The 55,408-nt window shown below is 63.7% G+C and carries 61 protein-coding genes (2 of these 61 cut by a window edge); 22 read left to right on the forward strand and 39 right to left on the reverse strand.

The annotated features are described in order from the left end of the window. The 6 genes from NKJ57_RS10280 to gcvA form a co-directional block, all read right to left on the reverse strand. A protein-coding gene (locus tag NKJ57_RS10280; RefSeq protein WP_352510614.1) for a branched-chain amino acid ABC transporter permease crosses the window boundary here: on the reverse strand, positions 1–881 show its 5' portion. 82 nt of this gene lie to the left of the window's left edge; the window shows 881 of its 963 coding nt (coding positions 1–881); it begins with the start codon at positions 879–881; its stop codon lies off the left edge, out of view. Further along, positions 878–1,759: a branched-chain amino acid ABC transporter permease gene (locus NKJ57_RS10285; protein ID WP_352510615.1), complete on the reverse strand. Its 882-nt coding sequence runs from the start codon at positions 1,757–1,759 to the stop codon at positions 878–880. The genes NKJ57_RS10280 and NKJ57_RS10285 overlap by 4 nt, the downstream gene beginning before the upstream one ends. Before the next feature lie 159 nt (positions 1,760–1,918). Next, the gene (locus NKJ57_RS10290) at positions 1,919–3,223 is read right to left on the reverse strand and encodes an ABC transporter substrate-binding protein (protein ID WP_352510616.1); all 1,305 of its coding nucleotides are present in this window, start codon (positions 3,221–3,223) and stop codon (positions 1,919–1,921) included. 152 nt (positions 3,224–3,375) lie between these two features. Further along, a complete protein-coding gene (locus tag NKJ57_RS10295; protein WP_352510617.1) occupies positions 3,376–4,818 on the reverse strand; it encodes a hypothetical protein in 1,443 nt (480 codons plus the stop codon). Between the two features lie 191 nt (positions 4,819–5,009). Beyond that, positions 5,010–6,314 (reverse strand): nicotinate phosphoribosyltransferase, encoded by a 1,305-nt coding sequence (gene pncB / locus NKJ57_RS10300; protein ID WP_352497003.1) that lies wholly within the window; start codon positions 6,312–6,314, stop codon positions 5,010–5,012. Between the two features lie 169 nt (positions 6,315–6,483). Beyond that, the gene (gene gcvA / locus NKJ57_RS10305; protein ID WP_023671280.1) at positions 6,484–7,452 is read right to left on the reverse strand and encodes a transcriptional regulator GcvA; all 969 of its coding nucleotides are present in this window, start codon (positions 7,450–7,452) and stop codon (positions 6,484–6,486) included. A 207-nt stretch (positions 7,453–7,659) separates the two neighbouring features. Between gcvA and speB the strand changes: the two genes are divergently transcribed. The 8 genes from speB to NKJ57_RS10345 all read left to right on the forward strand — a co-directional run bounded on the left by speB (position 7,660) and on the right by NKJ57_RS10345 (position 14,829). Beyond that, positions 7,660–8,721: an agmatinase gene (gene speB / locus NKJ57_RS10310; protein ID WP_023703696.1), complete on the forward strand. Its 1,062-nt coding sequence runs from the start codon at positions 7,660–7,662 to the stop codon at positions 8,719–8,721. Positions 8,722–8,804: 83 nt separating this feature from the next. Further along, a complete protein-coding gene (locus NKJ57_RS10315) occupies positions 8,805–9,599 on the forward strand; it encodes a transporter substrate-binding domain-containing protein (RefSeq protein WP_023703697.1) in 795 nt (264 codons plus the stop codon). 6 nt (positions 9,600–9,605) lie between these two features. Beyond that, complete coding sequence (locus NKJ57_RS10320) at positions 9,606–10,262, forward strand: amino acid ABC transporter permease (RefSeq protein WP_023671277.1); 657 nt, start codon at positions 9,606–9,608, stop codon at positions 10,260–10,262. Continuing rightward, entirely contained in the window at positions 10,259–10,906 is a 648-nt protein-coding gene (locus tag NKJ57_RS10325) for an amino acid ABC transporter permease (RefSeq protein WP_023739697.1), read from the forward strand. The genes NKJ57_RS10320 and NKJ57_RS10325 overlap by 4 nt, the downstream gene beginning before the upstream one ends. A 68-nt stretch (positions 10,907–10,974) precedes the next feature. Next, positions 10,975–12,063: an ABC transporter substrate-binding protein gene (locus tag NKJ57_RS10330; RefSeq protein ID WP_023732670.1), complete on the forward strand. Its 1,089-nt coding sequence runs from the start codon at positions 10,975–10,977 to the stop codon at positions 12,061–12,063. A 77-nt stretch (positions 12,064–12,140) separates the two neighbouring features. Further along, complete coding sequence (locus NKJ57_RS10335; protein ID WP_352510618.1) at positions 12,141–13,178, forward strand: ABC transporter ATP-binding protein; 1,038 nt, start codon at positions 12,141–12,143, stop codon at positions 13,176–13,178. After that, complete coding sequence (locus NKJ57_RS10340; protein WP_023732672.1) at positions 13,175–14,029, forward strand: ABC transporter permease; 855 nt, start codon at positions 13,175–13,177, stop codon at positions 14,027–14,029. The genes NKJ57_RS10335 and NKJ57_RS10340 overlap by 4 nt, the downstream gene beginning before the upstream one ends. Next, on the forward strand, positions 14,026–14,829 hold the full coding sequence (locus tag NKJ57_RS10345; RefSeq protein ID WP_352510619.1) for an ABC transporter permease: 804 nt from the start codon (positions 14,026–14,028) through the stop codon (positions 14,827–14,829). Before NKJ57_RS10340 ends, NKJ57_RS10345 begins: the two co-directional genes overlap by 4 nt. 51 nt (positions 14,830–14,880) lie before the next feature. Here NKJ57_RS10345 and NKJ57_RS10350 read toward each other — a convergent pair whose 3' ends face one another. The 6 genes from NKJ57_RS10350 to NKJ57_RS10375 form a co-directional block, all read right to left on the reverse strand. Then, positions 14,881–16,284 (reverse strand): MATE family efflux transporter, encoded by a 1,404-nt coding sequence (locus NKJ57_RS10350; protein WP_352510620.1) that lies wholly within the window; start codon positions 16,282–16,284, stop codon positions 14,881–14,883. 245 nt (positions 16,285–16,529) lie between these two features. Then, on the reverse strand, positions 16,530–17,291 hold the full coding sequence (locus tag NKJ57_RS10355) for an SDR family NAD(P)-dependent oxidoreductase (RefSeq protein ID WP_023736909.1): 762 nt from the start codon (positions 17,289–17,291) through the stop codon (positions 16,530–16,532). A gap of 28 nt (positions 17,292–17,319) precedes the next feature. Further along, entirely contained in the window at positions 17,320–18,132 is an 813-nt protein-coding gene (locus NKJ57_RS10360) for an ABC transporter permease (RefSeq protein WP_352510621.1), read from the reverse strand. Then, positions 18,132–18,995, reverse strand: a complete 864-nt coding sequence (locus NKJ57_RS10365; RefSeq protein WP_352510622.1) for an ABC transporter permease — start codon at positions 18,993–18,995, stop codon at positions 18,132–18,134. Before NKJ57_RS10365 ends, NKJ57_RS10360 begins: the two co-directional genes overlap by 1 nt. A gap of 61 nt (positions 18,996–19,056) precedes the next feature. Next, positions 19,057–20,220: an ABC transporter substrate-binding protein gene (locus NKJ57_RS10370; protein WP_023683578.1), complete on the reverse strand. Its 1,164-nt coding sequence runs from the start codon at positions 20,218–20,220 to the stop codon at positions 19,057–19,059. Beyond that, the gene (locus NKJ57_RS10375) at positions 20,201–21,337 is read right to left on the reverse strand and encodes an ABC transporter ATP-binding protein (protein ID WP_023700452.1); all 1,137 of its coding nucleotides are present in this window, start codon (positions 21,335–21,337) and stop codon (positions 20,201–20,203) included. The genes NKJ57_RS10370 and NKJ57_RS10375 overlap by 20 nt, the downstream gene beginning before the upstream one ends. 113 nt (positions 21,338–21,450) lie before the next feature. Between NKJ57_RS10375 and NKJ57_RS10380 the strand changes: the two genes are divergently transcribed. The 7 genes from NKJ57_RS10380 to NKJ57_RS10410 all read left to right on the forward strand — a co-directional run bounded on the left by NKJ57_RS10380 (position 21,451) and on the right by NKJ57_RS10410 (position 28,719). Next, positions 21,451–22,260 (forward strand): helix-turn-helix transcriptional regulator, encoded by an 810-nt coding sequence (locus NKJ57_RS10380; protein WP_023742274.1) that lies wholly within the window; start codon positions 21,451–21,453, stop codon positions 22,258–22,260. A 95-nt stretch (positions 22,261–22,355) separates the two neighbouring features. Next, positions 22,356–23,273 (forward strand): AraC family transcriptional regulator, encoded by a 918-nt coding sequence (locus NKJ57_RS10385; RefSeq protein WP_352510623.1) that lies wholly within the window; start codon positions 22,356–22,358, stop codon positions 23,271–23,273. Positions 23,274–23,502: 229 nt separating this feature from the next. Further along, positions 23,503–24,774 (forward strand): ABC transporter substrate-binding protein, encoded by a 1,272-nt coding sequence (locus NKJ57_RS10390; RefSeq protein ID WP_023693095.1) that lies wholly within the window; start codon positions 23,503–23,505, stop codon positions 24,772–24,774. 95 nt (positions 24,775–24,869) lie between these two features. Next, on the forward strand, positions 24,870–25,736 hold the full coding sequence (locus NKJ57_RS10395; RefSeq protein WP_023707770.1) for a carbohydrate ABC transporter permease: 867 nt from the start codon (positions 24,870–24,872) through the stop codon (positions 25,734–25,736). An 11-nt stretch (positions 25,737–25,747) separates the two neighbouring features. Then, positions 25,748–26,560, forward strand: coding sequence for a carbohydrate ABC transporter permease (locus tag NKJ57_RS10400; protein WP_023671259.1), 813 nt, complete (start codon positions 25,748–25,750; stop codon positions 26,558–26,560). Positions 26,561–26,575: 15 nt separating this feature from the next. Continuing rightward, the gene (locus NKJ57_RS10405) at positions 26,576–27,622 is read left to right on the forward strand and encodes an NAD(P)-dependent alcohol dehydrogenase (protein WP_352510624.1); all 1,047 of its coding nucleotides are present in this window, start codon (positions 26,576–26,578) and stop codon (positions 27,620–27,622) included. A gap of 2 nt (positions 27,623–27,624) precedes the next feature. Continuing rightward, positions 27,625–28,719 (forward strand): ABC transporter ATP-binding protein, encoded by a 1,095-nt coding sequence (locus tag NKJ57_RS10410; RefSeq protein ID WP_023700457.1) that lies wholly within the window; start codon positions 27,625–27,627, stop codon positions 28,717–28,719. A gap of 55 nt (positions 28,720–28,774) precedes the next feature. Here the strand turns inward: NKJ57_RS10410 and NKJ57_RS10415 are convergent, their stop codons facing one another. The 10 genes from NKJ57_RS10415 to NKJ57_RS10460 form a co-directional block, all read right to left on the reverse strand. Next, the gene (locus tag NKJ57_RS10415) at positions 28,775–30,361 is read right to left on the reverse strand and encodes an FGGY-family carbohydrate kinase (protein ID WP_023823952.1); all 1,587 of its coding nucleotides are present in this window, start codon (positions 30,359–30,361) and stop codon (positions 28,775–28,777) included. Positions 30,362–30,495: 134 nt separating this feature from the next. Further along, positions 30,496–31,155, reverse strand: a complete 660-nt coding sequence (locus tag NKJ57_RS10420) for an HAD family hydrolase (protein WP_023689170.1) — start codon at positions 31,153–31,155, stop codon at positions 30,496–30,498. Positions 31,156–31,166: 11 nt separating this feature from the next. Next, the gene (locus NKJ57_RS10425; RefSeq protein ID WP_352510625.1) at positions 31,167–32,645 is read right to left on the reverse strand and encodes a mannitol dehydrogenase family protein; all 1,479 of its coding nucleotides are present in this window, start codon (positions 32,643–32,645) and stop codon (positions 31,167–31,169) included. Between the two features lie 46 nt (positions 32,646–32,691). Further along, positions 32,692–33,462, reverse strand: a complete 771-nt coding sequence (locus tag NKJ57_RS10430) for an L-iditol 2-dehydrogenase (protein ID WP_023729778.1) — start codon at positions 33,460–33,462, stop codon at positions 32,692–32,694. Continuing rightward, entirely contained in the window at positions 33,459–34,463 is a 1,005-nt protein-coding gene (locus NKJ57_RS10435; protein WP_023689168.1) for an ABC transporter ATP-binding protein, read from the reverse strand. Before NKJ57_RS10435 ends, NKJ57_RS10430 begins: the two co-directional genes overlap by 4 nt. A 50-nt stretch (positions 34,464–34,513) precedes the next feature. Then, a complete protein-coding gene (locus tag NKJ57_RS10440) occupies positions 34,514–35,338 on the reverse strand; it encodes a carbohydrate ABC transporter permease (RefSeq protein ID WP_023671250.1) in 825 nt (274 codons plus the stop codon). An 11-nt stretch (positions 35,339–35,349) separates the two neighbouring features. After that, a complete protein-coding gene (locus NKJ57_RS10445; protein WP_023671249.1) occupies positions 35,350–36,222 on the reverse strand; it encodes a carbohydrate ABC transporter permease in 873 nt (290 codons plus the stop codon). Positions 36,223–36,344: 122 nt separating this feature from the next. Then, complete coding sequence (locus tag NKJ57_RS10450; protein ID WP_023746514.1) at positions 36,345–37,655, reverse strand: ABC transporter substrate-binding protein; 1,311 nt, start codon at positions 37,653–37,655, stop codon at positions 36,345–36,347. Positions 37,656–37,897: 242 nt separating this feature from the next. Continuing rightward, positions 37,898–38,128, reverse strand: a complete 231-nt coding sequence (locus tag NKJ57_RS10455) for a hypothetical protein (protein ID WP_023746513.1) — start codon at positions 38,126–38,128, stop codon at positions 37,898–37,900. A gap of 222 nt (positions 38,129–38,350) precedes the next feature. After that, positions 38,351–39,259 (reverse strand): LysR substrate-binding domain-containing protein, encoded by a 909-nt coding sequence (locus NKJ57_RS10460; protein WP_023671245.1) that lies wholly within the window; start codon positions 39,257–39,259, stop codon positions 38,351–38,353. 110 nt (positions 39,260–39,369) lie between these two features. Here NKJ57_RS10460 and NKJ57_RS10465 point away from each other — a divergent pair, with 110 nt between their 5' ends. Next, a complete protein-coding gene (locus NKJ57_RS10465; RefSeq protein WP_023746512.1) occupies positions 39,370–39,555 on the forward strand; it encodes a hypothetical protein in 186 nt (61 codons plus the stop codon). 37 nt (positions 39,556–39,592) lie between these two features. Here NKJ57_RS10465 and NKJ57_RS10470 read toward each other — a convergent pair whose 3' ends face one another. After that, complete coding sequence (locus NKJ57_RS10470) at positions 39,593–40,552, reverse strand: sugar-binding transcriptional regulator (RefSeq protein WP_023689163.1); 960 nt, start codon at positions 40,550–40,552, stop codon at positions 39,593–39,595. A 219-nt stretch (positions 40,553–40,771) separates the two neighbouring features. On the opposite strand from NKJ57_RS10470, the gene NKJ57_RS10475 reads away from it, so the two are divergent. Then, the gene (locus NKJ57_RS10475; RefSeq protein WP_023671242.1) at positions 40,772–41,404 is read left to right on the forward strand and encodes an HAD family hydrolase; all 633 of its coding nucleotides are present in this window, start codon (positions 40,772–40,774) and stop codon (positions 41,402–41,404) included. Positions 41,405–41,485: 81 nt separating this feature from the next. Here NKJ57_RS10475 and NKJ57_RS10480 read toward each other — a convergent pair whose 3' ends face one another. The 8 genes from NKJ57_RS10480 to ureC form a co-directional block, all read right to left on the reverse strand. Beyond that, the gene (locus tag NKJ57_RS10480; protein WP_023671241.1) at positions 41,486–42,253 is read right to left on the reverse strand and encodes a class II aldolase and adducin N-terminal domain-containing protein; all 768 of its coding nucleotides are present in this window, start codon (positions 42,251–42,253) and stop codon (positions 41,486–41,488) included. Between the two features lie 127 nt (positions 42,254–42,380). Continuing rightward, complete coding sequence (gene ureG / locus NKJ57_RS10485; protein ID WP_023671240.1) at positions 42,381–43,013, reverse strand: urease accessory protein UreG; 633 nt, start codon at positions 43,011–43,013, stop codon at positions 42,381–42,383. 13 nt (positions 43,014–43,026) lie between these two features. Next, positions 43,027–43,467 (reverse strand): DUF3995 domain-containing protein, encoded by a 441-nt coding sequence (locus NKJ57_RS10490; protein ID WP_023671239.1) that lies wholly within the window; start codon positions 43,465–43,467, stop codon positions 43,027–43,029. After that, positions 43,464–44,135: an urease accessory protein UreF gene (locus NKJ57_RS10495; RefSeq protein WP_023750393.1), complete on the reverse strand. Its 672-nt coding sequence runs from the start codon at positions 44,133–44,135 to the stop codon at positions 43,464–43,466. The genes NKJ57_RS10490 and NKJ57_RS10495 overlap by 4 nt, the downstream gene beginning before the upstream one ends. Next, positions 44,128–44,730 carry an urease accessory protein UreE gene (gene ureE / locus NKJ57_RS10500; RefSeq protein ID WP_023750392.1) on the reverse strand — a complete coding sequence of 201 codons (603 nt, stop codon included), beginning with the start codon at positions 44,728–44,730 and terminating at the stop codon, positions 44,128–44,130. Before ureE ends, NKJ57_RS10495 begins: the two co-directional genes overlap by 8 nt. Beyond that, entirely contained in the window at positions 44,727–45,332 is a 606-nt protein-coding gene (locus NKJ57_RS10505; RefSeq protein WP_023683600.1) for a glutathione S-transferase family protein, read from the reverse strand. The genes ureE and NKJ57_RS10505 overlap by 4 nt, the downstream gene beginning before the upstream one ends. Before the next feature lie 42 nt (positions 45,333–45,374). Further along, positions 45,375–45,968, reverse strand: a complete 594-nt coding sequence (locus tag NKJ57_RS10510; protein WP_023750391.1) for a hypothetical protein — start codon at positions 45,966–45,968, stop codon at positions 45,375–45,377. Between the two features lie 92 nt (positions 45,969–46,060). Further along, complete coding sequence (ureC, locus tag NKJ57_RS10515; protein WP_031245402.1) at positions 46,061–47,773, reverse strand: urease subunit alpha; 1,713 nt, start codon at positions 47,771–47,773, stop codon at positions 46,061–46,063. Between the two features lie 180 nt (positions 47,774–47,953). Here ureC and NKJ57_RS10520 point away from each other — a divergent pair, with 180 nt between their 5' ends. After that, positions 47,954–48,316, forward strand: coding sequence for a hypothetical protein (locus NKJ57_RS10520; protein WP_023671233.1), 363 nt, complete (start codon positions 47,954–47,956; stop codon positions 48,314–48,316). 123 nt (positions 48,317–48,439) lie between these two features. Continuing rightward, positions 48,440–48,937 carry a hypothetical protein gene (locus tag NKJ57_RS10525; protein WP_023671232.1) on the forward strand — a complete coding sequence of 166 codons (498 nt, stop codon included), beginning with the start codon at positions 48,440–48,442 and terminating at the stop codon, positions 48,935–48,937. Between the two features lie 26 nt (positions 48,938–48,963). On the opposite strand, the gene NKJ57_RS10530 is transcribed toward NKJ57_RS10525, so the two are convergent. Genes NKJ57_RS10530 through NKJ57_RS10550 form a run of 5 tightly spaced genes read right to left on the reverse strand, consistent with a single transcriptional unit; the run spans position 48,964 to position 51,320 of the window. Further along, positions 48,964–49,269, reverse strand: a complete 306-nt coding sequence (locus tag NKJ57_RS10530) for an urease subunit beta (RefSeq protein ID WP_023671231.1) — start codon at positions 49,267–49,269, stop codon at positions 48,964–48,966. An 8-nt stretch (positions 49,270–49,277) separates the two neighbouring features. Then, entirely contained in the window at positions 49,278–49,871 is a 594-nt protein-coding gene (locus NKJ57_RS10535; protein ID WP_352510626.1) for a HupE/UreJ family protein, read from the reverse strand. A gap of 29 nt (positions 49,872–49,900) precedes the next feature. Beyond that, positions 49,901–50,155 (reverse strand): DUF1272 domain-containing protein, encoded by a 255-nt coding sequence (locus tag NKJ57_RS10540; RefSeq protein WP_023671229.1) that lies wholly within the window; start codon positions 50,153–50,155, stop codon positions 49,901–49,903. Between the two features lie 10 nt (positions 50,156–50,165). Beyond that, on the reverse strand, positions 50,166–50,468 hold the full coding sequence (locus tag NKJ57_RS10545; protein ID WP_023671228.1) for an urease subunit gamma: 303 nt from the start codon (positions 50,466–50,468) through the stop codon (positions 50,166–50,168). A gap of 30 nt (positions 50,469–50,498) precedes the next feature. After that, complete coding sequence (locus NKJ57_RS10550; protein ID WP_084014374.1) at positions 50,499–51,320, reverse strand: urease accessory protein UreD; 822 nt, start codon at positions 51,318–51,320, stop codon at positions 50,499–50,501. Positions 51,321–51,555: 235 nt separating this feature from the next. On the opposite strand from NKJ57_RS10550, the gene NKJ57_RS10555 reads away from it, so the two are divergent. The 3 genes from NKJ57_RS10555 to NKJ57_RS10565 all read left to right on the forward strand — a co-directional run bounded on the left by NKJ57_RS10555 (position 51,556) and on the right by NKJ57_RS10565 (position 53,881). Next, complete coding sequence (locus tag NKJ57_RS10555) at positions 51,556–51,810, forward strand: acyl carrier protein (protein WP_023671226.1); 255 nt, start codon at positions 51,556–51,558, stop codon at positions 51,808–51,810. 5 nt (positions 51,811–51,815) lie between these two features. Next, positions 51,816–53,024 (forward strand): beta-ketoacyl-[acyl-carrier-protein] synthase family protein, encoded by a 1,209-nt coding sequence (locus tag NKJ57_RS10560; protein WP_023671225.1) that lies wholly within the window; start codon positions 51,816–51,818, stop codon positions 53,022–53,024. A gap of 152 nt (positions 53,025–53,176) precedes the next feature. Further along, on the forward strand, positions 53,177–53,881 hold the full coding sequence (locus NKJ57_RS10565) for a glutathione S-transferase family protein (protein ID WP_023671224.1): 705 nt from the start codon (positions 53,177–53,179) through the stop codon (positions 53,879–53,881). Positions 53,882–53,906: 25 nt separating this feature from the next. Here the strand turns inward: NKJ57_RS10565 and NKJ57_RS10570 are convergent, their stop codons facing one another. From NKJ57_RS10570 to NKJ57_RS10580, 3 genes are all read right to left on the reverse strand, one after another. Then, positions 53,907–54,278: a hypothetical protein gene (locus tag NKJ57_RS10570; RefSeq protein WP_023683605.1), complete on the reverse strand. Its 372-nt coding sequence runs from the start codon at positions 54,276–54,278 to the stop codon at positions 53,907–53,909. A gap of 85 nt (positions 54,279–54,363) precedes the next feature. Continuing rightward, a complete protein-coding gene (locus tag NKJ57_RS10575; protein ID WP_023671222.1) occupies positions 54,364–54,984 on the reverse strand; it encodes a nucleoside triphosphate hydrolase in 621 nt (206 codons plus the stop codon). 269 nt (positions 54,985–55,253) lie between these two features. Then, positions 55,254–55,408: the 3' end of a hypothetical protein gene (locus NKJ57_RS10580; protein WP_023755467.1), read on the reverse strand. Its footprint extends 937 nt past the window's final position; 155 of the gene's 1,092 nt are visible here — the last part of the coding sequence; its start codon lies off the right edge, out of view; it ends in the stop codon at positions 55,254–55,256.

A 55,408-nucleotide genomic window follows, 5' to 3' on the forward strand; every position in this document is an offset into this window, starting at 1 on the left:
ATACCGACGATCAGGAGATAGGCGGAGGTGTAGCCGCTGGCGGTGTCGATGACATAGTACATGAACACCGTGCCGAGCAGCGCGCCCAGCGTCGTGGCGGCGCCGCCGAGCAGCACCCAGAGCAGCGGCAGGATGGAATACTGCACCGAGGCAAAGCTCGAGCCGACATAGCCGAACAGCAGCGCATAGGCCGCACCCGAGGCGGCGCAGATGGTGCCGGAGACGACGACGGCGATCAGCTTGTTGGAGAAGGTGTCGTAGCCCAGCATTTTCGTGCGCTCCTCGTTCTCGCGCACCGCGACCAGCACGCGGCCATAGCGGGAGCGGACGATGGCGAGGGTGATCAGCAGCACGACCGAGAACAGCGCCAGCGCGCTCATGTAGCGCACGGTCGGGTTGGTTAGGTCGAGCGATGTCGCGCCGAAGGCCAGAACCCGCGCCGGCTGCGGCACGACCAGACCCTGGTCGCCGCCGGTCCAGGCGGCGAAATAGAGGATGACGAGGTAAAACACCTGCGCAAACATCATGGTGACGATCATGAAGGCGACGCCGGTGGTGCGCAGCGCCAGCAGGCCGATCACAAGTGCCAGCAGCGCGCCGCAGGCGATGCCGGCGAGGAAAGCCAAAGGCACGCTCCAGCCGAGATGGATGACGGCGAGACCAGCGCCATAGAGCCCGGCGGCGAAGAACATGGCGTGGCCGAGGCTGAGCAGGCCGACATAGCCGAACAGCATGTTGTAGCCCATGGCGAACACCGCCAGCACCATGATGCGGGCGAGCAGGCCGTGATGATAATCCGGCAGGACGAAGCTCAGGGCGAACAGCAGCGCGATGGCGCCGATATGCAGAGCATAGGCTTTTGCCGGCGAAGCTTCGCTCATCGCGGCGCCTGCCCGAACAGGCCTTGCGGCCTGAACACCAGCACCATGGCCACCAGCAGCGTGGCGATGATCTTGGCCAAAGTCGGCGAGAAGAACACCGAGATGATGCCGTCGGACAGCCCGATCAGCACGGCGGCGACGACCGTGCCGCGCAGCGAGCCGAGGCCGCCGATGATGACGACGATGAAGGACAACAGCAGCGGGTCCTGCCCCATCAGGTAGTGCGCCTGACTGATCGGCACGATCAGCACGGCGGCGATGGCCGCCAGCATGGCGCCGAGCCCGAAGACGCCGGCATAGACGCGGTCGACCGGAATGCCGAAGGCCTGCGCCGTCTCGCTGTCATATTGGGTGGCGCGCATGATGAGGCCGATCTTGGTGCGCGTCAGCACCAGCCAGGTGGCGATGAGCAGAAGGGCCGAAGCGGCAATGATCGACAGCTTGTAGCCGGAATAGCCGAACCAGGGCAAAAGGATGCGGTAGCTGAAGGGCGGCTCCACCGGGCGCGCTTCCGGGCCATAGAAGCTCAACGCCAGCTGCTGGATGATGTAGAGCATGCCGATCGTGGCGACGATGGTGGCTTCCGGATTGTAATTGAGCCGGCGCAGCACAAGCCGCTCGGCTACCAGCGCAATGGCGCCGACAATCAGCGGCGCAATCACCAGCGCCGCCAGGAAGCCGAGCGTGGGATGGCCGGGTATCGCCGTCGAGATCGCCCAGGCCAGCACCGCGCCCAGCATGAAGAACTCGCCATGGGCGACGTTGACGACGCGCATGACGCCGAACACCAGCGACAGCCCAAGCGCCGTCAGCGCCAACACGGCGGAGGTGACAAGGCCTTCGAGCGCGGCGAGGAGGAGGTGGGGTCCGAAATGCATTCAGGGCGCCCTTACCCTCCCCTTGTGGGGAGGGTGACCGCGCAGCGGTCGGGTGGGGGTTGGGCACGGGCCGTCGCGACCCCCACCCCGTCTCGCAAGCTTCGCAAAAGTGCGAAGCTTGCGTGCCGACCCTCCCCACAAGGGGGAGGGTAAGGCGCCTCACAGCGCCTGCGTCGTATAATCCCCTTCGGCCTCGTAAAGCCCGTCCTCGATCTTGGTCTTGTGGACGACCTTCATCTTGCCGCCTTCGACCTTGGAGATGTTCTGGATGCCAAAACACTGGTGGATCTTGCCGTTGAAGGTCTTCGGCCCCTGCGGATGCTCCGGCCCTTCGGCGAATTCGGTCAGCGCCTCGGCCGCCTCGACCAGCTTGGCGCGGTCTTCCGGGCCCTTGTAGCCGGCTTCTTCCATCGCCTTCTTGACGACATAGAGCGTCTCCCAGCAGCCGAACATGTGGGCGGCGGTGGAGACGTCCTTGGGGTCGCCGACGGCAGCGCCATTGTCGTCGATGCCGACGGCGGCGCGGTAGGCTTTCTGCGCGGCCGAGTCATTGGCCTGGGCATAGCGCGGCGAGCCTTCCCAGAAATGGCTGCCGTCCAGGAATTCGAGGCCGGGGCTGTTGATGTCGGTGGCTTCGAGCGAATCGATGAAGCCGAACAGCTGCGGCCGGTTGGAGCCGTAGAACTCCCCGAGTTCCTTGACGAAGGTGAGCACGGCCGGGCCGACCATGACATGGTAGATGACTTCGGTCTCGGCCGGGATCTGCGGGAAGTATTTCGTGAAAGACGACTCTGTCGGCGGGATGGCGATCTGGGCGATGACCTCGGCGCCTTGCGCCTTCAGCGCCGGCGGCAGGTAGTCGCGATGGTCGTAGCCGAAGGCGAAATCGGGGAAGATCTGCGTCACCTTCTTGCCGGCATTGGCCGCGATCCATGGCGCCATCGACTGGATCTGGCTCTTCACATCGGTGATGCCGGGCTGGAAGACGTAGCGGTTGAGCTTGGTCGAAGCGACATGGTGGCCTTCGCTGACGACGAAATAAGGGATCTTGTTTTCGCCGGCGGCCGGCGCCGAGCCGATCACGACATGCGAGAACAGCGTGCCGAAGACGATGTCGGTCTTGTGCTGGGTGGCGAACTTGCCGACCACTTCGGCGCCACGGCCGGGATCGGTGCCGTCATCCTCGATCACCAGTTCGACCGGCCGGCCGTTGATGCCGCCGGCATCGTTGATCGCCTTGACCGCGGCGGCACTGGTCTTTTCGTACCAGCGGCCATAGGCGGCGCCGATGCCGGTGCGGTGCGACTGGAAGCCGATCTTGATTGGCGCCGAACTCTGCGCCTGGCTGTAGCGGACGAAGCCGGACGCGAGCGTCAGCCCGGCGCTGGCGGCGAGACCTTTCAGCGCGGTGCGGCGGCTAAGGGTGGATTTGGAGAGATCGAAAAACCCATTCTTGTCAGTCACGGCAGTTCCCCTGTTTTTGAGTTTTGACTGTCTGTAACGAGGCAAGGCCACTCCCTTGCAGGAGGGGCAGAAATTGCATGTGTACAAACTAAATCACCAAAGCACAGAGCTTGCAAGCGGGCTTTCCGCAAAGGCATGTTGATCAGCTTGTCTCATCCGGCCGTCGGCGTGGCAAGCAACCACAGGCCGAAGATCGTGTAGGCAATCATCAGCATGGTGAGCGGCAACTGGCTGAGGGCGGCGCGCGATGGCACCTGGTGCAGTCGCCAGGCCAGGCCATGGGCAACGAGCACCGCCAGCATATGGCCGGCGATGATGATGCCGGCCTGCAGGTTCCACAGCCACCAGGCGGAGTCGGCGCCGGCGACGATGCCGGCCTCGATCTGCATGTCGGCGGCGCCGAACAGGTTCCATCCCAGCGCGAACGGGTCGGACAGAGCGGCGATCGCATACTGGCCGTCGACCAGCAGCGCCGTCAGATAGTGCGCGACATGATAGGCAAGCGCGATCGGCACGATCGACCACACCAGCAGCCCGGCGGCCTCGCGGAGGGAATGTCGGCTGCCGGCGAGGCGCTGGCCGAGGATGACGGCCAGCAGGAATGCCGCCGCCAGCAGAACGAAGGTCAGCACTAGGCCGAAGCTGCTAACGCCGATGAGCGCCGTGCGGCCGGGATATTCCAGCGGGTTGATGCCGAACAGGCCGAGCCAGAAGAAGGTTTTCGACAGGCCGTCGAAGGACACCGATGACAGGCTGAGCAGCAGGAAAGCGATGCCGCTTGCCGGCAGGGGTGCCGCGCCGAGCAGTTTTGAGCCCGGCCAGCAGAGAGCGAGGCGACCGTGCTCATCGCGCTCGACGATGGCGAAACGAGCCACCATGGCGAAAAAGATCGTCAGGAATTCGCCGCGCCGGCTCCAATCGCGGTAGCCGAAGGCGAGCATGGCGATGAAGGTAAGCAACCAGTAGAGGCCGGCGGCATAGGCCAGCCGCGCCGGGTCGTCGGGCGCCGGGTCGATCAGCTCGAACCAGGCGAAGGCCAAGAACAGGATAACGGCTGGCCAGCAGCCGAGCCATGAAGGCAAACGCGATTCCTGTCCCTCACCGCCACGAAGCTTGAACAGGCGGCTTACGATCCGCCACGGGCCATACCATGGGTTCAGCCACGACCAGAGATCGCCGAACAGGCCTTGCGCGATGGCAAGGCCGACCCAGAGCAGCGTCCAGATGGTTAGCGGCAGCGGATTGGAGAGCGGATCGCGGCTGCCGAACAGGCCGGCGGCGTTGAGCGTTGCGAAGCCGGCAAAGGAGATGAGGCTGATGATTGTGCGAGGGGTGTCGGCGAATGGGAAGAGCGGCAGGCGGCGGCGCCAGAAGCGGTGGAGGGTTGCGGGTGGCAGCAGGGCGAGAACGAGGAAGCTTACCGCGACGGCAAGCGCGCCGCCGGCGATGTAGTAGCCTGTCGGCAGGAGGAGGACGTGACCGCGGTCGGCGGCGTGCGCGAGGGCGGGGGTGGGGAGGAGTGTGAGGGTGGTGGTGATAAGGGTTGGCCGGTGACAGCCGCGCTCTACGACGCCACCCTCTGTCCTGCCGGACATCTCCCCCTCGAGGGGGGAGATTGGCAGTTGCCCTGCCGGCGCTTCCTTTGCAACGTCGGAGATTAGCGAAGGCGGAGATGACGGGGTAATCTCCCCCCTTGCGGGGGAGATGTCCGGCAGGACAGAGGGGGGTGGGCGGGAACTCACGCTATCGCGATTTCCATTTCGTCCAGCAAGGCACCCGCCGACCCTCAAACCTTGACCAGCTGCTCCACGCGATCCTTCGCCCCAAAAATCCGGAGATAGCGCTCGATCTCCTTCTTGTCGCCCGTCGCTTTCGCCGGATTGTCCGACAGCTTCACCGCCGGCCGGCCATTGGCCTCCGTCACCTTGCAGACCAGCGATATCGCATCGAGGCTGTTGGTTTCGGTCGGCGCGCAGCCTTCGAAATCGTTGGTGAGGTTGGTGCCCCAGCCGAAGGACATGCGCACCTTGCCCTTGAAGTGCTTGTAGGTCTCCTCGATGGTCTCGACCTCGAGCCCGTCGGAGAAGATCAGCAGCTTCTGCCTGGGGTCCTTGCCCTTCTCGCGCCACCAGTCGATGATTTTTTCACCGCCTTCGATCGGCGGCGCACTGTCGGGGCGGAAGCCGGTCCAGTCGGCGACCCAGTCCGGGGCGTCGCGCAGGAAGGATGCGGTGCCGAAAGCGTCGGGCAGCACGATCAGAAGGTTGCCGCCGTAATAGCGCTGCCAGTCCTGCAGCACCTTGTAGGGCGATTCCTTCAATTCCTTTTCCGACTTGGCAAGGGCGGCAAAAACCATCGGCAATTCATGCGCATTGGTGCCGAGCGCTTCGAGGTCGTTGTCCATGGCCAGCAGCACGTTGGAGGTCCCGGTGAAGGCTTCGCCAATGCCTTCCTTGAGCGCCTCGACGCACCAGCGCTGCCACAGGAAGGAATGGCGGCGGCGGGTGCCGAAATCGGAGATGCGGATGCCGGGCAGCGCCTTCAAGCGTTCGGTCTTGGCCCACATCTTCCCCTTGGCGCGTGCATAGAGCACGTCAAGCGCGAAGGGACCGAAGGCGCGCATGGCGGCGCGGGAACGAAGCTCATTGATGATCGCCAGCGCCGGGATTTCCCACAGGGTGGTGTACATCCAGGGACCGCTGAAGGAGAGCTCGTACTGACCGTCGCGCTTGGACAGCTCGTAGTCGGGCAGCCGAAAACCTTCCAGCCAGGCGAGGAATTCCGGCTCGAAGATCTGTTTGCGGCCATAGAAATTGTTACCGCCAAGCCAGATCATCTCCTTCTTGGAGAAGCGCAGCGTGCGGGCATGGTCGAGCTGGTCGCGCAATTCGCCTTCGTCGATGTCGTCGGCAAGCCGCACCGAAGTGGTGCGGTTGATCAGCGAAAAGGTGGCGTCGACCTTAGGGTACATGCCCCAGATCATCTGCAGCATCAAAAGCTTGTAGAAATCGGTGTCGAGCAGGCTGCGGACGATCGGGTCCAGCTTCCAGGTGTGGTTGTAGACGCGCCGCGCTATATCGGTTCTTGCCATGTCCTGCCGTCGCCTTCGCTGCTCACGTCCGTCTTACGCAATTCCGGACGGGAAACCGCCGCACATTTTTCCTGGAATTGCCTGGCAAGAGCTTATTAGCATTGAATTTTCGAAAGCGCTTCCCGCTTTCCGGGCTGGCCCGACAAAAAGCAGCCGCTCCGATCCAGCCTCAACTCTTGGCTCCCACCACCCGCAGCGCCGGACGCTTCCGGCGGCTGCCGATGCGGCCAGCCACCGGCGCGTCGGCGCGGCTGTCGGCCTGTTCCTTTTCGGCGAACAGCCAGTCGACAAACAGCTGTACGATCGGCGCTGAACGCATCTCGTTGCGGCAAACGACGTAGAAATCGTCGACCGCCGGCACCGACAGGCTGAACGGCGCCACCAGCAGGCCCCTGGCGAGCAGCATGCTGGCGGTGACGGAATCGCCGAGCGCCACGCCATGGCCGTGAACCGCGGCTTCGATGGCCGTGCGGGCGTCGCCGAGATGGTGACGGCGGCCGCGTTCGAGGTCGAGCCCGTCGGCGGCGGCCAGCCAGGTGTGCCATTCGCGGCCATCATCGCCATGCAGGATGACATGGCCAGCAAGATCCCGGCAGATGCGGAGCGGCCGGTTGTTGATCAGCGTCGGGCTGACCACCGGGAACAGTTCGAGGCCCGACCATTTGCGCATCCAGCAATCTGTCCAGCTGCCGTCGCCATAGAGCACGCAGACATCGACCTGTGGGGCGCGGATGTCCTTGGGGTCGTTGGACGGGATCAGCGTCAACCTGATATCAGGATATTGCGCCATGAAGCTGCCGAGCCGCGGCGTCATCCACAGAAGCAGCAGCGCCGGCACGCAGGAGACCGACAGCGTACCGGCGCTGGCTGGCCTGGTCATGCGCTGGGTGGCGGCGGCGATGCCGTCGAAGGCGGTCGAGACCGCCGGCAGCAGTTCGGCGCCGTGCGGGGTGAGCTTTACCCGCTGTCCGGTGCGTTCGAACAGTTTTACGCCGAGTGATTGCTCGAGCGCCTTGATCTGGTGGCTGATCGCGCCGTGGGTGACGTTGAGCTCACTCGCCGCCTTGGTCAGCGAGGCATGCCGCGCCGTCGCCTCGAAGGCGCGCAGGGGATTCAAGGGGGGCAGACGCTTGGCCATGAGCAACCGGATACTCTGTGAGATTTTCTCACAATCAGCACCGTAACAATATCAATTGATTTTTCAATGCGGCTGCCGGACACTTTGGCAGGTCAACAGCATTAATGACGTGAAATCTACAGGCAGCCAGCGGGACAGCGACCCGGCCGGATGATGGTCAGTTTGCAGACGCTGCCGCATGCACCAGCCCGGCAGGAGGAGACCGACATGGGTTATGACAGAGGCAAGCTCGACGCGCTGCGCCGCAAATATGGCGAGAGCCATGGCGGCGAGATGTTCGACCCGAAGTTCCGCAAGGTCGCCGACAAGATCTTCTCCAAGAGCGGCACCCGACTCGCGCCCTATGCCGGCATCCCGACCTTCCTCGCCGCGCCCTACCGTGAAATCGCTGCCGACAATCCGGATTTCGGCGATTTGCAGGTGGCGATCATCGGCGTGCCGATGGATCTCGGCGTCACCAACCGGCCCGGCTCGCGCTTCGGGCCAAGGGCGCTGCGCGCCATCGAGCGCATCGGCCCTTACAATCATGTGCTGGAATGCGCGCCGACGCATGAGCTGCGCGTCGCCGACATCGGCGATACGCCGTTCCGCAGCCGCTACCGGCTGGAGGTCAGCCACGAAGACATCGAGCGCCGCACCAACCAGATCGTCGATGCCGGCGTGCTGCCGCTTTCGGTCGGCGGCGACCACTCGATCAGCCATCCGATCCTGAAGGCGGTCGGCAAGAAGGCGCCGGTCGGCATGATCCATATCGACGCCCATTGCGACACAAGCGGGCTGTTCGACATGACCAAGTTCCATCATGGCGGACCGTTCCGCAACGCGGTGCTGGACGGCGTGCTCGACCCCACCCGCACCATCCAGATCGGCATCCGCGGCTCGGCCGAGTATCTGTGGGAGTTCACCTACGAATCCGGCATGACGGTCGTGCATGCCGAAGAGGTGACGGGTCTCGGCATTCCGGCCATCATCGAGAAGGCGCGCAAAATCGTCGGCGACGGCCCGACCTACATTTCCTTCGACGTCGACAGTGTCGATCCGGCCTTCGCGCCGGGTACCGGCACGCCGGAAATAGGCGGCCTGACGACGCGCGAGGTGCTCGAACTGCTGCGCGGCTTGAAAGGTCTCAACATTGTCGGCGGCGATGTCGTCGAGGTGGCGCCGCAATATGACGCGACCACCAACACCGCCCATGTCGGCGCCCAGGTCCTGTTCGAGATTCTGAGCCTGATGGTGTTCAGCCCGGCGATCACCGGCAAGGGGGCCTGACGGATTTCACATGCAAAGGCGGCCGCCGCGCTGGAGCCGGCGGCCGTTTCCAAAACAAACAAGCTTCCAGAAGGGGAATACCAATGACAATCCATATGAAATCAACCATCGCCGCCGCGCTGATGCTCGCCGGCCTCGGCTTCGCCTCCCAGGCCAATGCCGACGCCGTCGACGACATCACCAAGGCCGGCGCCATCAATGTCGGCATCTTCTCCGACTTTCCGCCCTTCTCCTCGGCCAGCGCCGATATGAGCATCAAGGGTTACGACGTCGACGTCGCGCAGGCGATCGCCGATTCACTTAAGGTGAAGCTCAATCTGGTCAGCGTCACCGGCCAGAACCGCATCCCGTATCTCACCGACAAGCGCGTCGATATCCTGATGAGCGTCGGCTATTCCAAGGAGCGCGAGGAGGTCATCGATTTCGCCGCCGCCTATGCGCCCTATTACATCGCCGTCATCGGTCCGGCAGCGCTTTCGATCAAAGGCAAGGAAGATCTCGCCGACAAGTCGATCGCCGTCAATCGCGGCACGCTGGAGGATACGTCGCTGACCGAGGCGGCGCCGGCATCGGCCGACATCAAGCGCTTCGACAACTACAATTCCGTCATCCAGGCCTTCATCTCGGGCCAGACCCAGCTGATGGTGGTCGGCAATGATGTCGGCGCCCAGGTGCTGGCCAAGCAGGACGCGCTGAAGCCGGAGCAGAAGTTCCAGCTTCTGACCTCGCCTTCGCATATCGGCCTCAACAAGAAAGAGGACCGGCTGAAGACGGCGGTCAATGATGCGGTTGCCAAGATGCTGGCCGACGGCAAGCTCGATGAGAGCTCGAAGGCCTGGCTGAAGACGCCGCTCAATCCCGACAACCTCAAGGATTGAGTTCTCGTGGCCTTTGCCTGGCTCCCAGGCGCTGTGGGCGACATCGCGCGCGGCGCGGCCACGACGATCCTGTTGATCGTCGTGACCACGCTCGTGGGCACGCTGCTCAGCATCCTGGGCGCTGCCGGCCGGCGCAACGGCCCGGTATTCGTGAAGCGCGCCATCGCGGTCTATGTCGAGGTGATGCGCAACACGCCGTTCCTGGTGCAGCTGTTCTTCATCTTCTTCGGCCTGCCCAGCCTCGGCATAAGGCTCGATCCGATCCTGGCCGCCATGCTGGCAATGACGCTCAACATGGCAGCCTACACCATTGAAATCGTCGGCGCCGGTCTCGATGCCGTGCCCGGCGGACAAACGGAAGCAGCGCTTGCACTGGGCTTGAGACCGCGCCAGGTGTTCATCAAGATCGTGCTGCCGCAGGCGCTCAAGGTGATCTACCCGGCGCTGACCAGCCAGATCGTCATCATGATGCTGGAATCGGCCGTGGTGTCGCAGATCGCCGTGCGCGAGCTGACCTATGAGGCCGACATGCTGCAAGCCCGCACCTTCCGGTCCTTCGAAACCTATTTCGTCGTGACCCTGGTCTACCTCGTCCTGTCCATGGCCTTGCGCCGGCTGCTGGTCACAGGCGGGCGCCGCGTATTGGGGGCAGGTGTCACATGATCGAATTCACCTTCTGGGACATCGTTCGCAATCTGCTGCTCGCCGCCCGCTGGACGGTGCTGTTGTCACTGGCCGCCTTCGTCGGCGGGGCGCTGGTCGGGCTGATCGTGCTGTTCTTCAGGATCGCAGAGAATAAATGGAGCCAGCGGGTCGCTTCAGGCTACATCGCCCTGTTCCAGGGAACGCCGCTGTTGATGCAGCTGTTCCTGATGTTCTTCGGCCTGCCGATGCTCGGCCTGCGCATCGAGCCATGGACGGCAGCGGTGCTCGGCCTGACCTTCTTCGCCAGCGCCTATCTGGCCGAGATCTGGCGCAGCGGCGTCGATGCGCTGCCGCTGGGACAGTGGGATGCCGGCGCCAGCCTTGGCCTGCACCGTCTGCAGGAGCTCAGGCTGATCATCCTGCCGCAGGCGTTCTCGATCACAAGGGCGCCGATCGTCGGCTTCCTGGTGCAGTTGATCAAGTCGACGGCGCTGACCTCGATCATCGGCTTCGAGGAGCTGGTCAGAACCTCCAACGCCATCAACAACGCCACCTTCGAACCGTTCAAGGTCTACGGGCTGGTGGCGCTGATCTTCTTCGTCATGTGCTTTCCACTGACGCAATACGCCCGTACGCTCGAACAACGAGCGGCGGCCCACTGACGCCAGGCGGCGACAGTGCGTGAAGGGAATCTGCCGGAATAGAACGGCATCAACTGAGGAGAAACCAGATGAACAGACTGATTGGAAAATCCCTGACACGGCGCGGCGTGCTTGGTGCGGGCCTCGCTACAGCCGGCGTGCTCGCCATGCCGTCGATCCTGCGCGCGCAGGACAAGTCGCTGAAGGTCGGCGTCTATGGCGGCTATTTCAAGAAATCCTTCGACGAGCACGTCTTCCCCGATTTCACCAAGGCCACCGGCATTGCAGTGGAATCGGTCGCCGAGCCGACCGGCGAAGCCTGGCTGGTGCAGCTCGAACAAGCGTCCAAGGCCGGCCAGGCGCCGGCCGACCTTTCGATGATGTCGCAGACCTCGACGCTGAAGGGCCAGTCGACCGAATTGTGGACGCCGCTCGATACGTTGAAGTTCAAGCACTACAACGACCTCTTGCCGCGCTTCGTCAACAAATATCCGGATGGCCGGGTCGCCGGCATCGGCGCCGTCGCCTGGTGGATCACGCTGGTCTCCAACACCGACGTCTACAAGGATGCGCCGACCTCATGGGAGACTCTGTGGGACAAGGCCAATGAGGACAAGCTTGGCCTTCTGGCACTTGCCTCGAACTCGTTCCTGCTCGAAGTGACAGCCAAGACCTTCATGGGCGGCACCAATGCGCTCGACACTGAGGACGGACTGAACAAGGCGTTCGAAAAGCTCGCCGAGCTCAAGCCGAATGTCCGGCTGTGGTATCGCGACGAGGCGCAGTTCGAGCAGGCGCTGAAGTCGGGCGAGATCCCGATGGGCCAGTATTATCACGACGTCACCGGCCTCGCGGTCGCCGACGGCTTCCATGTCCGCTCGACCTTCCCGAAGGAAGGCGGCATCCAGGATTCCGGCAATTGGGTGCTGTCGCGCGCCTCGACCAAGGTCGACGAGGCGCATGCCTTCATCGACTATATGAGCCAGCCGTCGATGCAGGGCCTGATGTCGCGCAAGGTCGGAACCACGCCGACGCTGAAGAAAGAGGTGCTCGACCTCAAGCCGGAAGAGTTCGCAGCCGTGTCGTCGGATATCGATCCGATCATCCCGCGCTACGACCTCTATACGTCGAAGGCCGACTGGATCAACCAGAAGTGGACCGAGCTGATCGTCGGCTGAGCCGTTCGATCCGTCTGAACCACAGCGGCCGCCGGCATAGTCCGGCGGCCCCTTAGCAAACCCTCCAAGGGATGAGCATGTCCGGACTAGACATCAACGTCGTCACCAAAAAATTCGGCAACTTCGCCGCCGTCGACAATGTCCAGCTCAACGTGCCGCATGGCACGTTCGTGTGTCTGCTCGGCCCGTCGGGCTGCGGCAAGACCACGCTGCTGCGCATGATTGCCGGACTGGAGGAGCCGACCAGCGGCGCCATCGTGCTCGACGGCGAGGACATCACGCCTTTGCCGACGCACAAGCGCAATCTCGGCATGGTGTTCCAGTCGCTGGCCCTGTTTCCGCATCTCTCTGTTGGCGACAACATCGCCTATGCGCTGCGCATTCGCGGCGCCTCGAACGAGGAGCAGAAGAAACGCGTCGACGAGTTGCTGGGCCTGATCCATCTGACCGGCTTTGCCGACCGTCCGGTGGCCAAACTATCGGGCGGCCAGCGCCAGCGCGTGGCGATCGCCCGGGCACTGGCGCTGTCACCAAAGCTGTTCCTGCTCGACGAACCGCTGTCGGCGCTCGACGCCAAATTGCGCGAGGCCATGCAGGTGGAACTGCGCCAGTTGCAGCAGCGGTTGGGCATCACCACCATCGTCGTCACCCACGACCAGCGCGAAGCCATGACCATGGCCGACCTCGTCGTCGTCATGGGCCACGGCAGGATCCTGCAGGCGGCGCCGCCGATCGAGATCTACCGCAAGCCGGCCGACGCCTTCGTCGCCGACTTCATCGGCATCACCAATCTGCTGCCGGCCGAGATCGACAGCACCGGGCGCACCACCATTCTGGGCACAGCCATTCCAGGTCTTGCCATGCCGGCGGGTCAGACTAAAGCGTCTGTATCGGTCCGCCCCGAGGATGTGCATCTCGGCAGCCCCGGCGGCTCGGCCATCACCGGCGAGGTGAGTTTCGTGCGCGATCTCGGCGGCACCATCGAGACCTTCGTCGACGTCGGCGGCACCAGCATCATTGCGGTGACGACGCCGCGCGAGCGGCATGACGTGCCGGTCGGCGCCAAGGTCGGCGTCACACTGCCGCCGGCAAGCTGCGTGGTGCTCGGCGCATGAGACGCGAAGCGCCGAAGTCGATAGCCGACTACACGCCGCTGTTCTTTCCGGCGCTGATGCTGATCGTCTTCTTCGTCGTGCCGTTCTCGACGATGATCGCGGTGAGCTTCTTCAAGCGCAATCCGTCCGGTTTCTACACACCGGATTTCGTGTTCGACAATTACGCCCGCTTCCTGTCGGTATTCTTCGGCGGCGTGCTCGGCTTTTCACTGATGCTGGCGGTGCTGGTCGCCGTCTGCTGCGTGGCCATCGCCTTCCCCTTCACCTACCTTTTGACCCGCCGGCCGCGCCGCGTGCAGACGCTATGGCTGGTCGGCCTGTTGTCGGTGCTGTCGCTGTCGGAAGTCATTATCGGCTTTGCCTGGTCGACGCTGTTTTCGCGCACGGCGGGCATCACCAATCTGTTCGTGGCGATCGGGCTGATGGACAAGCCGGTGGCGCTGCTGCCGACCTTCGGCGCGGTGCTCACCGGCATGGTTTACCAGGCGCTGCCCTATACGATCCTGGTGCTTTACCCCGCTTTGGTCCGCCTCGACCCGACATTGCTCGAGGCCGCGCGCACGCTCGGCGCCTCGCCTATCCGCGCCTTCTTCAACGTCGTCGCGCCGGCGCTGCGCAACACCATCGTGGCGACGCTGATCATGGTCTTCGTGTTTGCGCTCGGCTCCTACCTGCTGCCGCAGATTCTCGGACGGCCGCAACACTGGACGCTGTCCGTGCTGATCACCGACCAGGCGATCTACCAGTCCAACATGCCGTTCGCAGCCGCAATGGCGGTGTTCCTGGTGCTGATCTCGCTGGCGCTGGTCGGATTGACACTGCTCGTCGGACGCCGGGAGAATGCACTATGACCGCGACCTTGCTGCGCCGTGTCTATTTCACCATCGTCGCTTTGTTCCTGGCGGCGCCGCTGATCGTGGTGGCCGGGGTTTCGGTCAACTCGCGGCAGGAACTCAGCTTCCCGCCGGTCGGCTTCTCGCTCGCCTGGTACGCCCAGATCTTCACCGACCCGGAATGGCGGCTGGCGCTGATCCATTCGGTGACGCTGGCCGTTTGCTCGGCGGCCAATGCGGTTGCTGTTGCGCTGCCGCTGGCCTGGTTCCTGTGGCGGCGCATCGCGCCCTGGGCAAACATTTTCCAGGTGCTGGGGCTTGCCCCCTTCATCCTGCCGCCGGTCATCACCGCGCTCGGCTTCCTCTCCTTCTGGGCGACGGTCGGGCTGTTCGGCCAGTTCTTCACCGCCATCATCAGCCACGCCATCTTCTTCGTGACGCTGCCGCTGGTGACGCTGTCGCTGGGCTTTGCCTCGATCGACCGCTCGCTGGTAGAGGCCGCCGCCACCATGGGCGCCGACGACCGCACAGTGCTGAAAACCGTGGTGCTGCCGTTGATCCTGCCCTACCTCGTCTCGGGCTACGCCTTCGCCTTCGTCTTGTCGCTCAACGAATACATCGTCGCCTACATGACGATCGGCTTCACCACCGAGACGCTGCCGATCAAGATCTTCAACGCGCTGCGCTATGGCTACACGCCGACCATGGCTTCGGTGTCGGTGTTCTTCGTCGCGGTGGCCGCATTGGTGTTCGGCTCGATCGCCAGGTTCGGCGATATACGCAGGCTGCTCGGCGCGATGTCGTCGGACGGGAGCTGAGCGAGCCACGCCAAACGAGAACGGCCGCCGAACCCGGCGGCCGTTTTGCTTTTAATGGCTGAAGACGAGCGGCGGCGCGATCCTATCCCGCCTGAGCCAGCGGGCCAGGAGCAGCACCGCCACCACGGCCAGCCCCGACGCCAGGCCGATCCAGATGCCGACGCCGTGCAAGCCGAAATGGAAGGCGAGCAGCACGCCGAGCGGCAGGCCGATGCCCCAATAGCCGATGGCGGCATAGATCATCGGCACCTTGGTGTCGTGCAGGCCGCGCAGCATGCCGGCGGCAACGGCCTGCGCGCCGTCGAAGATCTGGAACAGCGCCGCAAAGGCAAGGAACGACACGGCCAGCGCGATCACCCTGGCATTGGCCGGATCGGTCATGTCGATGAAGGCGCCGATCAACAGATGCGGCCACAGCACCATCACCAGCGCCATCAGCGCCATGGACGAGACGCCGATGACGAAGGCGGTCCAGCCGGCGCGCGAAACGCCTGCCGGATTGCCGGCGCCATGCGCCAGCCCGACACGCACGGTGACCGCCTGGTTGAGGCCGAGCGGCACCATGAAGGAGATCGAGGCGATCTGGATGGCGATGGCGTGCGCGGCGAGCGAATCCGCATCGATCAGGCCCATCAGCAGGGCTGCCGCGTTGAAGATCGTCACCTCGAAGGCGAGGATGCCGGCGATCGGCATGCCGAGCCGCAGCAGACCCTTGAAACGCGGCCAGTCGGAGCGCCAGAAGCGGCCGAACAGGCGGTAGCGGCGGAACTTCTTCTCCAGCATCACCACGGCTGCCAGGCCGCAGAACATCAGCGTGCTCGACAGGGTGGTCGCCAGCCCCGAACCGGCAATGCCCATCGAGGTGACGCCGAGATTGCCAAACATGAACACCCAGTTGAAGAAGGCGTTGCAGGCGACGGCGACGAAGACGATGATCAGCGCCCAGCCCGGCCGCTCCAGCGCCGAGATGAAGGAACGCAGCACGATATAGCCGTAGAAGGGCAGCACCGCCCATTCGAGCCAGCGCAGATAGATGCCGGCCTGATGTGCCAATGCCGGCTCCTGGCCCATGGCCAGCAGAATGGCCTCGCCATGCCACAGCACCATCCAGATCGGGATCGAGATCAGGATCGCCAGCCACAGGCCCTGGCGCACGGTACGGCGCAAATCGCGCACCGAATAGCGCCGGCGGCCAAGCTCGGTGGCGATCATCGGCGAGGTCGCCAGCATCAGGCCGAGGCCGAAGATCAGCGGCATGAAATAGAGGTTGGCGCCGAGCGCGCCGCTGGCCAGCGTGTCCGCGCCCAGACGCCCCATCATCATGACGTCGGTCGCGGTCATCGCGGTCTGGCCGAGATTGGTCAGCACCATCGGCCAGGCCAGCGCCAGCGTCGCCCTGATTTCCTGACGCCAAAGATTTTCCGGCGCACGAGCGCCGGCTTCGATCGCAGACATTGTCCTGCTCTTTCCGATTGCGGCGCGTCGGCAACGAGGCCGGAAGCCGCACTTCCAAACGGCAAAACCTTCGGTTTCGCAGCGTTTGCGTCCTTCTATTGGACGAAATGCGGCATGAAGGCAAGGGAGGACGGGCAGCCGGCGATTGAGCCAGAAGCGGGAACCCTCCTATCCGGCTGCCCTTATTTGTTTTACGCAATTCCGGACGGAAAACCGTTACACACTTTTCCTGGAATTGCTCTAGATCAGCCGATGCTTTCGCCGCCGTCGATCACCAGTGCCTGGCCGGTCATGAAGGATGAGCGGTCGGAGACGAGGAACAGGATCGCTTCTGCGATCTCTTCGGCGCTCGCCCAGCGGCCCATCGGAATCCTGGTGCGGACATAGGTTTCGATCGCCTCGCGTCCGCCCATCTGGGCGATGAACGGTTCGTTGAAGGGGGTGTCGACCCAGCCGGGGCAGAGCGCGTTGACGCGCACATTGTGCCGGGCATAGTCGAGCGACATCTGCCTAGTCATCGCCACCACGGCATGTTTGGACGTGGCATAGGCGATCATCTCGCGGTCGTAGAAGACGCCCGAATTCGAAGCCGTGTTGAGGATGACGCCGCCGCCTTGCGCGACCATTGCCGGCATGACCAGCCGCGCGGCCAGAAACTGCGCCCGTACATTGATGCGCCAGGACGCATCCATACCATCGACCTCGACCTCGGTCAGCGTGCCGCCGACCTGGATGCCGGCGTGATTGTGCAGAATGTCGATGCGGCCATACTTGCCGAGAGTGCCTGTGATGAGCTGCCCTACCGCCGCGTCGTCAGAGACGTCGGTGACAATGGCCTCGGCCTGCCCGCCAGCCGCGCGGATACTCGCCGCTGTCGCCTCGCCGCTGGTCTTATCCCGGTCGGCGATGACCACCAGCGCGCCTTCCCTGGCCATGATCATGGCGCCGGCGCGGCCGATGCCGGAACCGGCGCCCGTCACCACGGCGATGCGGTCTTTGAGGAGCATGAATTTGTCTTTCAGCTGGATGGCTTGTTCAGTTTGACGGCTGGCGCTGGCGCAGCTGCCATTGGGCAAGCACCACCAGAAGAACCGAGGCGACGAGCACGATGGTGGCGATGGCGTTGATTTCCGGCGTCACGCCGCGCCGGATCGAGGCGAAGACATAGATCGGCAGCGTCGTCTGCGCGCCGGCGACGAAGAAGGCGACGATGAAATCGTCGAAGGAGAAGGTGAAGGCGAGCAGGAAGCCGGCGATCACCGCCGGCATGATCTGCGGCAGCACGATCGAGCGAAACGTCGTCAGCGGCGTGGCGTAGAGATCGCTCGAGGCCTCGACCAGGTTGCGGTCGAGGCTGGCGAGACGCGTGCCGACGATTATCGTCACCAACGCCATCGAAAACAGGCCGTGGGCGGCGATGATCGATCCATAGCCGAGCGACAGGCGCGGCGGCTGGTCGTTTGGCCAGATCGAGGCGAGGAACGGGTTGAGCACGCCAAACAGCTGGACCAGCGCGACAAGCGTCGAGATGCCGATGACGACGCCGGGAACGACGATCGCGGCACCCATCAGCGCGTCGAAGACGGCGCGGGTTCTGGGCCCGACCCGCGCCAGGCCGAGCGCTGCTGCCGTGCCGCACACCGCCGCCAGAAGCGCGCTGGTGGTGGCGATGAACAGGCTGTTCTTCAGCGCCTCGACCAGGAACGGGTTCGACAGCGCCGTGCCGTACCACTGCACCGAAAAGCCGGTGAACTCGCTGGCATGGCGGCCGGCGTTGAAGGAGAACAGCACGACCAGCGCGATCGGCAGATAGAGAAAGGCGAAGACGGCGGTGACGAAGGCGCGCATCAGATCAGATCCACCCTGCGGGCGCCCGACACCCGTGTCGAGATACGGTTTGCCGCGATCAGCACCACCACCGAAACCGCCACCAGAGTGATGGCGATGGCCGATCCGAACGGCCAGTTGCGCGACTGCAGGAACAGGTCGACCAGCGCATTGCCTATGAAGAACACCTTGCCGCCGCCAAGCAGCGTCGGGATCAGGTATTCGCCAAGCAGCAGGATCATGACCAGTGAGAAGCCGGTCATGACGCCCGGCAGCGACAGCTTCAGCGTCACCCCCAGAAAGGTTGAGAGCGGGGTCGCGCCGAGATCGGCGGAGGCTTCCAGCAGCCTTCGGTCGAGCCGCTCGAGACTGACATAGATCGGCAGGATCATCAGCGGCAGATAGCCATAGACGATGCCGAGCAGCACGGCGCCCGGCGTGTTGATCAGCCTGACATCCTCGATGCCGACAAAGGCCAGCAGCGCGGGAATGCCGCGTCCGCCCAGAATGTACATCCAGGCATAGGTGCGCATCAGCAGGCTGGTCCAGAACGGAATGACGACGAGCGCAAGCAGGATCAGCCGCCAGCGCTCCGGCGCCTTCAGGGCAAGGTAGTAGGCAACCGGGTAGGCGACGAGCAGACAGGCAAGCGCGCCCACCGGCGCCAGCATCATCGTGTTCCAGAAAGCAGTCGCCCGCGCCGGAAGATTGGCATACTGCGCCAGCGTGAAGGCGGCCTGATAGCCGCCCTCCGGCGCCCGCTCGCCGACGCTGAACACGGCAATGGCGATGAACGGCAGCACAAGGAACACCACCAGCCACGCCGTGGCCGGTGCGAGCAGCAGCGCCGTCGGAAAATTGTGCCGAAATCTGTTGCCGTGCATTGAACCGCCCCGAGGCCGGCGGACCTAGGCCCGCCGGTTTTCCGTTTGCGTCAGGTCGGCATCAGGCCGACTTGAAGCGCGCCATCAGCTCGGCGCGGCCGGGATCGGTCAGCGTCGCCGCCGCACCGAATTCCAGCGGTGTCAACAGGTCGGCCGCCGGGTAAAGGATCGGATTGTCGAGCACTTCCTTGGGCAGCAGTTTGTTGACCCGCGCGTCGGTCGAGGGCGCGCCATTGGCGAGATGCTCCTTCACAGCAACCTCCGGGGTCATCAGATAATTGAGCAAGGCATAGCCGGCCGGCTTGTTCGGCGCGTCCTTCGGGATGGCGTAGAAATCGGTCCAGATTTCGCCGCCCTCCTTGCCCAAGACATAGGCGATCTCTGGAATATCGCGATGCAGCTGTGCGCCATCATTCGTCCAGCACATGGTCATCCAGGCGTCGCCCGCCCGCATGCCCGGCTGGTAGTCCGAAGAGACCGCGAACAGATGCGGCTTGACCTTGAGCAGCAGTTCCTCGGCCTTGGCGAGTTCATCCTGCTTCAGCGAGTTGAAGGAATAGCCGTAATATTTCAGCGCGTTGCCGATGGTGGTCAGCTGGTAGTCATGCACCATGGTGCGGCCATCGCCCTCAGCCATGGCGACGTCCCAGAATTCCTTCCAGCTCGTCATCGGCTTGGCCAGCTTCTTGGTGTTGACGGCAAAGCCCGTGGTGCCCCAGTTCTTCGGCACCGCGTAGGTCGTGCCGTCGATCGTGCCTTCCGAGGTGAAGCGCGGGTCCTCCTGGGAGCCGTCGAAATTCGGCAGCTTGGCCATATCGAGCGGATCGATGATGCCGAGCTTCTTGTAGGTCGAGATCGTGTAGTTGGTCGGCACGAACAGGCTCCAGCCCGAGGCGCCGGCCTGCAGCTTGGCCAGCATCTCCTCATTGGAGCCGAACACGTTGACCTCGACGGCGACGCCGGTGTCCTTCTTGAAATTCTCGAAGGTCTGCGGGTCGTGATAGTTCGGCCAGGTGGCGATCGACATGCGGTCGCCGAGGTTTTCGGCGGCGAAGGCCGGCGTCGGCATGATGCCGAGCTCGCGCGCCATCACCGCGGTTGCGATGCCCAGGCCGGTGAGGCCGAGGAAATCGCGGCGCCCGATCGAGCCGCGCTTCAGGCGCATCAGCTGGTCGACGAAGTTCTCAGGGCTAATCGGCAGTCCGTCACGATATGATTTCGACATTTTTTGCTACCCTCTGGTTGGTCCCGTTGTTCTTGGTCTCCGGAAACGCCAGCGGCGTCCCGGAGGCAAAGCCGATGGCGACGGGTTCACCCGGCTTGAAGAGATTGCCATGGCCGATCACATGGTCGGCCTTGGCCAGCAGCGTTCCGATGCCCTGCACCTCGATGGCGTATTCCGCCGTCGAGCCCAGGAAGATCCGGTTGCGCACGATGCCCTTGAAAGGGCTGCCTTTGGTGGCGCCGAGGCTTAGCGATTCAGGACGCAGGCTGACCGAAACGGTCTCGCCCTGCTGCAAGGCGGTTCGTTTGCGCGCGGCAATGACGGTTCCGTCCGCCAGCGCCACATTGACAAGATCGCCTGTATGCCCGGCAACCTTGCCGCTCAACAGATTGGTCTTGCCGACGAAGTCGGCGACGAACAGGTCGGCCGGCTCGTCATAGATCTCGCTTGGTTGCCCGAGCTGTACGATGCGGCCGCCGTTCATGACGCAGACGAAGTCGCTCATCGACAGCGCCTCCTCCTGGTCGTGGGTGACCAGCACGAAGGTGATGCCGATCTCGCGCTGCAGGTTCTGCAGCTCGATCTGCATGTCGGTGCGCAGCTTTTTGTCGAGCGCTGCCAGCGGCTCGTCGAGCAACAGCACGGCCGGCTTGTTGACCAGTGCGCGCGCCAGCGCGACGCGCTGCTGCTGGCCGCCGGAGAGTTCGTGGATCTTGCGGCGGCCATAGCCGGCGAGCCGCACCATTTCGAGCGCCTCGCCGGCGCGCCGGCCGATTTCCTGCGACGACAGGCGCGGCCGTGCCTGGCGCAACCCGTAGGACACATTGGCTTCGACATCGAGATGCGGAAACAGCGCGTATTGCTGGAACACCATGTTGACCGGCCGACGATAGGGCGGCGTTCCGGCCATGTCCCGGCCACGGATGAACACCTGGCCTTCGCTCGGCTGCTCGAAGCCGCCGATCATGCGCAGGCATGTGGTCTTGCCGCAGCCGGACGGTCCGAGAAGGGCGACAAAGGCGGAGGGCGGCACAGCGAGATCGATGCCGCTGACGGCGGTCACAGCGCCATAGCGCTTGGTGACGCCGCGAAACTCGATGTCGGGCACTGCGGTCAAAGTGCTGGCTCCAGCAACAGGGCTATTCCAGGACGCTACCAGAGCCAATGGCGTCTAGTATATACCTCGCTGGTGGTATATCTGATCTATTTTCTCGTTTAAGGGGGTATAGATTGAGTGCGTCCCGCAGCGACGAATACAGCCGGCTCGCAGCCCTTGTCGCGGCGACACGGGAGACGAGCGGCGACCTGTTCGGCAAGGCAATGGTCGGCTGGTTGAGCCAGCATGTCGGCTTCGACCACTGCGTGATCTTCGGTTACCGCGGCGCCTCGCGACCGCCGCTGCTGTTCGAAACCTTCTCGCCGGCCGAGAGCCATGTCTTCGTCACGCTCTATCAGGAAGGACCTTATCTTCTCGACCCATTTCATCACGCGGCGGTGGAGCGCAAGGAGGGGTTCTGGCGCATGCGCGAACTGGCGCCCGACCGCTTCTATGCCAGCGAGTATTTTCGCACCTACTATAGCCAGACAAGGCTGGCCGAGGAGGTCGGCTTCTTCGTGCCGCTGCCCGGCAAGGATGCCCTGGTGCTGTCGCTGATGCGATTGCACGCCTCGGGTCCCTTCGGCACCGCCGATGCCAGGCTGCTGCGCGACATGGCGCCGGCGGTCATCAACTTCGCCCGGTTGCGCTGGCCCGCACTTTCGGCCGAGGAGCAGGACGAAGCGGAGCAGGGCGAGACGATCGCCGCCGTCAACGAGTTCGACCGCGCCCACATTTGGGAAAGCCTGTCGCTGACCCCGCGCGAAAAGCATGTGGTCGATCTGGTGCTGCAGGGGCATTCCACCGAGTCGATCGCAAGAGCCATGCGCATCGTGCCGGGAACGGTGAAGGTCCATCGCCGCAACATCCATCGCAAACTCGGCATCAAATCCCAGGCCGGGCTGTTCGCCCGCTTCATCGAGATCATCGAGAGCCGGCGTTGAACTCGCTGAGGCAGACATCGTTCACTTGCCGGCGACAGACTGCTACGGATTACCCGAAACCAGTCGCTTCCTCATACGCCCCAGAGAGCAGACGAATGGCATTCAGGCGCAGAAAGAACACGGCCGCGATCCCTCGCACGGTGCCGGCTTTCGAGCACATCGTCACCGAGGCGAGCGACAGTTTTCTGTGGCGGCTCGACGACTATCCCTGGGAGCGCAATGTCTGGAATTTCCATCCGGAATACGAAATCCATCTGCTGCGGAAGTCTTCCGGTGTCGTGCTGGTCGGCGACCACATCGGCGAGTTCGGGCCGGGCTACCTGACCATCGTCGGGGGCGGGCTGCCGCATGACTGGGTGACATCGGTGCAACCCGGCGAGCTGATCGAAGGACGCGACATCGTGCTGCAATTCGATCCGCAGCGGCTGCGCGGCTCGGCGGGACTGCTGCCGGAGCTGCGCGAACTGGAACCGTTCCTGGAGCGATCGCTGCGTGGCATCGTCTTCCATGGCCGCGCCGCGCTCGACGGCGCCGCGCTGATGGAACGGATGGGCATGGTGCACGGGCTCGCCCGGTTTTGCCTCTTCCTCGAACTGGTCGATCTGCTGGCCAGGACAGACGAATACGAGCTTTTGTCCTCGCCGGATTTCTCACCCGCGCTCGACGCAACCTCGCTGGACATCATCCAGCGCACGCTGACCTATCTCTTCCAGCATTTCGCCGAGGATCTGAAGCTGCCGGAGGCGGCGGAGCTGGCGGGGATGAGCGAAAGCACGTTTTCGCGCTTCTTCCAGAAAAACACCGGCAACAGTTTCAGCGACCACATCGCCAAGCTCCGGCTCTGGCAAGCCTGCAAGCTGCTGGCGGACACCGATATTCCGATCACCGACATCTGCTTCCAGGTCGGCTACATGAACATCTCCAACTTCAACCGCGCCTTCCTGCGCAAGCACCGGATGACGCCGTCATCCTACCGCAAGCTGTCGAAGCAGCGGATGACGATGCGCGCCTGAAAACCGGCCTTCCTCACTCCATCGGTACTCATGTGACAGAGGCCGTGCAGGCGGGCCGGATTTTGCAGCGCACAATGCATAAAAGTACAGGTCTGCTGCAACGGGGCTTCTAGCGCGGCCTTTAGCAACTCCTCATTTTGGCGATGGGTGGCTTGTCGCTCGGGCGATGGCGAGGATCGCGCAACCGAAGACTTCCGCTTCCTGCGACTGTTCCTGGAGGAGAAAATCAATGAAACCAATTCGGCTCGCTGCGAGCATAAGCGCAGCTTTCATGCTTACCACGACCCTCTCGACCATGGCGCTGGCGGCGCCGGTCTGCTCGGCGCCGGTCAAGGTGCTGGCGCAACCGCGTGACGGGCTGACGCTGCTGGAGGCGTCCAAGGACGAGTTCCAGAAACTGGCCGGCGCCAGCTTCCAGATCGACTATCTCAACGAGAACGACCGCCGGGCAAAGTCGCGCGCCGATGCGTCCACGGTCGGCAACTACAACGTCTACTATGTCGACGAAGCCAATGTCGCGCTGTTCGCCTCGTCGAAATGGATCGTGCCGCTCACCGACTATTACCCGGCTGACTACGACTACGCCGATTTCGACCCGGGCCGGCAGAAGGTCGCCACCTATGACGGCAAGGTGTGGTTCGCGCCGCTGACCGGCGGCGGCGACCTGATGGTCTACCGCAAGGACATTCTGGAAGCCGCCGGCATCCAGCCGCCGAAGACGCTGGACGAGTTGATCGCCGACGTGCCGAAGCTGACCGATCCCGACAAGGGCATGTACGGCATCGCGCTGCGCGGCGCGCGTGGCTCGGGCGCCAATGTCTGGCGCTGGATGCCGTTCTTCAAGGCCTATGGCGGAAAATGGTTCGACGGTGACAAGCCGGCTTTCAACTCCGAAGCCGCGGTCAAAGCGACCGAGACCTATCTTAAACTGTTCAAGGATTCAGCGCCCGGCACGCAGACCGGCAGCTGGGATGAATCGACCGGCGCCTTCCTGTCGGGCCAGGTTGCCATCTTGGTCGAATCGACGCCGCTGTCGGGCATGGCGGTCGACCCGAAGACCTCGCAAGTGGTCGGCAAGATCGGCTTCCTGCCGCCGCCCTCGCCACTGACCGGCGGCGGCTACGGCCACGGCCTCGCCATCGCCGCCAAGGCCAATGCCGATGACGCCGCGAAGCAATGCGCCGGCCTGTTCATCGCCTGGGCGACGTCGAAGGAGAACGAGAAGCGCCGGCTCGACGCGCACCAATTCGGCGAGCTCAACCGCACCAGCGTGCTGTCCAGCAAGGAGTTCGCCGACATTTACGGCGCCGATCTCGGCCAGGCGCTTGCCGATACCGGCAAGGTGACGGCGGTGAACTTCTGGCAGGATCCGCGCTGGCCGGATCTCGGCGACCGCTGGGGCATCATCCTGGAAGAGCTGGTCACCGGCACGCGCACCGACGTCAAGGGCGGCCTCGACGAACTCGAGGCCTACGCCAACGAGCTGGTGAAGAAGAAGTAATCCTCCCGCCCGCGGCGCGCGTCCACGGCATTCGACCGGATGCCGGGACTGTGCGCCGCGGGTCTCTCCAAAAAGGCACAGCCCGAGGATAGGCAATGCGCCGACGCTCTTCCCTGCCCGTGACGTTTCTGGTTCCGACGCTCGCTATTCTCCTGGTGCTGTCGATGGTGCCGACGCTCTACGCCATCGTCATTGCGCTGCAGAACCGCGAGCTCAGCTCGTCGGACTATTCCTGGGTCTGGCTGTCGAACTTCATCGACCTGTTCGCCGACCGGCGTTTCCTCAACGCGGTCTGGGTTTCGGTGAAGTGGGAAATCGTCACCGTGGTGGCAACGATGATGGTGGCGATCGGGCTCGGCGTGCTGATGTTCGAAGTGGCGTCGCCGCGGCTCCGCAACATCTACTGCCTGCTGTTCATCATCCCGGTGCTGTTGCCGCGCGTGTCGGCGGCTTTCGTGTGGAAGTTCGCTTATCATCCGCTCTACGGCATCGCCACCTACCCCTACCGGCTGATCACCGGCGGGCTGATCTTCGACCCGCTTTCGAAGCCAGCGACGGCCCTGTTTGCCGTCGCCTCGGTCGATGTGTGGCAGTGGGGACTGTTCTTTGCCGTCATCGTGCTGAAGCTTCTGGAGACCTTGCCGCCGCAGCCGATCGAAGCGGCGCGGCTCGACCACGCCAAACGCTGGCAGATCCATGCCTATGTGACCTTGCCTATGCTGAAGGCGCCGCTGATCAGCCTGATGTTCGTCAAGATGATCGAATCGCTGCGCTCCTTCGACCTGATTTATGTGATGACGCGCGGCGGGCCGGGCGTGGCGACCGAGACGCTCGACATGTACGCCTTCTCGCAAGGCTTCATCGAATCCGGCAAGGTGTCCTATGCCTCGGCCATGGCGGTGCTGATGATGATCGCGACTGTCATCACCTTCACCATGCTGTGGAAGCGGGTGCAGGCATGAGGCCGTATCGCATGAGACCGGGCCGCCTCATCGGCAAGATCATCCTGGCCTTCGCCGGCTTCATGGCGGTGTTTCCGCTCGCCTGGACGGCGGTCAATTCGCTGAAGAACAATGTCGACATCATCACCCGCGTGCCGCGCCTGGTGTTTACCCCGACCTTCGACAATATCAGCTACATCATCGGCCGCGACAGCGTCATGACCGGTCTCTATAACTCGGTCATTTCCTGCGGCGTCGCCGTGCTGATCGGCGTCATGCTCGGCCTTCCGGCAGCCTATGCGGTGGCGCGCTATCCCAATCGCTTCGCTGGCGACATCCAGTTCTTCGTGTTGTCGCTGCGCTTCCTGCCCCCGGTGGCAGTCGCCATTCCGCTGATGGTGATCTGGCTGCAGATCGGGCTCTACGACACCTTGCCGGCGCTGATCGTCACCTATTCGCTGCTCACCATCTCGGTGATCATGTGGCTCGCCATTCCCGCCTTCCAGGCCGTGCCGAAGGAAATCGAGGAAGCCGCTTTCGTCGACGGCTACGGCGCTTACTCGGTGTTCTGGCGCATTGCGCTGCCGGTAGCGGCGCGCTCGCTGATCGGCGCCGTCGCCTTCAGCTTCGTGCTGGTGTGGAACGAATTCCTGATCGCGCTGATGCTGTCCAGTTCCAACGCCAAGACATTGCCGATCGTCGCTTCCGAACTTTCACAGCAAGGCATGAACGTGCCGTGGGGAATCCTCAACGCCTCGGTCGTGCTGTTGTCGCTACCGCCGCTGCTGTTCCTCGGCGTGCTCAGCGGCTTCCTGAATTCCGTTTTCCGGCAAAAAAAGACTTGATGCGAGGACTTACCGATGCGGGCACTGGTGCTTGAGAAAAAAGGCGAACTGTCGTTGCGCGAGATCGCGCTGCCGCTCGAGGTCGGACCGGGCGATGTCAAGATCGCCATCCACACGGTCGGCGTCTGCGGCAGCGACGTGCACTATTACACCCATGGCGCCATCGGCAGCTATGTCGTGCGGGCTCCGATGGTGCTCGGCCACGAAGCCGCGGGAACGATCGTCGAGATCGGCGCCAATGTCGGCACGCTGAAGGTCGGCGACCGCGTCTGCATGGAGCCGGGCGTGCCGAACCTGTCGTCGCGCGCGACGAGGCTCGGCATCTACAATGTCGACCCTGACGTCTCCTTCTGGGCGACGCCGCCTGTGCATGGCGTGCTGGCGCCCTATGCCGTGCACCCGGCCGCCTTCACCTACAGATTGCCGGACAATGTCACCTTCGCCGAAGGCGCGATGGTCGAACCCTTTGCCATCGGCATGCAGGCGGCGAGCCGCGCCCGCATCGTGCCTGGCGACGTCGCCGTCGTCGTCGGCTGCGGCCCGATCGGCATCATGATCGCGCTGGCGGCGCTGGCCGGCGGCTGCTCGAAGGTGCTGATCTCCGATTTTTCCGCACCCAAGCTCAAGATTGCCGCGCAATATCCCGGCATCGTGCCGGTCAATATAGGTGAGCAATCGCTGGTCGACGCAGTCTCCGCCGCGACCGACAATTGGGGCGCGGATATCGTGTTCGAGGCGAGCGGCAGCCCGAAGGCATTCTCCGACCTGTTCGATGTCGTGCGGCCGGGCGGCGCGGTGGTGCTGGTCGGACTGCCGGTCGAACCGGTCAGCCTCAACGTTCCGGCGGCGATCTCCAAGGAAGTGCGCATCGAGACGGTGTTCCGTTACGCCAACATCTTCGACCGCGCGCTGCAGCTGATCGCCTCGGGGAAGGTCGACCTCAAGCCGCTGATCACCGGCACTTATGATTTCTCGGACAGCATCGAGGCCTTCGAGCGGGCGGCGCAAGGCAAGCCGCAAGACGTCAAGCTGCAAATCCTTCTTACCGGCGAGAAGGGCTGACCATGTCCGCGATCGTTTGCTCCCATGTCGACAAGGCTTACGGCGCCACTACCGTCATCCGAGACCTCAATCTCTCGATCGAGGAGCACGAATTCGTCGTATTCCTCGGCCCGTCCGGCTGCGGCAAGTCGACCTTGCTCAGGATGCTGGCCGGACTGGAGGATATCAGCGGCGGGGAAGTGTCGATCGGCGGCAAAGTGGTCAACGATCTCGAGCCCGGCGAGCGCGGCATTGCCATGGTTTTCCAGAACTATGCGCTCTACCCGCATATGACGATCTTCGACAATATCGCCTTTGGGCTCAAGCGACAGAAAGTGCCCCCGGCCGAGATCCGGAAGCGGGTCGAGGCGGTGGCAACGACGCTCGGCCTCGAACCTTACCTCGCCCGCAAGCCGACCGAACTTTCCGGCGGCCAGCAGCAGCGCGTGGCGATTGCGCGCGCCATGATCAAGACGCCGAAAGTGTTCCTGTTCGACGAGCCGCTGTCGAATCTCGACGCCAAACTTCGCAACCATATGCGGGTCGAAATCGCCCGCCTGCACCAGTCGCTGAAGACCACTACCGTCTATGTCACCCACGACCAGCTCGAAGCGATGACGCTGGCCGACCGGATAGTGCTGCTCAGGGATGGCGTCATCGAACAGATCGGCTCGCCGGCCGAGATCTATCGCCAGCCGGGCAATCTGTTCGTCGCCGGCTTCATCGGTACGCCGAACATGAATTTCATCGACGTGGCCGTCGGGCGGAAGGACGAACGCTGGACGCTGACAGGCGGCGGCTCGACCTTCTTCATAGAAGGCCTGGGCTTCGATCTGCGCGGCGTCCATCGCGCCGTGCTTGGAATCCGACCGCCGGACCTGAAGACCGCCGGTGCTCAGAGCATCAATCTTCTGCAAGGCACCGCCGACCTCATCGAGTTCCACGGCAATGACGCGCTGGTGACGTTCGCCTGCGGCGGCAAGGAGGTCGGCGCGTTGGTATCGGCCCGCGAATGCCCGGCGTTGCGCGCGCCTGTGCGCTACACATTCGAGGAGGAGAGCGTGCATCTGTTCGACGCGGCAACGGGCGCATCCTTGCGCAGGCGAGAGGAGGCCTAGATTTGGTACGCAATTCCGGACGGAAAAACCGTTTCACGCTTTTCCTGGAATTGCTCTAGTTGATGGCGTCGAGCGCCTGCCGCTGGCGGTGCATTTCGAGGAAGATCCTGTAGTCGCGGTCGAAGCGGCCTGACGCGGTCGGGTTCGAGGTGCGCGCCCTGCCGCCTTGCTGCATGGCGACGCAGGCGGCATTCAGGTCCGGGAACAGGCCAGCGGCAGTGGCGGCGACCATGCCGGTGCCGAGCAGAACGGCTTCGTCGGCCAGCGGCTCGATCACCGCGCAGCCGGTGGCGTCGGCATAGAGCTCCATCAGCAACGGGTTCTTGGTGTGGCCGCCGGTGACATGCAGCGTGTCTATGAGATAGCCGTTCTCGTTCAGCGCCTCCAGCACATGGCGCACGCCGAGCGCGATGCCGACGGCGGTGCGCCAATACAGCTTGCACAGACTGTCGAAGGAGGAATCCAGCGTCAGCCCGCTGACCACACCGACCGCATGCGGATCGGCAAGCGGCGAGCGGTTGCCATGGAAATCCGGCAGCACATGCAGCCTTGCCGCCAGCTTGTCACCTTCGGTGCTGCGCAGTTCGGCGACGCGCCTGGCGATCTTGGCATGCATGGCCGCATCCGGCTCGCCGCCGGCGCCATGCCAGCGGATGATGTGGTCGAGCAAAGCCCCGGTAGCCGACTGGCCGCCTTCCGACAGCCAGAGCTTTGGCAGTGCGGCGCCATAGTATGGACCCCAGACGCCGGCGAAAGGCTGCGGATCGGGCGACATGGCCATGACGCAGGACGAGGTGCCGGCGATCAATGCCAGATGGCGGCCGATATTCTGCTCGTCGCCAGCAAAGCCGCCGAGCACGCCAAGCGCGCCGGCATAGGCATCGATGACGCCGGCGCCGACCCGACAGTTTTCGCTCAAGCCCAACTCCGCCGCCGCTTCAGGGGTGAGCGTGCCGATGTCTGCGCCGACAGCACTTGCCTTCTCCGGCAGGCTGCCGTGTTCGAACAGATCGCCAAGCCCGACCCTGTCGAAGAAGTCACGGCGCCAGCCGGTTTCCTCATGCGCCAGATAGGTCCATTTGGCGGTCAGCGTGCATTGCGAGCGCGCCAGCGAACCGGTCGCCTTCCAGGTCAGGAAATCGGTGAGGTCGAATAGGTAGCCGGCCTCATGCCAAGTTCCCGGCAGATTGCGCTTCAGCCACATCAGCTTCGGCGTCGCCATTTCCGGCGACATGACGCCACCGATATAGTCGAGTACGGCGTGGCCGCTATCGGTGCATTCATCTGCCTCGGCGATGGCGCGATGGTCGAGCCAGACGATGGTGTCCCAGCGCCGTTCGCCCGTCACCGAGACGCTGAGCTGGCCGGCATTCCTGTCCAGCACCACCAGCGAGCAGGTGGCGTCGAACGACATGCCGACAATATCGTCGGCTGACACACCGGCCTTTTCGCGCGCGGCACGCACCGCGATGCAGACCGCCGACCAGATATCCTGCGAATTGTGCTCGGCGTGATCGGCCTTCGGCTGGTTCATGACGATCGGATGCTCGGCGCGGCCGAGCAAGGTGCCTGACGTATCGAGAATGCCCGCGCGGGCGCTCCCGGTGCCGACATCGACCGCGCAAACGAAGCTCTTCGTCAAGATGCTTTTACTCTCGCTCCCTAGAGCCGTATGATTTCAGGTCTGTTCGACCTGAAATCTGAATCCGTCTCTAAATCAAAGAAGTAGAGCATGATGTCGTCCGAAAACCGCTTCACACTTTTCGGCATCATGCTCTAGCCTGCAATCAGATCGGGCAATTGCAGCATGTCCGCGAATATAAAGTCCGGTTCACTCGACGCAAGCCGCGCTTTCAAGGCCGGGTTGCCGGCGTGCGAACCGCCGGTGAAAGCAAAGACGCGCATGCCGGCCGCACGCGCCGCCGCGATGCCGGCAGGGCTGTCCTCGATTACGATGCAATTACCGGGATGCGCGCCCATGGCGGCGGCGGCATGGAGAAAAAGATCCGGCGCCGGCTTGCCGCGCGCGACCATGGCGGCGCTGAACAGATGCGGCTCGAGCAGGCCGAGCAGACCGGTGACGTCGAGCGCGTAGCGTATCCGGTCGAGCGTGCCGGAGGACGCGACGCAGCAGGGCACGCCTAGCCTCGGCAGGATGTCGCTGATGCCGGGAATCGGCTTCAGCTCCTCGCGGAATTTGCGCATCAGTTCGACGCGCATGTCGGTAAGATGCACGTCGGTGATGTCGATGGTGAAATCGCGAAGAAGTATCTCGCGCACGCTCTTCATGCTCTTGCCGAGGAAATGCTCGTAGGCGGCATCCTCGCTGACCGAGCCCCCGGCGGCAGAGATCATGCCGAGCAGAGCCGAAACCGACAGCGCCTCGCTGTCGACCAGCACGCCGTCACAGTCGAAGATGACCAGTTCGGGCGTCATTGCGGCTGGCGTCAGAGCTTGCCGGAGATATAGCGCGTCAGCGTCGCGCGCGTGCCATTCGCCCACAAGACGTTGAGCGCATGGGCAAAGGCCTCGGCGAACGGCGCCGAGCGGCCGACGTGGCCATATATATCTTCCATCGCAAGCCAGGCACCGGGCTTGTCCTTCGCCGCCTTCGCGCTTGCCTGCAGCCGGTCCCAGCTCGGGTCGTTGGCCTCGATGACCGCGCCGCTGTCTGTGGTGCCGAAACAATAGCGGCACCACAGCGCCGACTCGAGCGCCAGACCCGCGACTCCTTTGCCGGCCTTCAGCCGGTCGGCAATGGTCGGGATGATGAATTTCGGCTGCCGGTTGGAACCGTCGAGGCAAAGCCGACGGATGGTGTCGCCGATCTTGGGGTTGGAAAAGCGGTGCTCGATGAGCTGGTAATAATCCTCCAGCACGGTGTCCGGCACCGGCGGCACGGTCGGGATGATCTCGTCATGCTCGAGCTTGGCGAGGAAGCCGCGCACCAGCGGCTCCTGCATCGCCTCATGGACGAAATGGATGTCCATCAACCCTGCGGGATAAGCGATCGTGGCATGACCGCCATTGAGGATGCGGATCTTCATCAGCTCATAGGGCGCGACATCCCTCACGAATTGCACACCGACCTTTTCCAGCGGCGGGCGGCCGTCGGTGAAATGATCCTCCAGCACCCATTGCCTGAACGGCTCGCAGAACACCGGCCAGTTGTCCTCGAGGCCGAACTCCGAGGCGAGAATACCGCGCTCGCGGTCGGAGGTGGCGGGGGTGATGCGGTCGACCATGCCGTTGGGAAAGGCGACATTGTCGCTGACCCAGTTTGCCAGATCCTCGTCGATCAGCCGGGCGAGGCCGATGACGCCATCCGAGGTGACATGGCCATTGTGAGGGATGTTGTCGCAGGACATGACGGTGAACGGCACGATGCCGTCGGCCCGGCGGCGCATCAGGCCCGCAAGGATGAGGCCGAACACCGTCTTCGGCGTCGTGCCTGCCTGTGCGTCGGCGACGATGTCGGGGTGGGTCGGGTTGAACTTGCCGGAGGCCGGATCGATGAAATAACCGCCTTCCGTGATGGTCAGCGAGACGATCTTGATCGCCGGATCGGCGAGCTGGTCGATGATGGCATCGGCATCGCCGGGCGTCAGGAAGTCGATCATGGCGCCGGTGACGCGGGCGCTCATATGGTCGAAATCCTGCTCGACCACGGTGGTCAGCCAGTCCTGCTCCTGCAGCTTGGAACGGCCGATTTTTTCGCCCTCGAAGACCCCGGCGCCGACCAGCGCCCAGTCATGGCCGATGCCTGCATTGAAGAGATCGTCGAGGTAGACCGCCTGATGCGAGCGATGGAAATTGCCGACGCCGAAATGCACGATACCGGGTTTGAGCGCAGCGCGGTCGTATTTCGGACCGGCGACCTTGGCGGGGAGTTCCGAGAGGATCGAGGAGGAGAGTTTCACGGTCATTTTTCTACCCTTTTGGCCGGGCTCCGGCCTGCGTGATCCCGGCCCATCAACTCATCCATTGGCCGCCATCGACATTGTAGGTCTGGGCGACAATGTATTCGGCGTCGTCGCTGGCCAGGAACACCGCCATGCCGGTCAGGTCCTCCGGCTTGCCCATGCGGCCATAGGGCACGCCCTCGCCGACCAGCCGCTTCTTCTCGCCCTTCGGCCGGTTCTCATATTTGGCAAACAGCGCATCGACCTCATCCCACATATCGCTGTCGACGACGCCGGGCGCGATGCCATTGACGTTGATGCGGTGCTTGATCAGGTCGAGCCCGGCGGACTGGGTCAGCGAAATCACCGCGGCCTTGGTGGCGCAATAGACGGCGACCAGCGGCTCGCCGCGCCGTCCTGCCTGGCTGGCGATGTTGATGATCTTGCCGCCCTTGCCCCTTGCGATCATCGAACGCGCCGCTGCCTGCAGCATGAACAAAGTGCCGGCGACGTTGACAGAGAACAATTTGTCATAGCTCGCTTCGGTGATCTCGACGATCGGCGCCAGGTCGAACAAGGCAGCATTGTTGATCAGTATGTCGAGGCCGCCGGTCTTTGTTTCGACCGCCTTGACCGCCGCCTGGATCGAAGCAAGGTCGCTGACGTCGAGCCTGACCGGATAGGCGTTGGCGCCAATCTCGGCGGCCGTCTTTTCGGCAGCCGCCAGATTGATGTCGGCAATGGCCACCGTGGCACCCTCGCGCGTATAGGCTTCGGCAAAAGCCCTGCCGATGCCGCGCGCGGATCCGGTGATCAGCGCCGATTTGCCTTTCAGTCTCACTGCGTCAGCGCCTTTCCGTCGGGGCCGAAGCGATGCATGCGGACCTTGTCCGGCGTCAAATAGATGGTGTCGCCATGGCGTACGGCCAGTTCGCCATCGGCGCGTACCGTCAGCGGACCGACGCCGTCGGCCTGGACATGCAGGAAGGTGTCGGAGCCCAGATGCTCGGCGACGCCGACAAGGGCTTTCCAGTCACCCGCCGTGGTCGATATCCCCATATGCTCGGGACGGATGCCGATGGTCTTGGCGTTGTATTTGGCCGCCGGCGCACCTTCGATCAGGTTCATTTTCGGCGAACCGATGAAGCCCGCCACGAACAGGTTCTTCGGCGACTTGTAGAGTTCCATCGGCGAGCCGACCTGTTCGATGTTGCCGGCGTTGAGCACGACGATCTTGTCGGCCATGGTCATGGCTTCGATCTGGTCGTGGGTGACGTAGACCATCGTCGTCTTGAGCTGATGGTGCAGCTCGCTGATTTCGAGCCGCATGGTGCCGCGCAGTGCGGCATCGAGGTTGGACAGCGGCTCGTCGAACAGGAATGCCGAGGGCTGGCGCACGATGGCGCGGCCGATGGCGACGCGTTGCCGCTGGCCGCCGGAGAGCTGGCCGGGCCGGCGTTCGAGATAGTTGGTGAGGTTGAGGACCCGGGCTGCGTCCTTCACCTTCTTGTCGATCGTCGCCACATCCTCGCCCGCCATCTTCAGCGGGAAGCCGATGTTCTTGGCCACCGTCATATGCGGATAGAGCGCATAGGACTGGAATACCATGGCCAGCTTGCGCTTGGCCGGCGCCTCACCGGTGACGTCACGGCCATCGATGTTGATGGTGCCCCCGCTGGTGTCCTCGAGCCCGGCGATGAGGCGCAGCAACGTGGACTTGCCGCAACCCGACGGCCCGACGAAGACGACGAACTCGCCATTCTCGATGACCAGGTCGAGGCCTGGAATGATGACCGTCGATCCGAAATGCTTGGAGACGTTCTTGAGCGTGATGTTTCCCATGGTTTCCTCCCCGAGGGGTTATTTGGCCGGATTGCTTCAGGCAACGTCCGTTATTTTACCGCGCCGAATGTCAGGCCGCGCACCAGCTGCTTCTGGCTGAACCAGCCCATGATCAGGATGGGGGCGATGGCCAGCGTCGAGGCCGCCGAAAGCTTGGCCCAGAACAGGCCTTGCGGGCTTGAGAACGAACTGATGAAGGCCGTCAGCGGCGCCGCCTCGGTGGTGGTCAGGCGGATGGTCCAGAACGCTTCGTTCCACGCCAGGATGATGTTGAGCAGCATGGTCGATGCGATGCCCGGCACGGCCATGGGGGTCAGCACATAGACGATCTCGCCCCACAGGGTGGCGCCGTCCATGCGTGCCGCCTCCAGGATTTCGCCGGGGATTTCGCGGAAGTAGGTGTAGAGCATCCAGATCACGATCGGCAGGTTGATCAGCATCAGCATGATCATCAGGCCGATGCGGCTGTCGAGCAGTCCGGCATCGCGGAAGATGAGGTAGATCGGGAACAGCACGGCAACCGCCGGCATCATCTTGGTCGAGAGCATCCACATCAGGATGTCCTTGGTCCACTTGCCCGGCGAGAAGGCCATCGACCAGGCGGCCGGAACCGCGACGATCAGGGCCAGGATGGTCGAGCCGACCGAGAGCAGCACCGAGTTGAAGAAGAACTTGAAGTAGCCGCTCTGCGCCTGGACCTCGGTATAGCTCTCGAACGTCCCCGACGGGATCAGCGCGAAGCCCTGGATGGCCTCCTGCTCCGACTTGAACGAGGTGATGATCGTGTAGAGGATCGGGAAGAAGATCAGCAGCGCGACGATCCAGGCGGCGCCTGTCGCAATGACCTTGTGTTGGGTGGTGACTGCACGTGCCATCGTATCCTCCCTTACTTGTCCAGGTTCTTGCCGACCGCGCGCATGGCGAAGAAGGCGACGATGTTGGCGAGAATGACGGCGATGACACCGCCGGCCGATGCCTGGCCGATTTTGAACTCCAGCAATGCCTTCTGGTAGACGAGGAAGGGCAGGTTGGTGGAGGCATAGCCGGGTCCGCCATTGGTGGTGACCAGGATTTCGGCATAGACCGACAGCAGGAAGATGGTCTGGATCAGGATGACGACGGTGATGGCGCGCGACATGTGCGGCAGCGTCAGATAGATGAAGCGGCTGACGAAGCCGGCGCCGTCCATCTCGGCGGCTTCCTTCTGCTCGCCGTCGAGCGACTGCAGGGCGGTCAAAAGGATCAGCGTTGCGAAGGGCAGCCATTGCCAGGCGACGATGATGATGATGGCCAGCATCGGGTGCTGCCCGAACCAGTCGATTGGCTGGGCGCCGAAGAAGCGCGCAATGTCGGCAAAGACGCCGTATTGCGGGTGCATGATCATGTTCTTCCAGACAAGTGCAGCCACCGGCGGCATGACGAAGAACGGAGAGATGACGAGGATGCGGACGATCCCCTGTCCCCACATCGGCTGATCGATCAACAGCGCCAGCATGATGCCTCCGATGACGGTGATCAGCAGCACGCTGCCCACCAGGACCAGCGTGTTGAGGATCGACTGCAGGAATGCCGGGTTGGAATAGAACAGCGAGTAATTCGAGAACCAGACAAACCCGTCGCGGATCGGATTGAGCGGATTGTACTGCTGGAAGGAGAACCAGATCGTGAGTGCCAGCGGCACGATCATCCAGACGAACAGCAGCACCACGGATGGCGCCAACATAAAGCGGGCAAGCGAACGGGTCTGCTGAGTAGCCATGACGGTCACCCTTCACTAGTCGGACTGAATTTTCACAGCGGGGAAAAAGCGGCCGCCCGAACTGGGACTCGGGCGGCCATCGCCGGTCAGGAGGCGACCGGCGTTCGGCACCGGGAGGAGCCTTACTTGATATAACCGCCTTCGGTCATGGTCGCCGTGGCGGCGTCCTGCGCCTGCTTGAGCGCGTCGTCTACGCTGGTCTGGCCGGCGAGCGCCGCCGAGAACAGCTGGCCAACGGTTGTGCCGAGGCCCTGGAACTCAGGAATGGCGACGAACTGCACACCGACATAGGGCACCGGCTTGACCGTCGGATGCGCCGGATCGGCGGCATTGATCGAGTCCAGCGTCATCTTGGCGAACGGGGCCGCCTTCTGGTACTCGGGATTGGCGTAGAGCGAGGAACGCGTTCCCGGAGGAACGTTGGCCCAGCCTTCCTTGGAAGCGACCAGTTCGGCATAGTGCTTGCTGGTTGCCCATGAGACGAACTTCTGGGCGGATTCCGCCTTCTGCGTGCCTGCGGGGATCGCCAGCGACCAGGCCCAGAGCCAGTTGGCGCGCTTGCCGAGGCCATTGTCCGGCGCCAAAGCATAACCGACCTTGTCGGCCACCTTCGAGGCCTTCGGATCCGAGACGAAGGACGCCGCCACGGTGGCGTCGATCCACATGCCGCACTTGCCTTGCTGGAACAGAGCCAGATTCTCGTTGAAGCCGTTGGACGAAGCGCCTTCCGGACCGTCGGCCTTCATCAGGTCGACATAGAACTGCAGTGTGTTCTTCCATTCCGGTTGGTCGAACTGCGGCTTCCAGTTCTCGTCGAACCAGCGGGCGCCAAACGAGTTGGACATGGCCGTCAGGAACGCCGTGTTCTCGCCCCAGCCGGCCTTGCCGCGCAGGCATACGCCGTTCACGCCATTGGCGCGGTCGGTCATCTTGTCGGCGGCCTGCTTGATGAAGTCCCACGTCGGGGCATCGGGCATGGTCAGCCCGGCCTTCTCGATCAGGTCCTTGCGGTACATGACGAAGGAGCTTTCGCCGTAGAAGGGCGCGGCATAGAGCTTGCCGTCGACCGAGAGGCCGCCGGCGATGGCCGGGATGATGTCCTTGGCGTCATAGTCGTCGCCGAGCTTGTCGAGCGGCAACAGCCAGCTCTGCTTGGCCCAGATCGGAACCTCGTAGGTGCCGATCGTCATCACGTCATACTGGCCGCCCTTGGTTGCGATGTCGGTGGTGACGCGCTCGCGCAGCACGTTCTCTTCGAGCGTGACCCAGTTCAGCTGGATGTCGGGGTTCGCCTTGGTGAAGTCGTCCGTCAGCTTTTGCATGCGGACCATGTCGCCATTGTTGACCGTGGCGATGGTGATGGATTCGGCGTGTGCGGCAAAAGCGAAAGCGCTGGCCGACAACAAGCCCAGGGTGAGCGTGCGCAGTTTCATCAAATTCCTCCCATGAACCAAGATGAGCATTTGCCTTGGTAATGGGCAATTACTCACTTGGCATAAATTATGTCAAGCCAGATTCGATGCTGCAGCGCAGCACGCAAGGCGGAGCGCGGCGTTGCGCGCGTAGAGGATATTGAATGGATGTGGGAAGCTGTTTGCACGGGATGTGAGAGCGGGTTGATGCCGACCCATCGCAACCCAATCATGGCGCCAAGGGAGCGATAGGGCCCAGCCCGTCAGCCGTGGGACGGGTAGCTTCCGACGGAATATTCGAAAACCCTGCCGTCGCGTATTTGCTTGGCTCTGGTCAGCACTTCCGTCACCTGGATCCAGCTGGGCTCGTCTTTGCGCAGCCTAACTTCCCGGCCGATTGCCTTCACGGCAGCTTGAAACGGCGTAAATGCTTCGATCACCTGCGTCGTGCGCACGGTGTTGTTTTCGATTTCTTCGACGCGATAGACTTTCATCAGCCGGCTGATCGACCCTGTTTCAATCTGCGACGATTGATCCTGCTCAATTGGGTCGTCACAAGCACAAGCCTATGCCGGGCGAGTGATATCGACAGCGTTTTTGTCAAGCTTGGTTAACCGGGTGGCCCGATCGCAGCTGTTTGTCCGCGAAAGCGAGCATTCGTCGCGGATCCATGGCTCGCTTTGCATCTCGGAAATCAATCCGCGAGTCGCTCGCCCTCAGGCGCAGGCGATCTCGGCCAGGATCCAGTCCCGGAAGGCTTTTATCTTCGGCACGTTGCGACGCGCCGTCGGGTAGACCAGCCAATAGGCGTGGCCGTCGTCGCCGACCAGGTCGAAGGGCTGGATCAGGCGGCCGGCGGCGAGCTCGGTCTTGAACAATGCGGTGGTCAGGATCGCCACACCATGGCCGGCGATGGCCGCGTTCGCCTCATAGGCCTGCGCGCCCATGCTGGTGCCGGTGCGCCTGGCAAGTTCGTCCGCCGGGACGCCGGCAAGGGCGAACCATTCCCGCCACCAGATGTCGCCGGGATCGAGAATGGGCAGCTTGAACAGGTCGGCGGGTTCGTGGACGCCACCTATGGTGGCAGCGAGTGCCGGGCTCAGCACCGGGGTGAAATCGGCCTTGAACAAAAGATGGGTCTCCACTCCAGGCCACTTGCCGCTGCCGGAGCGGATAGCGATGTCCATGTCCTCGCGGGCAAAATCGATCACCCTGTTCGAGGTATCGACGCGCACCGCCAGCGACGGATGCGCGACCTGGAAGGAGCCGAGGTGCTGCGCCAGCCAGTTCGAGGCAAAGGTCAGCAGCGTCGAGACGCACAGCACACCATCGGCGCCCCCACGCGCGGCGGAATAGGCGCTTGAGAGCAGGCTGAACGCCTCGCTGACGGCGGGCGCCAGGCGCTGGCCGGGTTCCGTCAGCACAATCTGGCGCGGCTGGCGCAGGAACAGCGGCGAACCGATGCGCTCTTCCAGAAGCTTGATCTGGTAGCTGGCGGCGGCCTGCGTCATGCCGAGTTCCTGCGCGGCCTTGGTGAAGGAGAGATGCCGCGCGACGGCTTCGAACACCCTGATGGCCTGCAGCGGCGGCAACTGGGCGAGCTGTGGTGCCTTGAGATCGGGCATAAGCCCTCCTTATGGGTCGTGATCGACGTTTGATTGGCGGCAAGAGGCAATCAGGCCGATATCTGGTGTCAACGATCAATCAAGTTCAAGCATAGCGGAGGCTGAAGATCATGACCACGGTACAGCAAAAACTCCATTCCACCCCGGCGCAGAGCTGGTTTTCCCTGCTGGCGCATGAATTTTCCCTGCTTGTGCACCGCCGGCGCGGCTACGTCGACGTCCGGGAGCTGTCGCCGCATTTGCAGCGCGACATGGGCTTCCTCGACGGCAACGACCCTTCAGGGCGCTGCAAATAACGTGTTGGATTTTATCGATGGGCTGCTTAATTGGTAGTCAGGCACCGTCGAGCAGGGCCGTGGCGGTCCGCTCGTCGGTGATGAGGCCATTGACCAGCCGGCGGTTCACCGCGGCCAGGATGCCCGGCAACTTACGCTCGCCCATGGCGAGCGCAATGACCAGCGACTTTTCGCGTGACGGCAAGGCTGCCGACGATACCCGGTCGTTGGTGATGCCCTCGATCATGCGGCCTTCCCGATCGAACACCCAGCCGACGATCTCGGCGACGCCGCCAGCCTTTTGCAACGCCTTCAACTCGCTTTCCGAGATAAAACCGTCCTCGTAGAGCGGCGCCTTCGGGCCGAGATCGCCGATGCCGACAAAGGTCACGTCGGCTTCCGCGGCCAGCGCCAGCGTCGGTTGGATCATCGGCTGGGCAAGCAGCATCTCGCGCTCTTCCGGCGACGAGGCGATGACCGGCAGCGGCATCGGGAACGAGCGCGCCTTGACCCGGTCGGCCATGGTGAAGATGACGTTGTAGAAGGCGGCCGAACCGTCGGGCGAGATGTTGCCGGTCAAGGACACAACCTTGTGCTGCGAGCATTCCATCGGCGGCAATTGCTCGATCGCCGCCTTCAGCGTGCGGCCGGTGCCGATGGCCAAGACGATGGGCGTCGGTGACCGCAGCCGCCGCTCGATCTCGGCCGCAGCCGCCTCGGCAATGCCGATCGTGGTCGAGGATGAGGTTGGATCGCTCGGCACCACTTCGACGAGGTCGAGCGCGAAGCGTGACTTCAGTCTAGCTGCGAGATCAAGGCAATTGGCGATCGGGTGATCGACGCGAACCTTGATCAGCCCCTCCGACACCGCCAGCGACACCAGCCGCTGCGCCGTCTGCCGGGAAATGCCGAGCGTGGCGGCGATCTGGTCCTGGGTGTTGCCGGCAACATAATAAAGCCAGCCGGCGCGCGCTGCCTCGTCCAGCCTGCTGCTGCCGCCGTCTTGCCGCGAATTCAAAATGTGCCTCCAGCCCTGCCCCTTTGCCCGCCCTTGGGCGAAGCGTCATAGTCTTGCAGGGAATGTGTCGGCGCGCAATTGTCTATCGGCAGGGCAATTGCTTGCTGCTTCGATCCGGCCGCCGCGCGGCAACCAACCAAGCGAAAATCGCCAGCGGACGGGCTCGGCGGTTTATCTCCTGATACAAACGCTTTAAGGGGATCGGCAAAGGAGCCTCGCATGACGCCGAAAGCGGTTTTCTGGGATATGGACGGCACGCTGGTCGACAGCGAGCCGCTGCATGAGGCGGCCTTGGTGGCGGCGCTGCGCAGCGTCGGTATTACGCCGCCGGCCGACCTGCATGAGCGGGTGCTGGGCGTCGCCGCCGCACCGGTCTACGAGATGCTGCGCAGCGAGTTCGGCCTCGACCTGCCCTTCGACGACTGGATCGTGCGCAAATACGATCACTACATGCCGATGGCCGAGACGCTGAAGCCGCGCCCCGGCGCGATCGAAGTGTTCAACGAATTGCGCGCGCTCGGCGTGCAGCAGGCGGTGGTGTCCAATTCCGACCGGGTGATCGTCGATGCAAATCTGAGCGCCGTCGGCCTGATCTATCCCGGCATGCGCACGATCAGCCGAAACGACGTGCGCGAAGGCAAGCCGCATCCCGAACCGTTCCTGCGCGCCGCATGGCTGGCCGGCGTCGATCCTTCAGACGCGGTGGCCGTCGACGACAGCGTTACCGGCGCCACATCAGGCCTGGCCGCGGGGATGCGGACGATCTTCTGGCCGGAAGCGCCGATGGCAGGACCGAAGGGCGCTGTCGTGATCAACAGTGCGGAAGAGTTGCGGGCTCAGTTGGGACTCTGAGTGAGCCTATGAACGTCGGCGCTGCCCCTCATCCCCCTGCCGGGACCTTCTCCCCGTGAACGGGGAGAAGGGTGAACTCATTCAGCTCCGGTACACCGGCTCTTCCTCGTCGAGGATCGCCTTCAGCTCGGCAAGGTGACGCTCTGCCTGGCCGGGATAGTCGTCCATCTCGCTGGCGGCCTTTTCGGCAATGGCATCGGACAGCGTGCGCAGCGGACGGCCGGTCCACAGCGCCTTGATGTAGGTTTCGGCGGCGCGCTCGAAATAGAACATGCGGTTGAAGGCGTCGGCGACGGTGTCGCCGATGACCATGACGCCGTGATTGCCCATCACCATCACTTTGACCTTCGGGTCGGTGAGCAGTTGCGAGCAGCGCTCGCCTTCTTCCTCGAAGGCCAGCCCGCCATAATGGGCATCGACGACGTGGCGGTTGAAGAACATGGCCGAGTTCTGATCGATCGGCGGCAGGGTCGAGTCGGCCAGCGATGCCAGCACGGTGGCGTGGATGGAATGCACATGCATGGCGCAGCGCGCATGCGGCACGTTGCGGTGAATGGCGCCGTGCAGACCCCAGGCGGTCGGGTCGGGCGCATTCGGGCCGGACAATGTCTCGGGATCATTGGCGTCGATCAGCAAAAGGTCGCTCGCCTTGATGCGCGAGAAATGCACCTGGTTGGGGTTCATCAGGAATTTGCTGCCGTCCTCGTTGACCGACAGCGAAAAGTGATTGGCCACGGCTTCATGCATGTTGAGCCGCGCCGTCCAGCGGAAGGCGGCGGCCAGATCGACGCGCTCCTCATAGTAGGGCAGGTTGGTCAGCGTTTCCTTTTGCAGGCGGGCGATGCTCATCCGAAAAACCTCCGTTTTTAAGAGAATGCCGCGCTCAGCCGTGGCCAGCAACCGCAAACTGGTGGGTCAGGCTGTCTTCGCATTGTCCGTTGTCCCAAAACCGCCACGCACTTTTGGGCGACATGCATTACGCCGCCGAGCGAGCCGACTGCAGCCCGCCATGTTCGACGATGAAGTCGATGACTTCCTGCAGTCCCTTGCCGCGCGACAGGTCGGTGAAGCCGAACGGGCGCTTGCCCCGCATTCGGGCGGCGTCGCTCTCCATGACATCGAGGTTGACGTTCACATAGGGCGCCAGATCGCTCTTGTTGATGACCAGGAAATCGGAACGGGTGATCGCCGGCCCGCCCTTCCTGGGGATTTCCTCGCCCTGGCAAACCGAGATGACATAGAGGGTCAGGTCGGCAAGGTCGGGCGAGAAGGTGGCGGCAAGATTGTCGCCGCCGGATTCGATGAAGACGATGTCGAGATCGGGGAATTTCCTGTTCAGTCCGGCGATCGCCTGCAAATTGATCGAGGCGTCCTCACGGATGGCGGTGTGCGGGCAGCCGCCGGTCTCCACGCCGACGATGCGGTCCTCAGGCAGCGCCTGCAGGCGGGCCAGCATCATGGCGTCTTCCTTGGTGTAGATGTCGTTGGTGACGACGGCGATGGAGAAATCGTCGCGCAGCGCCTTGCAGAGCTTTTCGGTGAGCGTCGTCTTGCCGGAGCCGACGGGACCGCCGATGCCGATACGCAGGGGACCGTTTGCCTGAGTCATACCGAAAACTCCGTCATGCCGAAAACTCCGTGATGGCGAGGATGGCGAAGCTGAGCCCGATCAACAGGCAGAGCGGCGAATAGAAGCTGATATCGAGCCGCGCAAAAGGCTGTTCCGGCGCCAGACGGCGCCACCACGGCGTGAAGCCGGCAATGCCGCGGCCGAGGAAGACGAGCCCGATGAGCAGCGCTGTGGCGGCAAGGCCCTCCCTTGGAAAGGGGGAGGCGAAGACCCCGGTCAGCGCCAGCGGCCACAGGGTTGCGAGGCACAGGCACGCGGCAACGGCGAAACAGGGAAACGGCGTCGGCATCTCGTCGACGCCGCGAAAGCCGACGACGGCGTGGGCGCAGGAGACGCCGTCCCTGCCCGGCCAGATGCCGCCAAGGCCCCAATAGACATGCAGCGCGGTGATCAGCAGCAGGACGGCCGAGAGGGCGAAGGCGAGGACGATCATGAGCGGAACAGCCTGGAATACTGCGTCTCGTGCTTCATCGCCATGATGTCGGAGATGAAGGCGCAGCCGCCGAGATCGTCCAATGTCGAGCCGGCGGCGCGCGCGGCCGTCGACAGCGCCAACGGCTCGAAGCCGGCGAGCAAGGCCATGGCGTCCGTCTGGCCGACGATGCCGAGTCGGATCGCCGCCTGGACGAGGTTGGAGAAGAAGGCCTGCAGGAAGGCCGACATCGCGTCCTGAAGCGCGAAACCGTTGCCGCCGGCAGCGGCGCCGACGGCGACACAGTAGGCGCATTCGGCCGGCAGGCGGCCCAACACCGGATTCGCCCACGCCGCTGCCGCTTTCAGGAAGGCGGCGCCTTGCAGCATGGTTTCGGTGTGACGCTCACGCGAGCCGGCCAGCGCTTCGGCGAGATCGGCAATTTCATGGAGATCGCCGCCGTCGCGGGCGCGACGCCAGGCTTCCGTGAAGAGCACGGCGTCGTTCCAGCCCGAGCCCATCTCGACCAGCGTCTCCAGCCAGAAGGCGAGGCTGGCGGTATCGGCAACCAGCCCGTCTTGCCCGGCGCGTTCGAGACCATGGCTGTAGGCAAAGCCGCCGACCGGAAAGGCCGGCGACAGCCACGCCATGAGCCGCAGCAAAGCGATGCCGGATGGCTGGTCAGTCATGATCGTGATGATGCCCGTCATGGGAATGGCTGTGCGAATGCGACTCGCTGTGTGCGTGGGAACGTCCATCATGGGAATGCGCTTCGGCGTGCGCATGCGCATGGCTGTGATCGTGACCATGCGCACCTTGGGCGGAATAGGCGCCGCGCACCGGCTTGAACGGTTCGGAGACTTCGCGCACCGTGGCGCCCAGCCCTTCCAGCATAGCCTTGATGACATGGTCGCGCAGGACCAGGATGCGGCCGGGCTCGATCGCTGCCGCCAGATGGCGGTTGCCGATATGCCAGGCGAGTTCGGTCAGATGCACGGCGTGGCGGGCACGGATGTCGTAGACCTCTTCGGGTGCCGCGGTGATCTCGACCTGGCCGCCATCCTCCAGCACCAGCCGGTCGCCATCGTTCAAGGTCACGGGCTCGGGCAGATCGACCAGCACCTTGCTGCCGTCGGCAAGCTCAATGGCGCGGCGGCGCAAATGACGCTCGTCATGGGGCAGGACGGCACGGCCGGATGGCGGCGTAGTTCCGGCAGTGCCGGCAGGCACCACCGAGACGGCCCGGGGGAACTTGGTGAAGTCGGTGTTCAGGTTGAGTTTCATCGCATGGCTCCACCGTTAGCCTGGGCTCTCGCACGGGCAGGCCGCGCCAGGACGCGGTCAAAATACGCGTTGACGCGCTCGGATTCGATCGGGAATTTTCCGGCGCGGGCCCAGCCGCCCATGTCGCCCAACAGCACGTCGACGGCGGAAAACCGGTCGCCCAGCGCAAACTCCCGATCCCCCAGCCGACCGTCGAGCGCCTTGGCCTCCGAGGCGAAATCGTAGGCGGCGGCGGGGCCGACATCGACCCGCACGTCCTTCGGCAACAGGAAGCGGTGGCGCAGCTTGTTCCACAGCGGCGCTTCGAACTCGGACTGGGCAAAATGCATCCAGGAATCCATTTCGGCGCGTCCGGCCACACCTGGATTGGCGCCCATGCCTTTGTCGGCGTGCTTGTCGGCGAGATAGACGCAGATCGCCGCCGAATCCGTCACCGTCAGTTCGCCATCGATCAGGATCGGCACCTTGCCCGACGGGTTGAGCGCATAGGCTTCCGGCGAGCGCAATTTGACCTCGACGAATTCATAGGGCTGCCCGAGTTCCTCAAGCATCCACAGAACGCGGCTGACGCGGGAGCCACGCGATCCGATGGCCTTGTACATGGTTGAACCCTCTTTCCTGCGACCCTAAACCATAGCCACTGTTCAGACGATGGTGTCGAAGAGCCGCAGGATGAACGATATCTGATAGATCAGCGTGCCGGCGACGAAGGCGATGTGGAAGCGGCGGTCAGGCACCAGTATGGCGGCGATGCACAACACCACGAAAACCGGCGTTCGGAACAGATATTCATTGCCGTAGCGGGCGAAATGCTCGGGACCCTTCAGCAGCGTGTCGACGACGTCGAGCAGATAGGTCGTCGCCAGCAGGCCGAAGAACCAGCCACGGCGTGAATAGAAGAAATCCTCGTAACTGGTGTAGTCGAGCATCGAATCCGGAAACAGCAGCGCGCACAGCAGGAACAGCGTGATGGCGTAGAAGATCAGGAACAGGTACTTGCCGAAAGTCCAGACCTCAATGGTGTAGAGGCCGAACTCCCACCACCAGAAATGCACCAGCAGCAACAGCATGGAGGCGACCCAGCCGAGGTGCACGGGATAGAGCCTGTACTGGCCGGGATGCTGGACGATTCGCGCCACCCCCGACAGCAGGCGAGCGACGCCAAGTCCGATCACCATGCCCATGACGATGCGGATATGCGGGAAGATGTCGTGGGCGGAGGCTATTTCGGTGGCCATGACCTGCTACGCGGTTTCTTTGAGCCGCATATTGCGGCGGCACCGACCGGCTCGCAATGGAATTTGCCGGGTCGATCAAATCGCCCCTCGCCTCAAAACAGGAAATACCGCTGCGCCATCGGCAGCACGGTTGCCGGCTCGCAAGTCAAGAGTTCGCCATCGGCGCGAACCTCATAGGTTTCGGGATCGACCTCGATATGCGGCGTGGCGTCGTTGAGGATCATCGAGTGCTTGCCGATGCCGCCGCGGGTATTTTCGACCGCGACGAACTGCTTGTCGACGCCGAGCCTGCCATGCAGGCCGGACTCCAGCGCCGCCTTCGAAACGAAGGTCACCGACGAGTTGGTCCTGGCCTTGCCATAGGCGCCGAACATCGGGCGGTAGTGCATGGGCTGGGGGGTCGGGATAGAGGCGTTGGGGTCGCCCATCGGGGCTGCGGCTATCATGCCGCCGATCAGCACCATGTCCGGTTTGACGCCGAAGAAGGCTGGGTTCCACAGCACCAGATCGGCGCGCTTGCCGACCGCGATCGACCCGATGTCCCTGGACAGCCCATGCGCGATGGCCGGGTTGATGGTGTATTTGGCGATGTAGCGGCGGACGCGGAAATTGTCGTTGTTGCCGGTCTCCTGCGGCAATGACCCGCGCTGGCGCTTCATCTTGTCGGCGGTCTGCCAGGTGCGGATCGCCACCTCGCCGACACGGCCCATGGCCTGCGAGTCCGACGAGATGATCGAGAAGGCGCCGATATCGTGCAGAATGTCTTCCGCCGCGATGGTCTCCTTGCGGATACGGCTTTCGGCAAAGGCGATGTCTTCAGGGATCGACGGCGACAGATGGTGGCAGACCATCAGCATGTCGAGATGCTCGGCCAGCGTGTTGACGGTGTAGGGCCGGGTCGGGTTGGTCGAAGACGGAATGACGTTGGGCAGGCCGCAGACCTTGATGATATCGGGCGCATGGCCGCCGCCGGCGCCTTCGGTGTGGAAGGCGTGGATGGTGCGGCCCTTGATGGCGGCGACGGTGTTCTCCACAAAGCCGGATTCGTTCAGCGTGTCGGTGTGGATCATCACCTGCACGTCGTAATCGTCGGCAACCGACAGGCAGCAGTCGATGGCCGCCGGCGTCGTGCCCCAGTCCTCGTGCAGCTTCAGCGAGCAGGCGCCGCCCAGCACCATTTCCTCGAGCGCCGCCGGCAGCGAGGCATTGCCCTTGCCGGACAGGCCGATGTTCATCGGGAAAGCGTCGAAGGACTGGATCATGCGCGCCATGTGCCAGGGTCCCGGCGTGCAGGTGGTGGCCAGCGTGCCATGCGCCGGGCCGGTGCCGCCGCCGAGCATGGTGGTGATGCCCGACATCAGCGCTTCGTCGATCTGCTGCGGGCAGATGAAGTGGATGTGCGCGTCGAAGCCGCCGGCGGTCAGGATCTTGCCCTCGCCGGCGATGATCTCGGTACCGGGGCCGATGATGATGGTGACACCGTCCTGCGTGTCGGGATTGCCGGCCTTGCCGATCGCCGCGATGCGGCCGTCCCTGAGACCTATATCGGCCTTGAAGATGCCGGCAGTGGCATCGACCACCAGCGCGTTGGTGATGACGGTGTCGACCGAGCCGCCGGCGCGCGACACCTGGCTCTGGCCCATGCCGTCGCGGATGACCTTGCCGCCGCCGAATTTCACCTCCTCGCCATGGACGGTGAGGTCCTTTTCGACCTCGATAAACAGCTCGGTATCGGCCAGGCGCACTCTGTCGCCGACCGTCGGGCCATACATCTGCGCGTAGGCGGCGCGGGTAATTCTAGCCATCAGTCAATGCTCCCCAAACGAGAGTCCGGCCGCAGCCGAACTCCACATCGTCGCCATCCAATGGTCATGCAATGACCCGCTCGGCGACACCTTCTGATCCCATTTGGCCGTTGAGGTGGCCGTGCCACCCCAAACCGCCCGTTTGCCAAACCCTTGGCCAAATCGATGAAAGGAAAATACATGCGCAAAATCATCGTTCTTGCAGCCGCCGCCACGTTGGCCTCCGCGACCGTAGCCGGCGCCCAGCAGCAGCCCACGCCGCAACCGAAGCCGGCGGCGCCCAGCGCTCAGCCGGCGGCGCCGGCGATCCAGAAGGTCAACATCGTCGATATCAGCGAATTGCCCAAGGCCACCCAGACGCAGGTCAATCAGGTGATCGCCCAGCGTGGCGATGCCGGGCTGCAGAAACTGCGCTCTTCGATCGACGCGACGCCGCAGATCAAGTCGGCGCTCGAAGCCAAGGGGCTCACCTCGGCACAGGTGGTCGCCGCCAGCATGACCACCGATGGCGCGCTGACCCTTGTCACCAAGAAGGCAAGCTGAAAGAAGCGCTTGGCGGGCCGGCACCCGGCCCGCCAGCCCACAGGGAACCTTCGCTCGACAGGAGGCGTTTCGTCCCTTTGGCGCCGAACGGCGTTGCACAGAACAGTCCACCAGGAGCGAGCGATGCCTGTCTTTGCCGACACCAGATGGCTCCAGAGCCTTGCTGCCTGCGCATTTCTCGCAGCTTTCGGCCCGCAAGCCGCGCAAGGTCTTGAAAGCGCTGACGCCGTCAACCGGGCCGACACCGTCAACCGGATCGTCGGCTCCGATGTCCGGCAGGAGGAGGCGCGGACGGAACCACAGACCAACAAGATCATCACCGCGATCGAGCGGACGCGTGAGAACATCGGCGCCGTGCGCAAGACGTCCAAGCTCGATACTGTGGATATCGTCTTCCTCACCGACGCGGCGCGCAGCGAAGGCGGCCCGCCGCCGGCCGTCGAGAGCAAGGTCGAACAGCATCAGGACGACATTGCGGAACTGCGCAAGGAGATCGACGCCAACGCCTTGCTGTTCAACGCCATCGATTCGCGGCGCGTGCTTACGGAAGACGTCCTTGCGGTGGAATTCGACGGCTCGGCAAGAATCGTCATCTACGCGGCGGCCAGGCCGTCGAACTGACCTCAGGGCGCTCGACCCCGTCGATCTCACAGCCTGCCCATGATCTTCTGCTGAAAACCGTAGACCTCGCGTTTTCCTCCGAACGGCACCAGCGTGACGTCCCGCTCTTGTCCCGGTTCGAAGCGCATCGCGGTGCCGGCGGCAATGTCCAGACGCATGCCGCGCGCTTTGTCGCGGTCGAATTTCAACCCCTCATTGGTCTCGAAGAAATGGTAGTGGCTGCCGACCTGGATCGGCCGGTCGCCGCTGTTGGCGACCTTCAGCGTCACCGTCGGCAGCCCCTTGTTGAGCTCGATGTCGCCGCTTGCGGTGATGATTTCGCCGGGAATCATCGTTAGCCTCACAAAACGCCGAAGACCAGGCCGCCGCCGACTGCAGCACAAGCGGCGCCAGCGGCGCGGGCAAGCCCGAGAAAGCGCATGCCGAGGCCAAGGCCGGCAGCGATGCCCATGGCATGGAGAAGTGCGGTGGCAACGGCAAAGCCGGCCATATAGTCAAGCCCACCTGCATTTTCCGGCACTTCGGTGCCGTGGGCATGGCCATGGAACAGCGCGAACAGGCCGATGATGGCGACTCCGGCCGAGACCGGCAGATCGACCGCCAACGCCACCAGCAAGCCAAGCGCGACGACGGAGGCAAGGATGCCCGGTTCGACGAAAGGCACCGGCACGTGGAGCATGCCGAGCGCGCCGCCGACCAGCATGACGCCGACAAAGGCCAGCGGCCAGGCCCAGATTGCCTTGCCGCCCTTGAGCGCCGCCCACAGGCCGACGGCTACCATGACGGTCATATGGTCGAGGCCGGACAGCGGATGCGCGAAGCCCGCCGCGAAGGACGAGGTCGTGCCGATGCCGACATGGGCATAGGCGGGCATCGCCGCCGCCAGCAGCAGGATCGCTGCAAGCGTGGTGCGTTTGGTTGAAGCAGAGATCATCGGTCTTCCCTTCGAAGTCACGAAAACAATCACGCAGCCTTGCGCGGGCCGCAGCCCTCGGCCTTGAGCACGCGTTGGGTCGAGGCCGGATATTTCACCAGTTTCTCCACTGGGCGGATCGGGCGTGCGGAAAAATTGCCGCCGCAGTTCGGGCAGACGCCGCCCAGCACATGTTCAGCGCAGTCAGCGCAGAAGGTGCATTCAAAGGTGCAGATCAGCGCGTCCGCCGCTTCCGGCGGCAGGTCCTTGTCGCAGCATTCGCAATTCGGTCGCAGCTCCAGCATCGTTTTCTCCTCACCTGATCGGTTCGTGAACGGTCACCAGCTTGGTGCCGTCGGGAAAGGTCGCCTCGACCTGCACGTCGTGGATCATCTCGGCGATGCCTTCCATCACCTGCGCGCGGGTGATGACATGGGCGCCGGCCTCCATCAGTTCGGCGACCGGGCGGCCGTCGCGGGCGCCCTCGACGACGAAATCGGTGATCAGCGCGATCGCTTCGGGGTGATTGAGCTTGACGCCGCGTTCCAGCCGCTTGCGCGCCACGATCGCCGCCATGGCGATGAGCAGCTTGTCCTTTTCACGCGGCGTCAGGTTCATGCGCTTTCCTGGATTTGGCCTGTATTTGGCTCAGAGTGACCATAATTTGGGCAGACCCGCCCGCCCGTTGAGCAGTTCGACGAGCGGAACCAGCCGCTTGCGCAGCTGATAGCCGTCCTCGGCAAACAGCCTCGCAAGAAGCTTGCCAGATTTTTTGACGCTCCAGGCGCTGGCATCGCCGTCGGCGCCGACGATGTCGCGGGCCGGATCGAGCAAGCCTTCGGCCTGCGGCGAGACCATCAGCAGCGTCGCAGCGGCAATGGCGCCGCCGGCGACCGCCGGGCGGCCAAGTGCCGCCGCGATAGCCGGCCCGATGCGGAAATCCTCGGCATGAACGAGCGCACCATCCTGGCGGACACGCCAACGGTCGTGGAAATGGCCGTGCGCGGCCTCTTCGCCCATGGCGAGGCGGCCGAATATGGTGGCTTCAAGCAGCAATGCCTCGGCGCCTGCGGCAAGCTCGACCTCGAGCGTGCGGGCAAAGGCCGAGCGGTCGAAGACGATGGTTTCCTGGGGCAGCCAGGCGATACGCCCGCCCGCGCCGACGCTGAGCTTCACCCGAACTTCGGCGCGGTCGCTAGCGGCACGATAGATCTTTTCGCAGGCCTGGGTGGTTATCGAGGCGGAGGCACCTGGCCCGACATCGATTTCCCAGCCGAGCCGATCGCCGCCGGTCAGACCGCCGGCGGTGTTGATGAGCACGGCTTCGAGCGGATCGGCCGCAACGGCCGGCATGCGGATTTTGGCCGAGCCGTCCTGATAGAGGCGCAAAAGCCGGGTGCGTCCATCCCTGACGCCGCACGCAAGCCGGGCCGCCCCGGCCGCGCGCTGGGCCGGAAGAGCTGGGATCAAGACATGCTGCAACGTATCCACGGCGCTAACGTTAAGCACTCCCGGCGCTTTGTCGATATGGTGCTTGTTGATATAGCTTGTTGCTTGACAGCGTTTCCGTTTCTATAGAGGGAGCCTCTTTGGAACGGTCATGCTGCGCCTGGCGGGTTTTTGAAGGCGACGGCGATTTCAGTCCAGGCAACAGGGGCGCCAACCAATCGGCACCGCGACGTTATAAAATTGGGGAAGGAATCGAATGGCTGACGAGCTGGCAACGGAAATCATCGCCAAGATCAGGGCACATGCGGAGCCCGGTGGCGAAGAGATCACCACCAATACGGAATTGACCGCGCTTGGCATCCATTCCCTGGAACTGACCGAGATCATCTTCGATCTCGAGGAGCAGTACGGCATCGAGATCGAGATGAACACGGTCGATGCCTGGAGCAATCTCAAGAATGTCGGCGATATGGTTGAGGCTGTTCGCGCGCTGATTGCGAAAAAAGCCTGAGCTGAATGCAAAAGCGCGTCGTCATTACCGGCATCGGCGGCATATGCGGGCTCGGCGCCAATGCGCCTGCAATCTGGAACGAAATGCGGGCCGGCCGATCGGCCATCGGTCAAATCAGCAATCCCGGTTTGCATGATTTGAAGGTCAAGGTCGGCTGCGAAATCAAGACGCTGCCCGACCATGGCATCAGCCACAAGCAGACCGTGTCGATGGACCGCTTCAGCCTTTTGGCGACGATTGCCGCGCGCGAAGCCATGCAGCATGCCGGCCTGACATCGACTGAAGCAACCACCTACCGGATGGGCGCGGTTGTCGGCGTCGGCGTCTGCGGCTGGGAGGCGATCGAGGAGAACTATCGCGCCATTCTGGTCGACGGCAAGAACCGGGCCGGCATCTTCACCGTGCCGAAAGTGATGCCGAGTGCGGCATCCGGCCATGTCAGCATGAATCTCGGCCTGCGCGGGCCGGTGTTCGGCGTCACTTCGGCCTGCTCCTCGTCCAATCACGCCTTTGCCTCGGCGGTCGACCAGATCCGGCTCGGCCGCGCCGATGTCATGGTCGCCGGCGGCACCGACGCGCCGCTGCTTTGGGGCATCCTGAAGGGCTGGGAGGCCCTGCGGGTGCTGGCGCCCGATACCTGCCGGCCGTTCTCGGCCGATCGCCAAGGCCTGTCGCTCGGCGAAGGTGCTGGAATGGCGGTGCTGGAAACGTATGAACACGCCATGGCGCGCGGCGCGACCATTCTGGCCGAATTTGCCGGAGCCGGCCTTTCCGCCGACGCTTCCGATATCGTCGCGCCGACTGTCGAGGGACCGACGGCGGCGATGCGCGCCTGCCTGGCGGACGCCGGGCTCAATCCCGAGGACGTCGACTATCTCAACGCCCACGGCACCGGCACCAAGGCCAACGACCAGATCGAGACGGCGGCAATCAAGCGCGTCTTCGGCGACCATGCCTATAAGCTGTCGGTGTCGTCGACCAAGTCGATGCATGCCCATTGCCTCGGCGCCTCGGGCGGCCTGGAAATGATCGCCTGCGTGATGGCGATCCGCGAAGGCATCGTGCCGCCGACGGCCAATTTCCGGCAGGCCGACCCCGACTGCGATCTCGACATCACGCCGAATGTGGCGCGCGAGCGCAAGGTGCGCGCGGCGATCAGCAACGGTTTTGCCTTCGGCGGCACCAATGCCGTGGTGGCGTTCAAGGCGGTCTGACGGCAAGCGACTGGCCTGAGCGACTGGCCCTGAATGACTGCGAAGACGGTGTGTGCACCTTCGACCGGTTGATCGGCAAAGAAGCCGAGGATAATCCTTCGCAACTCGCCAGACGGCGCGATACCGCGCCAAATTCCCGACCGGAGCTTTCGATGACCGACCTGTCCGCCTTTCCGATCACCAAGCGCTGGCCGGCCAGCCACCCCGACCGCCTGCAGCTCTATTCCGCGACGACGCCGAATGGGGTGAAAGTCTCGATCGCGCTGGAAGAACTCGGCCTCCCCTACGAGGCGCATCTGGTGGATATCGGCAAGGACCAGAGCTGGACGCCGGAATTCCTGTCGCTGAACCCGAACGGCAAGATACCTGCGATCATCGACCCCGACGGGCCGGGCGGCAGGCCATTCGGCCTGTTCGAATCCGGCGCCATCCTGCTCTACCTCACCGACAAGACCGGCAAGCTGATCCCTGCCGATCCGGCGCGGCGCTACGAGACCATCCAATGGGTGTTCTTCCAGATGGCGGCGATCGGGCCGATTTTCGGACAGGTCGGGTTTTTCAACAAATTCGCCGGACGCGAGATCGCCGACAAGCGGCCGCTGGATCGCTACCGCAATGAATCGCGGCGGCTGATCGGGGTGCTGGAGACGCGGCTGAAGGGTCGAACCTGGATCATGGACGACGACTATACCATCGCCGACATTTCGATGCTGGGCTGGGTGCGCAATCTGATCGGCTTCTACGAGGCGCGCGAACTCGTCGGCTTCGACGACTTCCCCACCGTCGCGGCATGGCTGGAGCGCGGGCTGGCGCGGCCCGCGGTGCAGCGCGGCCTGACCATTCCCGCCAGGAATTGACCTCGGCCAGCCGAAGCAGCCGGGTCTATTTCGCCTTGGCCTTGCTTTTCGAGCCGCCCTTGCCGATGACGGACGCAGCGAGCGACGCAGCGCCCCTGGCTGTCGCCGCCACCGCACCAGCGGCGACATTGGCGGTCGCCTTGACGGTGCGCATCGCGCCGCCGGCCACCGAGCCGCTGCTTGCCGGCTTCTTGGGTTTGGCGGTTTTCGCCGTCACCTTTGCCGTCGCCACCGGTTCTACCTTCTTTGGCGCCGCTTTGCCGAAAGCCGGCTTTGCGTCCTTGGACCGCTCGGCGATCGCCGGGCCGGCGCCTGCCTTCGCCTGCGTGGCCTTTGCCTGCCTGGCTTTGGGTTGAGCGGTCTTGCTCTTGGCGGGTGTTTTTGCCTTGGTTGCCATCTGACGGTTCCCTCACGGCGGCACGATTGCCGATGAGAGATAACGACCTGAAAGTCTTAAGGTTCCCGTTCCGAAGTCCAGCGAACTATGCGGGATCGCCAACAACCAGGTCGGCGGACCTGCGACGGCCGAGCACGCGATCGATGTTGGGCATGTCGTTGGAAGCGATCCAAGCGCGGGCGTCTTCGTCGGAGCGGCCATGCTCGTGCCAGCGCACCAGAAGGCGGCGCTCGAGTTCGGCACGCGGCACATCGACAAAGATGGTGAAGTCGAACAGCGGCGCCAGCCGCGACCACGGCTCCTCGTCCAGCAGGAGGTAATTGCCTTCGACCAGGATGAACTTGGTCTCGGCGGCAACGATGGAGGCGGCGGCGCGCGACAATTCCATGCTGCGGTCGAACACCGGAATGGCGATGTCTGGCTCGCCCGAACGGATGCGCTTCAACAGCGTCTCGAAGCCGGCGAAGTCGAAAGTCTCCGGCGCGCCCTTTCTTGACCGCAGGCCGCGCTGGTCGAGCACGATGTCATCATAGTGGAAGCCGTCCATCGGCACGACTTCAGCCGCGCCCTCCGGCAACAGATCATGCAGGCCGGCCGAGAGCGTCGACTTGCCGGCGCCGGGCGGGCCGGCAATGGCGACGATGAAGCGTTTCGCCTTGCCAGCGCGCTTGAAGATGGTGGCGGCGAGATGGGCGATTTCGGACATTGGGCGCTTCCAGTTATGCTTTGCATCTTGTCGGCAGTTTGAGGAAATTTCAAACCGCGATTTGGGCAATCTCACGACATCCGCCACGTCAGCGCTGCCCCTCGTCGCCCTGCCGGTGTGCAGCCGATAGATGGGTAACACTTCTCCCCCTATGCGTCCGCCGCAGCGCCAAGCAGATTGGTTGGCGCGGCGGTGCGGCGGACAAGCTCCATGTGCCGTGTGTCGAGGATGCCGGCAGGCAGGTGAGGGGCAGGGCCAGCGTTCGAAAATCAGCCGGGCTGGCCGATCCGCAGGAAATCGCTGTCGAATGCGACATCGCGGGTCGAACCATCGGCTCCGGTGAGATGCATGTGACCTGAGGCTGTCCCGATAGCGCGCGGCGGCTCGCCGCTCGCCAGCGGCAGCGTGCCGATGACATGGCGGA

The organism is Mesorhizobium sp. M0077, from assembly GCF_040322955.1.
Classification (GTDB): domain Bacteria; phylum Pseudomonadota; class Alphaproteobacteria; order Rhizobiales; family Rhizobiaceae; genus Mesorhizobium.

Coding starts and splice junctions, on each gene's coding strand:
- NKJ57_RS10285 (WP_352510615.1), bottom strand. CDS start 1,759: ATGCATTTCGGACCCCACCTCCTCCTCGCCGCGCTCGAAGGCCTTGTC.
- NKJ57_RS10295 (WP_352510617.1), bottom strand. CDS start 4,818: ATGTCCGGCAGGACAGAGGGTGGCGTCGTAGAGCGCGGCTGTCACCGG.
- pncB (WP_352497003.1), bottom strand. CDS start 6,314: ATGGCAAGAACCGATATAGCGCGGCGCGTCTACAACCACACCTGGAAG.
- gcvA (WP_023671280.1), bottom strand. CDS start 7,452: ATGGCCAAGCGTCTGCCCCCCTTGAATCCCCTGCGCGCCTTCGAGGCG.
- speB (WP_023703696.1), top strand. CDS start 7,660: ATGGGTTATGACAGAGGCAAGCTCGACGCGCTGCGCCGCAAATATGGC.
- NKJ57_RS10315 (WP_023703697.1), top strand. CDS start 8,805: ATGACAATCCATATGAAATCAACCATCGCCGCCGCGCTGATGCTCGCC.
- NKJ57_RS10325 (WP_023739697.1), top strand. CDS start 10,259: ATGATCGAATTCACCTTCTGGGACATCGTTCGCAATCTGCTGCTCGCC.
- NKJ57_RS10330 (WP_023732670.1), top strand. CDS start 10,975: ATGAACAGACTGATTGGAAAATCCCTGACACGGCGCGGCGTGCTTGGT.
- NKJ57_RS10335 (WP_352510618.1), top strand. CDS start 12,141: ATGTCCGGACTAGACATCAACGTCGTCACCAAAAAATTCGGCAACTTC.
- NKJ57_RS10340 (WP_023732672.1), top strand. CDS start 13,175: ATGAGACGCGAAGCGCCGAAGTCGATAGCCGACTACACGCCGCTGTTC.
- NKJ57_RS10345 (WP_352510619.1), top strand. CDS start 14,026: ATGACCGCGACCTTGCTGCGCCGTGTCTATTTCACCATCGTCGCTTTG.
- NKJ57_RS10350 (WP_352510620.1), bottom strand. CDS start 16,284: ATGTCTGCGATCGAAGCCGGCGCTCGTGCGCCGGAAAATCTTTGGCGT.
- NKJ57_RS10355 (WP_023736909.1), bottom strand. CDS start 17,291: ATGCTCCTCAAAGACCGCATCGCCGTGGTGACGGGCGCCGGTTCCGGC.
- NKJ57_RS10360 (WP_352510621.1), bottom strand. CDS start 18,132: ATGCGCGCCTTCGTCACCGCCGTCTTCGCCTTTCTCTATCTGCCGATC.
- NKJ57_RS10365 (WP_352510622.1), bottom strand. CDS start 18,995: ATGCACGGCAACAGATTTCGGCACAATTTTCCGACGGCGCTGCTGCTC.
- NKJ57_RS10370 (WP_023683578.1), bottom strand. CDS start 20,220: ATGTCGAAATCATATCGTGACGGACTGCCGATTAGCCCTGAGAACTTC.
- NKJ57_RS10385 (WP_352510623.1), top strand. CDS start 22,356: ATGGCATTCAGGCGCAGAAAGAACACGGCCGCGATCCCTCGCACGGTG.
- NKJ57_RS10390 (WP_023693095.1), top strand. CDS start 23,503: ATGAAACCAATTCGGCTCGCTGCGAGCATAAGCGCAGCTTTCATGCTT.
- NKJ57_RS10395 (WP_023707770.1), top strand. CDS start 24,870: ATGCGCCGACGCTCTTCCCTGCCCGTGACGTTTCTGGTTCCGACGCTC.
- NKJ57_RS10400 (WP_023671259.1), top strand. CDS start 25,748: ATGAGACCGGGCCGCCTCATCGGCAAGATCATCCTGGCCTTCGCCGGC.
- NKJ57_RS10405 (WP_352510624.1), top strand. CDS start 26,576: ATGCGGGCACTGGTGCTTGAGAAAAAAGGCGAACTGTCGTTGCGCGAG.
- NKJ57_RS10410 (WP_023700457.1), top strand. CDS start 27,625: ATGTCCGCGATCGTTTGCTCCCATGTCGACAAGGCTTACGGCGCCACT.
- NKJ57_RS10420 (WP_023689170.1), bottom strand. CDS start 31,155: ATGACGCCCGAACTGGTCATCTTCGACTGTGACGGCGTGCTGGTCGAC.
- NKJ57_RS10425 (WP_352510625.1), bottom strand. CDS start 32,645: ATGACCGTGAAACTCTCCTCCTCGATCCTCTCGGAACTCCCCGCCAAG.
- NKJ57_RS10435 (WP_023689168.1), bottom strand. CDS start 34,463: ATGGGAAACATCACGCTCAAGAACGTCTCCAAGCATTTCGGATCGACG.
- NKJ57_RS10440 (WP_023671250.1), bottom strand. CDS start 35,338: ATGGCACGTGCAGTCACCACCCAACACAAGGTCATTGCGACAGGCGCC.
- NKJ57_RS10445 (WP_023671249.1), bottom strand. CDS start 36,222: ATGGCTACTCAGCAGACCCGTTCGCTTGCCCGCTTTATGTTGGCGCCA.
- NKJ57_RS10450 (WP_023746514.1), bottom strand. CDS start 37,655: ATGAAACTGCGCACGCTCACCCTGGGCTTGTTGTCGGCCAGCGCTTTC.
- NKJ57_RS10455 (WP_023746513.1), bottom strand. CDS start 38,128: ATGAAAGTCTATCGCGTCGAAGAAATCGAAAACAACACCGTGCGCACG.
- NKJ57_RS10460 (WP_023671245.1), bottom strand. CDS start 39,259: ATGCCCGATCTCAAGGCACCACAGCTCGCCCAGTTGCCGCCGCTGCAG.
- NKJ57_RS10465 (WP_023746512.1), top strand. CDS start 39,370: ATGACCACGGTACAGCAAAAACTCCATTCCACCCCGGCGCAGAGCTGG.
- NKJ57_RS10475 (WP_023671242.1), top strand. CDS start 40,772: ATGACGCCGAAAGCGGTTTTCTGGGATATGGACGGCACGCTGGTCGAC.
- NKJ57_RS10480 (WP_023671241.1), bottom strand. CDS start 42,253: ATGAGCATCGCCCGCCTGCAAAAGGAAACGCTGACCAACCTGCCCTAC.
- ureG (WP_023671240.1), bottom strand. CDS start 43,013: ATGACTCAGGCAAACGGTCCCCTGCGTATCGGCATCGGCGGTCCCGTC.
- NKJ57_RS10490 (WP_023671239.1), bottom strand. CDS start 43,467: ATGATCGTCCTCGCCTTCGCCCTCTCGGCCGTCCTGCTGCTGATCACC.
- NKJ57_RS10495 (WP_023750393.1), bottom strand. CDS start 44,135: ATGACTGACCAGCCATCCGGCATCGCTTTGCTGCGGCTCATGGCGTGG.
- ureE (WP_023750392.1), bottom strand. CDS start 44,730: ATGAAACTCAACCTGAACACCGACTTCACCAAGTTCCCCCGGGCCGTC.
- NKJ57_RS10505 (WP_023683600.1), bottom strand. CDS start 45,332: ATGTACAAGGCCATCGGATCGCGTGGCTCCCGCGTCAGCCGCGTTCTG.
- NKJ57_RS10510 (WP_023750391.1), bottom strand. CDS start 45,968: ATGGCCACCGAAATAGCCTCCGCCCACGACATCTTCCCGCATATCCGC.
- ureC (WP_031245402.1), bottom strand. CDS start 47,773: ATGGCTAGAATTACCCGCGCCGCCTACGCGCAGATGTATGGCCCGACG.
- NKJ57_RS10520 (WP_023671233.1), top strand. CDS start 47,954: ATGCGCAAAATCATCGTTCTTGCAGCCGCCGCCACGTTGGCCTCCGCG.
- NKJ57_RS10525 (WP_023671232.1), top strand. CDS start 48,440: ATGCCTGTCTTTGCCGACACCAGATGGCTCCAGAGCCTTGCTGCCTGC.
- NKJ57_RS10530 (WP_023671231.1), bottom strand. CDS start 49,269: ATGATTCCCGGCGAAATCATCACCGCAAGCGGCGACATCGAGCTCAAC.
- NKJ57_RS10535 (WP_352510626.1), bottom strand. CDS start 49,871: ATGATCTCTGCTTCAACCAAACGCACCACGCTTGCAGCGATCCTGCTG.
- NKJ57_RS10540 (WP_023671229.1), bottom strand. CDS start 50,155: ATGCTGGAGCTGCGACCGAATTGCGAATGCTGCGACAAGGACCTGCCG.
- NKJ57_RS10545 (WP_023671228.1), bottom strand. CDS start 50,468: ATGAACCTGACGCCGCGTGAAAAGGACAAGCTGCTCATCGCCATGGCG.
- NKJ57_RS10555 (WP_023671226.1), top strand. CDS start 51,556: ATGGCTGACGAGCTGGCAACGGAAATCATCGCCAAGATCAGGGCACAT.
- NKJ57_RS10560 (WP_023671225.1), top strand. CDS start 51,816: ATGCAAAAGCGCGTCGTCATTACCGGCATCGGCGGCATATGCGGGCTC.
- NKJ57_RS10565 (WP_023671224.1), top strand. CDS start 53,177: ATGACCGACCTGTCCGCCTTTCCGATCACCAAGCGCTGGCCGGCCAGC.
- NKJ57_RS10570 (WP_023683605.1), bottom strand. CDS start 54,278: ATGGCAACCAAGGCAAAAACACCCGCCAAGAGCAAGACCGCTCAACCC.
- NKJ57_RS10575 (WP_023671222.1), bottom strand. CDS start 54,984: ATGTCCGAAATCGCCCATCTCGCCGCCACCATCTTCAAGCGCGCTGGC.